Annotated in this window: 55 protein-coding genes and 1 pseudogene (2 of these 56 cut by a window edge); 23 read left to right on the forward strand and 33 right to left on the reverse strand. The window is 65.2% G+C overall.

Annotation, left to right across the window (positions count from 1 at the left end; translation table 11 throughout):
• The 4 genes from LV28_RS39390 to LV28_RS39405 form a co-directional block, all read right to left on the reverse strand.
• Positions 1-1,955, reverse strand: partial view of a DNA internalization-related competence protein ComEC/Rec2 gene (locus LV28_RS39390; protein WP_081326901.1) — the 5' portion only. It extends 1,000 nt beyond the left edge of the window; only the first 1,955 of its 2,955 coding nucleotides appear in the window; the start codon lies at positions 1,953-1,955; its stop codon lies off the left edge, out of view.
• Positions 1,956-1,999: 44 nt separating this feature from the next.
• Complete coding sequence (locus LV28_RS39395) at positions 2,000-2,848, reverse strand: TatD family hydrolase (protein ID WP_023873829.1); 849 nt, start codon at positions 2,846-2,848, stop codon at positions 2,000-2,002.
• Between the two features lie 198 nt (positions 2,849-3,046).
• A complete protein-coding gene (gene lolD / locus LV28_RS39400) occupies positions 3,047-3,772 on the reverse strand; it encodes a lipoprotein-releasing ABC transporter ATP-binding protein LolD (RefSeq protein ID WP_048806591.1) in 726 nt (241 codons plus the stop codon).
• On the reverse strand, positions 3,765-5,018 hold the full coding sequence (locus LV28_RS39405) for a lipoprotein-releasing ABC transporter permease subunit (protein ID WP_023596680.1): 1,254 nt from the start codon (positions 5,016-5,018) through the stop codon (positions 3,765-3,767). Before LV28_RS39405 ends, lolD begins: the two co-directional genes overlap by 8 nt.
• 175 nt (positions 5,019-5,193) lie before the next feature.
• Here LV28_RS39405 and LV28_RS39410 point away from each other — a divergent pair, with 175 nt between their 5' ends.
• Together LV28_RS39410 and recJ are read left to right on the forward strand one after the other, a co-directional pair.
• Positions 5,194-6,273 (forward strand): hypothetical protein, encoded by a 1,080-nt coding sequence (locus LV28_RS39410; RefSeq protein WP_024788722.1) that lies wholly within the window; start codon positions 5,194-5,196, stop codon positions 6,271-6,273.
• Entirely contained in the window at positions 6,270-7,973 is a 1,704-nt protein-coding gene (gene recJ, locus LV28_RS39415; RefSeq protein ID WP_023596682.1) for a single-stranded-DNA-specific exonuclease RecJ, read from the forward strand. The genes LV28_RS39410 and recJ overlap by 4 nt, the downstream gene beginning before the upstream one ends.
• Positions 7,974-7,999: 26 nt before the next feature.
• Here recJ and LV28_RS39420 read toward each other — a convergent pair whose 3' ends face one another.
• Positions 8,000-8,902, reverse strand: coding sequence for a LysR family transcriptional regulator (locus tag LV28_RS39420; RefSeq protein ID WP_023596683.1), 903 nt, complete (start codon positions 8,900-8,902; stop codon positions 8,000-8,002).
• A gap of 227 nt (positions 8,903-9,129) precedes the next feature.
• Here LV28_RS39420 and LV28_RS39425 point away from each other — a divergent pair, with 227 nt between their 5' ends.
• From LV28_RS39425 to lysS, 4 genes are all read left to right on the forward strand, one after another.
• Positions 9,130-9,351: a hypothetical protein gene (locus tag LV28_RS39425; RefSeq protein ID WP_023596684.1), complete on the forward strand. Its 222-nt coding sequence runs from the start codon at positions 9,130-9,132 to the stop codon at positions 9,349-9,351.
• 126 nt (positions 9,352-9,477) lie between these two features.
• Positions 9,478-10,582 (forward strand): peptide chain release factor 2 gene (gene prfB, locus LV28_RS39435; RefSeq protein WP_174234927.1). Its coding sequence is split into 2 segments (ribosomal slippage): positions 9,478-9,549 and positions 9,551-10,582, totalling 1,104 coding nucleotides; the frame shifts between segments, so codons are not numbered across the junction.
• Positions 10,583-10,585: 3 nt separating this feature from the next.
• A complete protein-coding gene (locus LV28_RS39440; RefSeq protein WP_023596687.1) occupies positions 10,586-11,065 on the forward strand; it encodes an Ivy family c-type lysozyme inhibitor in 480 nt (159 codons plus the stop codon).
• A 16-nt stretch (positions 11,066-11,081) separates the two neighbouring features.
• Positions 11,082-12,626: a lysine--tRNA ligase gene (lysS, locus tag LV28_RS39445; protein ID WP_023596688.1), complete on the forward strand. Its 1,545-nt coding sequence runs from the start codon at positions 11,082-11,084 to the stop codon at positions 12,624-12,626.
• Positions 12,627-13,232: 606 nt separating this feature from the next.
• Here the strand turns inward: lysS and LV28_RS39455 are convergent.
• Together LV28_RS39455 and LV28_RS39460 are read right to left on the reverse strand one after the other, a co-directional pair.
• Positions 13,233-13,865: a hypothetical protein gene (locus tag LV28_RS39455; RefSeq protein ID WP_058371669.1), complete on the reverse strand. Its 633-nt coding sequence runs from the start codon at positions 13,863-13,865 to the stop codon at positions 13,233-13,235.
• The gene (locus LV28_RS39460; RefSeq protein ID WP_048806588.1) at positions 13,840-15,054 is read right to left on the reverse strand and encodes a glycosyltransferase family 87 protein; all 1,215 of its coding nucleotides are present in this window, start codon (positions 15,052-15,054) and stop codon (positions 13,840-13,842) included. Before LV28_RS39460 ends, LV28_RS39455 begins: the two co-directional genes overlap by 26 nt.
• 390 nt (positions 15,055-15,444) lie before the next feature.
• Between LV28_RS39460 and LV28_RS39465 the strand changes: the two genes are divergently transcribed.
• Positions 15,445-16,143: a glycine zipper 2TM domain-containing protein gene (locus LV28_RS39465; protein WP_023596693.1), complete on the forward strand. Its 699-nt coding sequence runs from the start codon at positions 15,445-15,447 to the stop codon at positions 16,141-16,143.
• Positions 16,144-16,301: 158 nt separating this feature from the next.
• On the opposite strand, the gene iscX is transcribed toward LV28_RS39465, so the two are convergent.
• The 12 genes from iscX to LV28_RS39520 form a co-directional block, all read right to left on the reverse strand.
• Entirely contained in the window at positions 16,302-16,496 is a 195-nt protein-coding gene (gene iscX / locus LV28_RS39470) for a Fe-S cluster assembly protein IscX (protein WP_023596694.1), read from the reverse strand.
• A gap of 52 nt (positions 16,497-16,548) precedes the next feature.
• Positions 16,549-16,890, reverse strand: coding sequence for an ISC system 2Fe-2S type ferredoxin (fdx, locus tag LV28_RS39475; protein WP_023596695.1), 342 nt, complete (start codon positions 16,888-16,890; stop codon positions 16,549-16,551).
• Positions 16,891-16,912: 22 nt separating this feature from the next.
• Entirely contained in the window at positions 16,913-18,790 is a 1,878-nt protein-coding gene (gene hscA, locus LV28_RS39480; protein ID WP_038620692.1) for a Fe-S protein assembly chaperone HscA, read from the reverse strand.
• 86 nt (positions 18,791-18,876) lie between these two features.
• The gene (gene hscB / locus LV28_RS39485; protein WP_023596697.1) at positions 18,877-19,407 is read right to left on the reverse strand and encodes a Fe-S protein assembly co-chaperone HscB; all 531 of its coding nucleotides are present in this window, start codon (positions 19,405-19,407) and stop codon (positions 18,877-18,879) included.
• Positions 19,408-19,513: 106 nt separating this feature from the next.
• Complete coding sequence (locus LV28_RS48415; protein ID WP_072619096.1) at positions 19,514-19,759, reverse strand: DUF3565 domain-containing protein; 246 nt, start codon at positions 19,757-19,759, stop codon at positions 19,514-19,516.
• Entirely contained in the window at positions 19,725-20,048 is a 324-nt protein-coding gene (iscA, locus tag LV28_RS39490) for an iron-sulfur cluster assembly protein IscA (protein ID WP_023596698.1), read from the reverse strand. The genes LV28_RS48415 and iscA overlap by 35 nt, the downstream gene beginning before the upstream one ends.
• Positions 20,049-20,078: 30 nt before the next feature.
• A complete protein-coding gene (gene iscU, locus LV28_RS39495) occupies positions 20,079-20,477 on the reverse strand; it encodes a Fe-S cluster assembly scaffold IscU (RefSeq protein ID WP_023596699.1) in 399 nt (132 codons plus the stop codon).
• An 18-nt stretch (positions 20,478-20,495) separates the two neighbouring features.
• Positions 20,496-21,719 (reverse strand): IscS subfamily cysteine desulfurase, encoded by a 1,224-nt coding sequence (locus tag LV28_RS39500; RefSeq protein ID WP_023596700.1) that lies wholly within the window; start codon positions 21,717-21,719, stop codon positions 20,496-20,498.
• Between the two features lie 31 nt (positions 21,720-21,750).
• Positions 21,751-22,278, reverse strand: coding sequence for a Fe-S cluster assembly transcriptional regulator IscR (gene iscR / locus LV28_RS39505; RefSeq protein WP_023596701.1), 528 nt, complete (start codon positions 22,276-22,278; stop codon positions 21,751-21,753).
• Positions 22,279-22,394: 116 nt separating this feature from the next.
• Entirely contained in the window at positions 22,395-24,503 is a 2,109-nt protein-coding gene (locus LV28_RS39510) for a site-specific recombinase (RefSeq protein WP_023873819.1), read from the reverse strand.
• A gap of 263 nt (positions 24,504-24,766) precedes the next feature.
• Positions 24,767-25,243, reverse strand: a complete 477-nt coding sequence (locus tag LV28_RS39515; protein ID WP_038620688.1) for a low molecular weight protein-tyrosine-phosphatase — start codon at positions 25,241-25,243, stop codon at positions 24,767-24,769.
• Positions 25,244-25,628: 385 nt separating this feature from the next.
• The gene (locus LV28_RS39520) at positions 25,629-26,792 is read right to left on the reverse strand and encodes an alpha/beta fold hydrolase (RefSeq protein ID WP_038620685.1); all 1,164 of its coding nucleotides are present in this window, start codon (positions 26,790-26,792) and stop codon (positions 25,629-25,631) included.
• 114 nt (positions 26,793-26,906) lie between these two features.
• On the opposite strand from LV28_RS39520, the gene LV28_RS39525 reads away from it, so the two are divergent.
• On the forward strand, positions 26,907-27,824 hold the full coding sequence (locus tag LV28_RS39525) for a LysR family transcriptional regulator (protein ID WP_038620682.1): 918 nt from the start codon (positions 26,907-26,909) through the stop codon (positions 27,822-27,824).
• A 120-nt stretch (positions 27,825-27,944) separates the two neighbouring features.
• On the opposite strand, the gene LV28_RS39530 is transcribed toward LV28_RS39525, so the two are convergent.
• The 3 genes and pseudogenes from LV28_RS39530 to uvrB all read right to left on the reverse strand — a co-directional run bounded on the left by LV28_RS39530 (position 27,945) and on the right by uvrB (position 31,409).
• Positions 27,945-28,283, reverse strand: coding sequence for a hypothetical protein (locus LV28_RS39530; protein ID WP_063599170.1), 339 nt, complete (start codon positions 28,281-28,283; stop codon positions 27,945-27,947).
• A 311-nt stretch (positions 28,284-28,594) separates the two neighbouring features.
• Positions 28,595-29,233, reverse strand: a complete 639-nt coding sequence (locus LV28_RS39535; protein WP_023596708.1) for a LysE family translocator — start codon at positions 29,231-29,233, stop codon at positions 28,595-28,597.
• An 89-nt stretch (positions 29,234-29,322) separates the two neighbouring features.
• Positions 29,323-31,409, reverse strand: a pseudogene (gene uvrB / locus LV28_RS39540) (excinuclease ABC subunit UvrB).
• A gap of 350 nt (positions 31,410-31,759) precedes the next feature.
• Here uvrB and LV28_RS39550 point away from each other — a divergent pair.
• Positions 31,760-32,959, forward strand: a complete 1,200-nt coding sequence (locus LV28_RS39550; RefSeq protein WP_023596711.1) for an amino acid aminotransferase — start codon at positions 31,760-31,762, stop codon at positions 32,957-32,959.
• 242 nt (positions 32,960-33,201) lie between these two features.
• Entirely contained in the window at positions 33,202-34,443 is a 1,242-nt protein-coding gene (locus tag LV28_RS39555) for a polyhydroxyalkanoate depolymerase (RefSeq protein WP_023596712.1), read from the forward strand.
• A gap of 111 nt (positions 34,444-34,554) precedes the next feature.
• Here the strand turns inward: LV28_RS39555 and LV28_RS39560 are convergent, their stop codons facing one another.
• Entirely contained in the window at positions 34,555-35,193 is a 639-nt protein-coding gene (locus LV28_RS39560; protein WP_023596713.1) for a TetR/AcrR family transcriptional regulator, read from the reverse strand.
• Positions 35,194-35,296: 103 nt separating this feature from the next.
• Between LV28_RS39560 and rsxB the strand changes: the two genes are divergently transcribed.
• Positions 35,297-36,181 carry an electron transport complex subunit RsxB gene (gene rsxB, locus LV28_RS39565; protein ID WP_038620672.1) on the forward strand — a complete coding sequence of 295 codons (885 nt, stop codon included), beginning with the start codon at positions 35,297-35,299 and terminating at the stop codon, positions 36,179-36,181.
• 51 nt (positions 36,182-36,232) lie between these two features.
• Entirely contained in the window at positions 36,233-36,877 is a 645-nt protein-coding gene (gene nth / locus LV28_RS39570) for an endonuclease III (protein ID WP_023596715.1), read from the forward strand.
• Positions 36,878-36,990: 113 nt separating this feature from the next.
• Here the strand turns inward: nth and LV28_RS39575 are convergent, their stop codons facing one another.
• Complete coding sequence (locus LV28_RS39575; protein WP_023596716.1) at positions 36,991-37,584, reverse strand: malonic semialdehyde reductase; 594 nt, start codon at positions 37,582-37,584, stop codon at positions 36,991-36,993.
• Positions 37,585-37,692: 108 nt separating this feature from the next.
• On the reverse strand, positions 37,693-38,589 hold the full coding sequence (locus LV28_RS39580) for a DMT family transporter (protein WP_038620669.1): 897 nt from the start codon (positions 38,587-38,589) through the stop codon (positions 37,693-37,695).
• A gap of 191 nt (positions 38,590-38,780) precedes the next feature.
• On the opposite strand from LV28_RS39580, the gene LV28_RS39585 reads away from it, so the two are divergent.
• Complete coding sequence (locus tag LV28_RS39585; RefSeq protein WP_023873811.1) at positions 38,781-39,212, forward strand: DUF1841 family protein; 432 nt, start codon at positions 38,781-38,783, stop codon at positions 39,210-39,212.
• Positions 39,213-39,353: 141 nt separating this feature from the next.
• Here the strand turns inward: LV28_RS39585 and LV28_RS39590 are convergent, their stop codons facing one another.
• On the reverse strand, positions 39,354-39,776 hold the full coding sequence (locus LV28_RS39590; protein WP_023596718.1) for a c-type cytochrome: 423 nt from the start codon (positions 39,774-39,776) through the stop codon (positions 39,354-39,356).
• A gap of 25 nt (positions 39,777-39,801) precedes the next feature.
• A complete protein-coding gene (locus LV28_RS39595; RefSeq protein WP_023596719.1) occupies positions 39,802-40,155 on the reverse strand; it encodes a c-type cytochrome in 354 nt (117 codons plus the stop codon).
• A 281-nt stretch (positions 40,156-40,436) separates the two neighbouring features.
• Between LV28_RS39595 and LV28_RS39600 the strand changes: the two genes are divergently transcribed.
• From LV28_RS39600 to LV28_RS39615, 4 genes are all read left to right on the forward strand, one after another.
• Positions 40,437-41,279 carry an AAA family ATPase gene (locus LV28_RS39600; RefSeq protein WP_023596720.1) on the forward strand — a complete coding sequence of 281 codons (843 nt, stop codon included), beginning with the start codon at positions 40,437-40,439 and terminating at the stop codon, positions 41,277-41,279.
• A gap of 13 nt (positions 41,280-41,292) precedes the next feature.
• Complete coding sequence (locus LV28_RS39605; protein WP_023873809.1) at positions 41,293-42,468, forward strand: vWA domain-containing protein; 1,176 nt, start codon at positions 41,293-41,295, stop codon at positions 42,466-42,468.
• Between the two features lie 176 nt (positions 42,469-42,644).
• A complete protein-coding gene (locus tag LV28_RS39610) occupies positions 42,645-43,841 on the forward strand; it encodes a benzoate/H(+) symporter BenE family transporter (protein ID WP_038620664.1) in 1,197 nt (398 codons plus the stop codon).
• A 102-nt stretch (positions 43,842-43,943) separates the two neighbouring features.
• Complete coding sequence (locus LV28_RS39615; RefSeq protein WP_023873808.1) at positions 43,944-44,285, forward strand: DUF2322 family protein; 342 nt, start codon at positions 43,944-43,946, stop codon at positions 44,283-44,285.
• Positions 44,286-44,469: 184 nt separating this feature from the next.
• Here LV28_RS39615 and LV28_RS39620 read toward each other — a convergent pair whose 3' ends face one another.
• The 5 genes from LV28_RS39620 to LV28_RS39640 all read right to left on the reverse strand — a co-directional run bounded on the left by LV28_RS39620 (position 44,470) and on the right by LV28_RS39640 (position 50,346).
• Positions 44,470-45,312 carry a class I SAM-dependent methyltransferase gene (locus tag LV28_RS39620; RefSeq protein ID WP_023596724.1) on the reverse strand — a complete coding sequence of 281 codons (843 nt, stop codon included), beginning with the start codon at positions 45,310-45,312 and terminating at the stop codon, positions 44,470-44,472.
• A 201-nt stretch (positions 45,313-45,513) separates the two neighbouring features.
• Positions 45,514-46,029, reverse strand: a complete 516-nt coding sequence (locus LV28_RS39625) for a DNA-deoxyinosine glycosylase (protein WP_038622364.1) — start codon at positions 46,027-46,029, stop codon at positions 45,514-45,516.
• A 7-nt stretch (positions 46,030-46,036) separates the two neighbouring features.
• Positions 46,037-46,669 carry a chorismate--pyruvate lyase family protein gene (locus LV28_RS39630; RefSeq protein ID WP_023596726.1) on the reverse strand — a complete coding sequence of 211 codons (633 nt, stop codon included), beginning with the start codon at positions 46,667-46,669 and terminating at the stop codon, positions 46,037-46,039.
• Between the two features lie 97 nt (positions 46,670-46,766).
• Positions 46,767-48,653 (reverse strand): molecular chaperone HtpG, encoded by a 1,887-nt coding sequence (htpG, locus tag LV28_RS39635; protein WP_023596727.1) that lies wholly within the window; start codon positions 48,651-48,653, stop codon positions 46,767-46,769.
• A 247-nt stretch (positions 48,654-48,900) separates the two neighbouring features.
• The gene (locus LV28_RS39640; RefSeq protein ID WP_072619095.1) at positions 48,901-50,346 is read right to left on the reverse strand and encodes an aminotransferase-like domain-containing protein; all 1,446 of its coding nucleotides are present in this window, start codon (positions 50,344-50,346) and stop codon (positions 48,901-48,903) included.
• Positions 50,347-50,637: 291 nt separating this feature from the next.
• On the opposite strand from LV28_RS39640, the gene LV28_RS39645 reads away from it, so the two are divergent.
• From LV28_RS39645 to LV28_RS39665, 5 genes are all read left to right on the forward strand, one after another.
• Positions 50,638-50,985 carry a DUF2917 domain-containing protein gene (locus LV28_RS39645; RefSeq protein WP_052408638.1) on the forward strand — a complete coding sequence of 116 codons (348 nt, stop codon included), beginning with the start codon at positions 50,638-50,640 and terminating at the stop codon, positions 50,983-50,985.
• A gap of 103 nt (positions 50,986-51,088) precedes the next feature.
• Complete coding sequence (locus LV28_RS39650) at positions 51,089-51,775, forward strand: VOC family protein (RefSeq protein WP_023873803.1); 687 nt, start codon at positions 51,089-51,091, stop codon at positions 51,773-51,775.
• Between the two features lie 72 nt (positions 51,776-51,847).
• Positions 51,848-52,744, forward strand: a complete 897-nt coding sequence (locus LV28_RS39655; protein ID WP_023873802.1) for a DMT family transporter — start codon at positions 51,848-51,850, stop codon at positions 52,742-52,744.
• 142 nt (positions 52,745-52,886) lie between these two features.
• Positions 52,887-54,077, forward strand: a complete 1,191-nt coding sequence (locus LV28_RS39660; protein WP_023596732.1) for an aminotransferase-like domain-containing protein — start codon at positions 52,887-52,889, stop codon at positions 54,075-54,077.
• A gap of 179 nt (positions 54,078-54,256) precedes the next feature.
• A complete protein-coding gene (locus LV28_RS39665) occupies positions 54,257-54,712 on the forward strand; it encodes a RidA family protein (protein WP_023873801.1) in 456 nt (151 codons plus the stop codon).
• Between the two features lie 111 nt (positions 54,713-54,823).
• Here LV28_RS39665 and LV28_RS39670 read toward each other — a convergent pair whose 3' ends face one another.
• A complete protein-coding gene (locus LV28_RS39670; protein ID WP_038620660.1) occupies positions 54,824-56,089 on the reverse strand; it encodes an MFS transporter in 1,266 nt (421 codons plus the stop codon).
• Positions 56,090-56,230: 141 nt separating this feature from the next.
• Here LV28_RS39670 and LV28_RS39675 point away from each other — a divergent pair, with 141 nt between their 5' ends.
• Positions 56,231-56,344: the start of a LysR substrate-binding domain-containing protein gene (locus LV28_RS39675; protein WP_025249379.1), read on the forward strand. The gene runs 810 nt beyond the window's last position; the window shows 114 of its 924 coding nt (coding positions 1-114); it begins with the start codon at positions 56,231-56,233; the stop codon falls past the right edge of the window.

Below are 56,344 nucleotides of genomic sequence, written 5' to 3' on the forward strand. Positions count from 1 at the left end.
GCGCCAGGACTTGACGCCAGCCACCCCAGCCACTCGGCCAGCCAGACGACGGCCCAGTGGGCAACGGCCAGCGTCCATTGCGCCAGTACCGCCGGCAATACCAGGCTGAGCAACGCCAACGGGGTCACGACGAGCGTCATGACGGGGATGGCCACCGCGTTGGCGATGGGGCCGAGCAACGGCACTGCGCCGAACCAGGCGAGCGACAAGGGCACCATGCCGATCGTGACGGCGAACTGGGCTCGCGTCGCACGGGCGACAACGGTCCACGCGCGCCGCGGCGCACTGTGGCGATCGGCCTCGCGCGCGCCGTGGCGCCCGGCGCCCGGGTCACCGCTGCGCGCTGGGTCCACCGTCCCGCGCCGCCTGCCCGACGCCTCGGGCCGCCGCCGCCCCGCCAGCACAAGCGCCGCAACCGCACCGAAGGAAAGCCAAAGGCCTGGCGCCACGACCGCCCATGGATCGAGCGCCACAATGACGGCCAACGCCCACGCGAGCGCATACGAGGGGGCTGCGAATCGTCCGTTCAATAGTGCAACGACGACGATCGTCACCATGCCGACCGCGCGCCGCGCCGGTACGCCCCACCCCGCCACGGCGCCATACGCGATCGCGGCCAGCAGTCCGGCAACCGCCGCAGCCTTCGGTGCTGGCCACCACAATGCCAATGGAAAACGTCGGCACCCGGCGCGTCGCCACAGCAGGCCCACGAGCGCACCGAGGGCTCCGGCCACGAGCGACACATGCAGCCCCGAGATGGCGAGCAAGTGGCTGACCCCCGTATCGGCAAACACTTGCCAGTCGTCAGGGGCGATCTCGCTGCGCTCTCCGAGCGCGAGGGCCATCAATACGCCGCCGTAACGCGCCGACGACGTCGAGAATGCCGAGGGTTCGGGTGACACGGGTGACACGGGTGACACGGGTGACACGGGTGTTGCGGATGGCGCTGGCGAGGCTGGCGACGCTGATGAGGTCGATGCGGAGGCTGGCGGCGATGACGCCGACGTCCGCAGTGCCGCACGAAAGTCGTCACGCAGACGTTCGCGCCAGGCCGCCCATCGGTACCCTTGCACCGGCCCCGGCTCCAGACGCATCAGTTGCTGCCGCTGCGACGCCCGTCGTTGTCCGTAACCCGCGCGCACGTACCCCGACGCCCGAATGCCGCGCACCAGTGCCATGAGCTCCGCATCGAAGCCATGCCAGTTCGCGAAGCCTCGCGGCGCATTGACCCTCACGGGCAAGCGCCAGCGTTCCCCCGCACGCGGCAAGGTGCCTCGCGCCGGCACTTTGTCCATCGCGTGCGACGCTTTCACTTCAGCGGGCGGCCCGCCGACCTCGTTGCGCCGTCCGGCCCACGCGGGTTGCCGGGACCAAACCAGCTCGATGTGCCGGGGCACCGGCACGTCTGTGCAGGCCGGCTGCGTTCCCCCGGCGCCCCTCTCGTCGCGCCAACCCGCAACGGATGCCGGATTGGACGACACCCGGCGGTCGCCCGCGCCCTCGCACGCCCCGCTGGCGACGTACGCCCGCTCCACGTCAAAAGCAAATCGCACGCCGCCGTCCAGGGTTGCGGGCAATCCCGCCACCACGCCCTCGACGATCAGATCCTGCCCCGCCAACGCCACCGGGAGCCGGTCACTGAGTCGAATTTCGGCGCGCAACGCCGCCCATGCATAGCCGAAAACGCCCACACAGACGGCGATCAGAACCATTGCGCAGCGGTGCCGCACCTCATTTCCCGAGTTCCCGGGACCCGCGCAACTATCGTCCCCTACGGAACCCGCGCGACCCACGCGCCCCATGCGCCATCTCGTACGGACCGCCAAACCGGCCCACACAACAAGCACCGCCGCCGCCGCGCCCACGGCAGCACCGAAACCCGCGCCCGAAGGCAGCGCCGACGCCTGTTGAAGCCACCAGACGCCCGCCACCCAGGCAAGCAGCACCAGCCGCACAACGTCACCGCGTCATGAATCGCGAACCGCGCGACGCCGCCGCGTCAGCGCGATCCGGCGTGGTCAATGAGGGAGTTGGCGGGCGCAGGCCCGTCGCCGGGCGCCATGGCCATGGCGCCCGACAAGCGCGGCAGCACGCGCCAGGCATTCGCGCGCGTGGCGTGCGCCAGCGCCTCGGCGGACACGCCTCGAAGATCCGCGAGCACCTGCGCGATGCGAGGTAATTCGCCCGGGCTGTTGCGCTGCTTGTAGCGCCACTCCGGCGCAATGTCCGGCGCGTCGGTTTCAAGCACGAGCGCATCGAGCGGCAGGTCCACGGCGAGGCGGCGAATCTGCAACGCCCGGTCGAACGTCATCTGCCCGCCGAATCCGAGGCAAAAACCGCGCTCGATGAACATGTCCGCCTGCTGACGGCTGCCATTGAACGCATGCGCGATCCCGCCGCGCGGCGTGAAGATTCGCAGTTGCTTGAGCAACGCATCCTGTGACCGGCGTACGTGAAGAATGACCGGCAGATCGAAGTCCCGCGCGATTTTCAATTGCTCGACGTAGAAGAACTGCTGGCGTTCGGGGTCGAGTGTCCTGACGAAGTAGTCCAGACCGATTTCGCCAATGCCGACGAATCGCGGATCGCCGATCGCCGCTTCCACGGCTCGGCGCAACGTCGCGATGTCCTCGTCGCGCGCACGTGGCGTGTACAGCGGGTGGATGCCGAGCGCGTAGGCGCCGCCGGGCATCGCGTTCGCTGCCGCCCGCGCCGCATCGAACGATGCGCACTCGACGGCGGGCACGACGAGCCCCGCCACCCCCGCAGCGGTGGCTTCGGCAATGACGGTGCCGCGGTCGGCGTCGAACTCGGCCGCGTCGAGATGGCAATGGGTGTCGATCCACATGGTCGAATGTCCTTGAGCGTCAATTCTAAGGGGCAGTGACAAGGCTCGCACGACGAGTGCGGGATGACCATCGGACAACACCGCATCACGGTCTAGGACGTTGCCGATTTCCACCCCGCGCGCAGGCCGCCGGAAAACGCAAAACGCCGGGGAATCCCCGGCGTTCGCACCCTTTCCCCACTGTCCGTCACAAACGGATTACGCGGGCTCCAGCACGCCTTCGCGCAGACGCAACGCCCGATCACACCGGCGCGCCAGATCGATATCGTGGGTCACGATCACGAAGCTGGTCCTGAGCGTCTCCGACAACTCCAGCATGAGTTCGAACACGGTCTCGGCGGTGTGTCCGTCGAGATTGCCGGTCGGCTCGTCGGCAAGCACGCACGCCGGTTGCGTGACCAGTGCGCGCGCCATCGCCACGCGCTGACGCTCGCCGCCCGACAACTCCGAGGGGCGATGCTTCATGCGCGGGCCAAGGCCCACGCGCTCGAGCATCGTCTGCGCACTCGCGCGCGCCTGCTCCGTGGGCAAACGACGAATACGCAGTGGCATGGCCACGTTGTCGAGCGCGGAAAACTCCGGCAGCAGGTGGTGGAACTGATAGACGAAACCGAGCGACTGGTTGCGCTGCGCTGTCTTGTCGCGCTCGCGCAGCGAGGAGAACGGCTTGCCCAGCAGCGACACCTCACCGCGCGACGGGTCGTCGAGTCCGCCCAGCACGTGCAGCAGCGTGCTTTTGCCGGAGCCGGATGCGCCAACGATCGCCACCTTTTCGCCGGGAGCGACGTCGAGGCTCGCGCCGTTGAGCACGGTCACGTTGAGCTGCCCCTGCCGGAAAGTCTTGTGCAGATCCCGGGCGCGCAGCACGGGACCGTCGTAGGCGAGGTTCGGCACGGGAGCCAGGGATGGGGTCGCGTTACTCATAGCGCAGGGCCTCCGCCGGTTTGACGCGCGACGCGCGCCAGCTCGGATAGATCGTCGCCAGTGCCGAGAGGACGAACGAGATCACCCCGATGCGAATCACGTCGGACGATTGCAGATCCGAGGGAAGTTCGGAAATGAAGTAGATGTCCTGGGGCAGGAAGTGAATGCCCAGCAGGCGCTCGATGAACGGCACGATGGTGCCGATATTCACTGAGATCAGGCAGCCGAGCCCCACGCCGAGCAACGCCCCGGCAAAGCCGATGGTCACGCCCTGCACCATGAATATCTTCATGATCGAGCGCGGTTGTGCGCCGAGCGTGCGGAGGATCGCAATATCCGCATACTTGTCCGTGACCGTCATCACGAGCGACGACACCAGGTTGAACGCCGCCACGGCAATGATGAGCGTCAGGATGATGAACATCATCCGCTTCTCGGTCTGTACCGCCACGAACCAGTTCTTGTTCTGCTGCGTCCAGTCGCGCACCCACATGTTGCCGGAGAGCGTCTTGGCCAGCTCGCGCGCCACCAGCGGCGCCTGCTCCATGTCCTGAATCTTTAGCCGCACGCCCGTCGGCCCGTCGAGCCGATAAAGCGTTTCGGCATCGTGCAGATCGATCAGCGCGAGCGAACTGTCGTATTCGTAGTGACCGGCAGTGAAGATCGCGACCACGGTGAATTGCTTCACGCGCGGCAGCACGCCGGCCGGCGTGATGGTTCCCTGCGGGGCGACGAGCGTGATCTTGTCGCCGATGCTCACGCCCAGCCCGCGCGCGAGCTCGCGCCCGAGCACGATGCCGAAGCTGCCCGGCGTGAGGTTGGCCAGGGTGCCTTCGGTGATCTGCTTGCCGAGATCCGAGACCTTGGCCTCCTCGCTCGGCACGATACCCCGCAGCACCACGCCGCGCACGTTGTCCTCGCGCGTGAGCATGGCCTGCTCGCCCACATAGGGCGCGGCGGCGATGACGTTCTTGTTCTGCAATGCCTCGGCGGCCGTTCGTTGCCAGTCCGGCAGGTTGCCGTCCACCGCGAAGACTTCGATGTGCGCCAGCACGGAAAGCATGCGGTCCCGAACTTCCTTCTGGAAGCCGTTCATCACCGAGAGCACCACAATGAGCGCCGCCACGCCAAGGGCGATGCCGGCCATGGAGATGAAGGAAATGAAGGAGATGAAACCGTTGCCGGATGATCGCTTGCCGGTGCGCGTGTAGCGCCAGCCGATCTGCCATTCGTATGGGAATTTCAAACGGATTCCTGATTCTTGATAAGGATCGATCGGAGCATGCCCGCGCCGGCGGCCCGCACCGGCTTCCGAGTCCGCGTCCCCGGTCCCTGCCCGGGGCGACGGACGGCACGTTCCGTACCTGACGTCAGGGTCACCCAACTGCCAGCGCGAAGTTTGCCATACAATTCGCCTCGACATGGATACACCTGCCCTGCACTTTCTCCTGCCGTTCGCGCTCCCCGCGTCGGCCCATTTTCCCGCACTGCTGGCCGGATTGGAGTTGCCCGCGCTCGAAAAGTTGCTCGCGCGCGGCGTCCCGTCGGCGCAGGACGTGCCGGAAGACCCGTTTGTCCCCACGCTGCCGCATGAGCGCTGGCTGTCGGACGCCTTCGGCCTGCCCGGCGTGCCCGCCCGCGCGCCGCTCGCGCCGTTCATGCTGCTCGAGGACAGCGGCTCGCTCGACACCCGTTACTGGTATTGCGCGCAGCCGGCGCACATCCACATCGCCACCGACCACCTGGTGCTCACCGACCCGGCCGAGCTGTCGCTGAGCCCGGAGGAGTCGGCCGCGCTCTTCGCCACGGCCCATGCACTGTTCGCGGACGTCGGCGGCGAGCTGATCGCGCCGCGTTCCGACCGCTGGTACCTGAGCGCGCCCGCGCTGGGCGAGCTGCTTACGGCGTCGCCCGGGCGCGCGGCAGGCCGTAACGTCGACATCTGGCTGCCGCAGGGCAAGGCCGAGCTGACGTGGCGCAAGTGGCAAAACGAAGTGCAGATGGCCTGGTACGACCACCCCGCCAACCAGGCCCGCGAGGCGCGTCGTCTTCCGCCGGTCAACGCCCTCTGGCTGTACGCCGGCGGACAACGCATTGCCGCGCCGCGCCTGAACCGTCCCTGCGTCACGGTGCTGTCCGACGACCCCGCCACCCGAGGTCTGGCCACCCACCTGCAGATCGCCCTTCATGCCACTCGGGCCGGGCTCGCCGCCGCCAACGGGCGCACCGTCGTGCAGATCGACACGCTGACCGACCATTTCCTGAGGGAAGACTGGGCGCGTTGGCGCGACGCCCTCGTCGAGATCGACCGCACGTGGCTCGCGCCGGCGCTCGAACGGGTCGCCAGGGGGCAGGCCCGGGAAGTCGCGCTCACGTTGTGCGGCGACTTTCACAGCGTGACGATCCGCTCGCGCGGCGTCGATCTGCGAAAGTTCTGGCGCCGCCAGTCGCTCGACGCGCGCATGTCGGCCCTCGCCCGGATCGGCGAGGACGCGGCATGACCGACATCGTCACGCGTCAGGTCGACGACGCCGCCGCGCACGCCCTCGCACGCGACGGCATCCACCCGGTCCTCGCCCGACTGTTCGCCTCGCGAGGCGTATTGGCCAGCGAAGAGACCGAGACCGCCCTCGCCCGTCTGATTCCGCCCACGCAGCTCAAAGGCGCGCGCGAAGCCGCCGTCTTTCTCGCCGACACCATCGCCGCGAACCGGCGCATGCTCGTGGTCGCCGATTACGACTGCGATGGCGCGACCGCCTGCGCCGTCGCCGTGCGCGGCCTGCGCATGTTCGGGGCGAAGGTCGATTACCTCGTGCCGAACCGCTTCGAATACGGCTATGGCCTCACGCCCGAGATCGTGGCGCTCGCCGCGCAAGGCAGGCAGGGCCCGCCCGACGTGCTCATTACCGTCGACAACGGCATCGCCAGCCTCGACGGCGTGGCGGCCGCGCAGCGCCTCGGCATTGAGGTCGTGGTGACGGATCACCACCTCCCGGGCAGCGAGTTGCCCAACGCCCGTTGCATCGTCAACCCGAACCAGCCGGGCTGCGAGTTTCCGAGCAAGCATCTCGCGGGCGTGGGCGTGATGTTCTACGTATTGCTCGCCCTGCGCGCCGAACTGCGCGCTCGGGGCGCTTTCGGCGCGCGCGAGCAACCGCGTCTCGATACCCTGCTCGATCTGGTGGCGCTTGGCACCGTGGCCGACGTCGTGAAGCTCGACGCCAACAACCGCATCCTGGTTGCGCAAGGCCTCGCGCGTATGCGCGCGGGTCGCATGCATCCGGGCATCAACGCGCTGTTTCGCGCCGCGGCCCGAAATGCCCGCCAGGCCGGCAGCTTCGACCTGGGGTTCGGGCTCGGTCCCCGCCTGAATGCCGCGGGCCGCCTGGCCGACATGTCGCTCGGCATCGAATGCCTGCTCACCGACGACGACGCCCGCGCCTGGACGCTCGCGCAGGAACTCGACGCCATGAATCGCGAGCGCCGCGAAATCGAAGCCGGCATGCAGCAGGAAGCGCTGGCAGATCTCGCGCGTTTCGACCCGCGTTCGGCCACCACGCTTTGCGCGTTCAACGAGACCTGGCACCAGGGCGTGATCGGCATCGTCGCGGCCCGCCTGAAGGAAAAGTTCTATCGACCGACGATCGTGTTCGCGCCGGGCGACGACGGGCAGATCAAGGGGTCCGGCCGCTCGATTCCGGGTTTTCACCTGCGCGACGCGCTCGATCTCGTCACGAAGCGCGAGCCGGGCCTGATCGCCAAGTTCGGCGGTCACGCCATGGCGGCGGGACTGAGTATCGCCGCCGACGCCCTGCCGCGCTTTCAGGCGGCGTTCGAGGCGGTCGGACAGGAATGGCTCGACGAGAAGGCGCTGTCGCGCGTGATCGAAACCGACGGCGACATCGGCGACGAGTGTTTCGTCCCGCCGTTCGTGGCCATCCTCGATGCGCAGGTCTGGGGCCAGGGGTTCCCGCCGCCGGTCTTTTCAGGCGAGTTCGACGTGCTCTCGCAGGCCATCCTCAAGGATAAGCACCTGAAGCTGCAACTGGGGCGCGGGCGCATGCGAATGAACGCCATCTGGTTCAATCATGCCGACACCCTGCCAAGCCGCGCACAGTTTGCCTATCGCCTGGCGGCCGACACGTTCAACGGCGTCTCGCGCGTGCAGATGATCATCGAGCACGCCCAGGGCCAGGGTTAGCGTCGGCGGGGCGTCGCCAACAGGCCCTAGGCCGCGGTGGGCGGCGCCCCGGCGACGTACTCGCGCATCACGCGCAGAAAGGCCTCTCGTGCCGGATGCACCTCCACGCCGCGATGCCGAACGAAAAAGTTCGGCACGGCGGCGAGGTCCTCCATCGCGTGGCCGACGATGTTCGCCTCCTGCCGATAACGTTGATAGATGCCGCGCGGCACGAGCGAATATCCCACTCCGGCGCCGACGCAGGCGACGATCGTCGCATAACTGCCGTAACTCAGAATGCGCCCGGGCGTGACAGCGTTCGACGCAAGCCACTGCTCCATCGTCGCGCGATACGGGCACCCGGACGGCCACATCAGCAGCGTGGCACCCGACAGATCCGAGGCCTCTTGCACCCGACCGGCCCGCGCGGGCGCAACCAGCACGATCGGCTCACGATAGATCTCGTCGGCGACCACCAGCGCCTGTGCCTGCGCTTCCAGGCAGGCCGTGCCCGCGATCAACGCGGCGTCGACGCGGCCGTGCTGAATCTCGTCGAGCAGATTGAGCGACGTATCCGTCACCAGGTTCAGGCGCACCTTCGGATAGGCCGCATGAAACCGCGCAAGCACGGCCGGCAGCCGCGACGTGGCCGACGATTCGATGGCTCCCAGCGAGAAATCCCCGGCCGGCTCGTTGGCCGGATTGAGCGCGGCGCTCGCCTCACGCGAGAGCGCGAGTATCCGATCCGCGTAGCCAAGCAGCGTGCGTCCGCTGGGGGTGAGTTGCAGTTTGCGGCCTTGCCTGTGAAAGAGCTTCACGCCGACCGCGTGTTCGAGCGAACGGATACGCGCGGTCACGTTCGACTGCACGCAATGCAGCGCCTCGGCCGCCCCCAGCACGCTGCCTTCGTCCACGATGGCCTTGAAGGTCTGAAGTTGCAGAAAATCCATGATCCTCTCCTGGGCCGGGTAGCCCTGCTGCGCGCAGATACACACATCGAAGTCGACGATGGTAGGCGACAACCGTCGACACTTCAATAATAGTGAACTGAATTGCCTCAACAATTCACTTTTTTAGCGTACGGGAAAGGCATAAGCTTCGGGTTATCCCTAGTGCGACGTCTGCCGGGGCATCCCGCCCCGGCCAGCGCGCCGCCTCTCGTGAAGGAAGTCACATCATGTACCGCCCTCTGTCCGCCGCTGGTCATCTCAACGCCTCCGCCCCGGTGGTGACTGCGCCGGTCACGCCGCTCGGCCTGTTCTTCCGCGCCGTCGATCAATGGCGCGTGCACTATGAACAGCAGTTGCAGGCCGAGGCGCTTGCCGCGCTTGACGACACGTCGCTCGCCGACGCCGGTTACGCACGCGACGCATTCGGACTGCGTCACGCCGCTCGCTGAAGACGTTACCGGAGCGCGGCCGGCGTCGCGGTCCGCCATCGACCGAATTCCCCCGAAAAGTGGGGGAAACGGGGGCTTCGCTGCGCTATAATTTCGGTTTTCCCGAATTCGCACCTGTCAAAGCTCATGGAAGCCGAACGCCTCAACGCCCTCGAATCCCTGCTCGCCGATCTGCGCACTCGCGTCGGCGAGCTCAGGGGGTATCTTTGACTTCGATGTCAAGCAAGCTCGCCTGACGGAAGTCAACAAGGAACTCGAAGACCCCAACATCTGGAACGACTCCAAGCGTGCCCAGGCGCTGGGCAAGGAAAAGAAGTCGCTCGACGGCATCGTCACGAACCTGACGGAACTGGACGCCGGTCTCTCCGACACGCAGGAATTGTTCGACATGGCCCGCGAAGAGGGCGATGAAGATTCGCTCCTGGCGCTCGAGAGCGACACGCAGGCGCTTGCCGCGCGCGTGGGTGAAATGGAGTTCCGCCGGATGTTCAACAATCCGGCCGATCCCAACAACTGCTTCATCGACATCCAGGCCGGCGCCGGCGGCACCGAAGCCAACGACTGGGCCGGCATGCTGCTGCGCCAGTACCTTCGCTATTGCGAGCGCAAAGGCTTCAAGGCCGAAGTCCTCGAAGTGTCGGACGGCGACGTCGCCGGCATCAAGAGCGCCTCGCTCAAGGTCACCGGCGATTACGCGTACGGCTATCTGCGCACCGAGACCGGCGTGCACCGTCTGGTGCGCAAGTCGCCGTTCGACTCGTCGGGTGGACGCCATACGTCGTTTGCCAGCCTGTTCGTCTATCCGGAAGTGGATGATTCGATCGACATCGAAATCAATCCCGCCGATGTGCGTACCGACACGTACCGTGCCTCCGGCGCCGGCGGCCAGCACATCAACAAGACCGACTCCGCGGTGCGCCTGACGCACATCCCGACCGGCATCGTCGTGGCCTGCCAGAACGATCGTTCGCAGCACCGCAACCGCGCCGAAGCCTGGGACATGCTCCGCTCGCGCCTGTTCGAACACGAGATGCGCAAGCGTCGCGCCGAGCAGGACAAGCTGGAGTCGAGCAAGACCGACGTGGGCTGGGGCCACCAGATTCGTTCGTACGTGCTCGACCAGTCGCGTGTCAAGGATCTGCGCACCGGCGTGGAAACCGGCAACACCGGCAAGGTGCTCGACGGCGATCTGGACGACTTCATCTCGGCGAGTCTCAAGCAGGGAGTGTAAGGAATGGCGTTTGTCCGCACGCTCGCCGTGTGGGTGGTGAGCGCGCTGTGTCTGCAGCGCGCCGCCGTTGCCGCTCCGGCCAGTACACCGGGCGCACCGGGTGCAAGTCCCGAGACGGGACCGTACCTGCATGAATTGCTCAAGCGCCCGGATTTCTCGGGCGCCTACGCGCGCATCGTGGCGCCGCGCAATGTGCCCGCATGGGTGCGTCAGGGCGGCACGTCGACGCCGTCGCAACGTGTGAGCGTTGCCGGCAAGCCGTGGTTGCTGGTGCAAAGTTGCAAGCCGCACGACTGCCCGAGCGAGTATGTCCACATTTTGTACGAGCCGCGCTCGCAATCGATCGCGGCACTGTTCGTGCGAGACCCGAGTGCGGCGGCCAACGCGGGCCCGCATCAGGATCGCACCGAACTGATCTGGCTGGGCGCGCCCGACGGCTCGCTCAAGAATGCCCTGCTGCACACGCTGCGTTTTACCGAATAACCTCATCGTTCGCATCATGACCGATCAAAACACCCCGGCCCACGCGGCCAACCCGGCGGGCGACCTGCCGCAGGACGACAACAAGCTCATCGCGGAGCGCCGCGAGAAGCTGCAGGCACTGCGCGCCAACGGCGTGGCCTTTCCGAACGACTTCCGGCCCGAGCAGCGTGCCGGCGATCTGCAGGAACGCTTCAAGGACGTCGAGAACGAAGCGCTCGAAGCCGAACCCGTCGCCGTGTCGGTCGCCGGTCGCATGATGCTCAAGCGCGTGATGGGCAAAGCCGCCTTCGCGACCGTGCAGGACAGCAGCGGCCAGATCCAGTTCTTCATCGGCCGCGACGACGTGGGCGCCGAGTCGATGACCGCCTTCAAGGGCTGGGACATCGGCGACATCATCGCGGCCACCGGCACGCTGTTCCGCACGCGCACCGGGGAACTGTCGGTAAAGGTCAAGGAACTGCGACTGCTCGCCAAGGCGCTGCGTCCGCTGCCGGACAAGTTCCATGGCCTGTCCGATCAGGAAACGAAGTACCGTCAGCGTTACGTGGACCTGATCACCTCGCCGGAGACGCGCAGCACGTTCCGCGCCCGCGCCAAGGCCATCGCCTCGATCCGCAAGTACATGACGGACGCCGACTTCATGGAAGTCGAAACGCCGATGCTGCACCCGATTCCGGGCGGCGCCGCGGCAAAGCCCTTCATCACGCACCACAACGCGCTCGACATGCAGATGTACCTGCGTATCGCGCCGGAGCTCTACCTGAAGCGCCTCATCGTCGGCGGCTTCGAGCGAGTGTTCGAGATCAACCGTAACTTCCGCAACGAGGGCGTGTCGCCGCGCCACAATCCGGAATTCACGATGATGGAGTTCTACGCCGCCTATACGGACTACCGGTGGCTCATGGACTTTACCGAGGCACTGATCCGCAATGCTGCCGTGGACGCGCTCGGCACCGCTACCATCCAGTATCAGGGTCGCGAGCTGGACCTGTCCAAGCCGTTCCATCGCCTGACGATCGTCGAAGCGATCCGCAAGTACGCGCCCGAGTACACCGAAGCGCAACTGGCTGACGTCGAGTTTGTGCGTACTGCGCTCGGCAAGTACGGCGTGAAGGTCGACGCGCCGCAATTCAAGAACGCCGGTCTGGGCGCACTGCAGCTGGCACTGTTCGAAGAGACTGCCGAGAGCCAGCTGTGGGAGCCGACCTTCATCGTCGACTACCCGGTGGAAGTCTCCCCGCTCGCGCGCGCCTCGGATTCGGTACCCGGCATCACCGAGCGCTTCGAACTGTTCATCACGGGACGCGAGATCGCCAACGGCTTCTCCGAGTTGAACGATCCCGAAGACCAGGCGGCACGGTTCCGCGCGCAGGTCGAGCAGAAGGACGCCGGCGACGAGGAAGCGATGTACTACGACGCCGATTACATTCGCGCGCTCGAATACGGCATGCCCCCGACGGGCGGTTGCGGTATCGGCATCGATCGCCTGATCATGCTGCTCACCGACAGCCCGAACATTCGCGACGTGCTGCTGTTCCCGCACCTGCGCCGCGAAGACTGAGGCGCATCGAGGCGCTTGCCGTCAAGCTGCGACAAACCACCGTCGCAGCGAAATTGAAAATGCCGCAGCATGCTGCGGCATTTGTCATTCGACGTCGGCGTCAGCGGGCCCGCGGCGGCGAGGCTCGCTGATCGACACGTACGTCAGATGCGCAGCGAAGCTTACCCTGAGCCCCTTATCATTGCCCGCGATCTCGCGAGACTCGGCGGACAGCGCGGACGCCGGCCGTTTCGACGGCCTCGGTGCCGCCCCCGCCTCCCCCTGCACCGGATCGTCCCCTGCCATTCGCCGTCGCGGGCCGCGCGGCCCCGGCGCAACGACGCTCGCCGCAACATCGCCGACTCGGGCACCGACGAATTCACGCGCCACGGCGACAGCCGACGGCAACGTCGCCACGGTCGCCGCGCGCGCCGGGTCGGTCGATGCGACTGACGTCAGGACAGGAGAAGGGGAACCACTGGTCGGGCGCGACGAGAATACGGACATGCGAAGACTCCTCGGGGACTGGCAGCGGATTGTGCCGGTTGCGAGTCTAGGCAACGGCGGGCTGCACGCTGTCGCATCGCGCGCATGACCTGCGCAAAATGGCACAACGAGCGCTTCGCATCAGAAAGCCGGGGTTCCACGATAGGCGGACGGCCAATCGCCGTCGAGACGCAACCAGGTACGCGAGATGGGGAGAATCGCACCACTCGACGCTTCCTCGGCCAGTTGTCGCAACGCCAGCGAGCCCAGCGTCTTCGGATCGGTCGGGAACACGAGCAGGAACGTCCGGTTGAGCGCCACGGCAGCGAATTCGCGCACCTCGAAATGATCGACCATCGATTGGTAGAGGTTGCCGAGCACGAGTCCGCCTGCGGGTGCCATCCAGTTGCCTCGACACCCTCCGATCATGGTGCCGTCGTCGAGTCGGGCTATACCGAATTCGAAATGACGCGCCGTCCAGGCCCGCGAGAGGTTCGACGCGGCCTGACTGAAAGCTTCCTCGAAGGTGAGTCCCGCAGCGTGCAAATCCCGCGCTTGCAAACGGCGCAGGCCGCGCGGGCCGTCGAGCACGAGGACGACGAAAACATCGTTGGAGAACGGTTCGCTGACATCGCCGGCAGGGTCGTGCTCATCCACCCAGGCACGGGTGACCACGTACGGATAGACGTGGGGATGGCTCGCGGTGTCGAGCGGCGTTTCCAGCGGCGGCAGGGTATCGATCATGGCGTCACGTTCGCGGACAATGCGTGCCATTATGCGCGCGCCACCAACGCAGCGCACGGTACACGATCCACAGCATCGTCAGTGGTAACAGCACGACGCCCCACTGCCCCATCGGCGGCCACAGGGCTGCGAGATACGCTTGCAACGGCACGATCCATACGAGCCAGGCAAGCGCTGTGCTGGCGCCATGCAGCATCGCACGGCGCGATCGCGCCATGGGCGTACCGCCCGCCCCTGCCCACTCGGGTAACCCGGTCAGCCCCATCAGCGGCACGACCAGCCATGCCAGTTCGTAATAAAGCAGATAGGGTTGCGCGAGCAGCGTTGCCGTCGTCGCCGCGGCAACACGCAGCGCTGGCGGCGCCGGGGTCGTCCACAGCCATGCGGTGAAGAGCACGGATGGCAGCGCGATCACCGCGTAGAGCACGTAAGCGCCGGACAGTCCCACGCCGTGCAGGCGCGCCATGGCGAAGACGGTCGGCATGGCGTGCCAGATCCCTCCCGCGCCCTGCTGCACGACCTCGGTGTTGAACCGCGCAACCGCGAGAAAGAAGGCGCGCCATAGCGGCCAGCCCGCCCACGCCATCGACAGACCGCAGGCAACGGCACCGACGACGACCATCGTCGTCAACGCGCGCCATTGACCCGCGCAAATCCACCACAGCGGCAGAAGCAACGCCAACTGCGGCTTGATGACGAGCAATCCGCCGCAGAGCCCGGCCAACGAAGGACGCGATCCGCCATACGTGAGCGCCACGCACATCAGCAATAACGTGACGAGCGAATTCTGTCCCGCCAGCAAGGCAATCCACAGCCCCGGAAACGCCAGCGCCACCAGCCACGGCCAGCCACTTTGGCCCCGCCAGATCCTCACCGCAGCGACGTACGCCGCCAGACTCACGACGACATAGACCGCATACGCCGCAGGGTAGGACAGCCACGAGAGCGGCTGAATCCCCCACTGAAACGGAGGTGGGTAAAGCCAATGCCCGGCATCCGGATAGGCAGGAAAGAACCTGAGCAGCTCCGGGAACAACGTCGTCGGGTCGAAAGCGGCGAGCGGACCGAGGTGACGCGTAATCCACGACACCGTCCAGAACACACGCAGATCGTGACCCAGCGGTGGCATGCCATGACCCGATGCGCCGAGCGGTTCGGCGTCGGACGTCAACCAGCTGAGCGCCCATGCGCCAAGCGCCGCGAGTTGCAGCGCCAGCATTACGGCCGCCGCCGGCACTGCGACACGCGGCAATGCCCCGCTTCGCGCAGTCGGTGCATCGTCCCCGGCGCACGTCGGGGAAATGTCGGACGTCGATGCCTGACGCTTCACATGACCTCCCTCGGCACTTGTTTCAGATGTTAAGGCGCGGCAGCCCCTACGGCGCACACGGCGCCATCAGAATACCAAAATCCCCTTATGATTCATCGACTTAAATTCACACCGACCGCAACGTCCGCGCACTTGCCGAGACGCAGGTTTTACATCGCGTTACAAAATGAAACGGATGCCGACTTTGCCGTGAACGACACTTTTCTCATGCGAAATCGCCCCGTGCTCGCCAGCACGCAGAAAGGGGAATCGCACTTACCGCACGATGGAGAAAACAACATGGATAACGATCTGCAACCGCGTCGCATGCACCCGCTGATTGCTGCCGCTGCCGGCAGCGTCGTGGTCGTGAGTCTGCTTGGCGTGGCCGCCATCACGGGTGTGCTGCCGCTTGCGCGAAGCACCGATGGCCCTGCCCCGACGGGTAACAGTTCGCCGGGTAACAGTTCACAATACGCGCTGACGTCGCCGCAATCGCAGCCGTCGTGGTCGACGCAGCCGGGCGCAGCCTCCCAGCAAGGGACGCAGCCGACCCAACAAGCGCAATATGCGCCGCAGCAGGCCCCGGCGCAACGCACCCCGGCGCCGCAACCGTCCTACGCGCAACAAGCCGCCGCACCGGCGCGTCAGCAGGCGGCAACGTGCTCGACCTGCGGCACGGTCCAGTCGGTGGAGCCGATTCGTACGCAAGGTCAGGCAACGGGTCTCGGTGCCGTGGGCGGTGCCGTTGCCGGCGGTCTGCTCGGCAATCAGTTCGGTGCGGGCAACGGCCGCACCGCAATGACGGTGGTCGGCGCCCTTGGCGGCGGACTGGCCGGGAACGAAGTCGAGAAGCGCGTGCGATCCGAAACGGTATATCGCGTGTATGTGCGCATGGACACCGGCAAGACCCGCTACTGGACGTATCAGTCGGCGCCGGGCGTGCAACCGGGCGACCGCGTGCGACTCGAAAACAACGGCCTGGTGCGCGCGGGTTAAGACATGCTTGCGGTCGGCACCGAGGCAATCGCTGCGATGCGAGCGCATTGACCGCCCGCCCCACCAAAGACAAAAGCCGCTCTCTCTGGAGCGGCTTTTGTCTTGTCGGCGCCCGGAGGCGACGCTCAGGCGGGCCGGTCGCGCCGGTCACCCGCGGATCAGTCGGCTTCGTCGATCCACGCCATCTGGATGGCCTCGAGGATCTTCTCGCCCGAGCGCTCCGGCGCATCGTCGAAGCCGTCGAGTGCCATCACCCATTCCCGCAGGTCGGTAAAGCGCACGTATTGCGGGTCGACGTCGGGATGCGCCTCGGTGAGCGCGATCGCGATATCCAGCGTATCAGTCCATTTCATGGGGCAGGCTCCTGTTTCTCTCGTGTCACCGCACAACGCCGGACGGCGTCGCTCAGTGATTTTCCTTGGCGTGATTGATCGTGTACTTCGGAATCTCGACGACCAGATCCGAATCGGCGGGCATCAGCGTCTGGCACGACAGGCGCGACGTAGGCTCGAGCCCCCAGGCCTTGTCGAGCAGATCTTCCTCTTCGTCCGCGGCCGGTTCCAGCGCTTCAAACCCCTCGCGCACGATCACGTGGCATGTGGTGCAAGCGCACGACAGTTCGCAGGCGTGCTCGATTTCGATATGGTTGTCCAGCAGCGCCCGGCACACGGACGTGCCCGGCGCGACTTCCAGCACCGCGCCTTCCGGGCAAAGCTCGACGTGAGGCAATACAACGATTTGAGGCATGGCTTTCGGTTTCCGTGGTGTCTTACAGTTTGTCGATGTCGGCCACGCGCCGGCCGGCGAGCGCCGCGCGGATGCTCTTGTCCATGCGGCGGGCGGCGAACGCATCGGTCGCATGCGAGAGCGTTTCGGTCGCTGCCTTGATGGCGGCCTGATCGTCGCCAGACGCCTTCTGCCGCAGATCGGCCAGCAGCGTGTCGATGTGAGCGCGCTCGTCGGCATCGAGCAGCTCGGGATCGGCCTGCAAGGCGCTGTCGATTGCCACGAGCAGACGCTCGGCTTCGACCTGTTGCTCGCGCAGCGCACGGGCGCGCATGTCCTGCTCGGCCGAGCCGAAGCTGTCCTGCAGCATGCGCGAGATGTCCTCGTCAGCCAGACCGTACGACGGCTTGACCTCGATCGAGGCCGCCACGCCGGAATGCATTTCCTGCGCCGAGACCGAGAGCAGCCCGTCGGCGTCGACCTGATACGTCACGCGAATGCGCGCCGCACCGGCCGTCATCGGCGGAATGCCACGCAACTCGAAGCGCGCGAGCGAGCGGCAGTCGGAGGCCAGTTCGCGCTCGCCCTGGAGCACGTGAATGGCCATGGCCGTCTGGCCATCCTTGAAGGTGGTGAACTCCTGTGCGCGCGCTACCGGAATGGTCGCGTTGCGCGGAATGATCTTCTCGACCAGCCCGCCCATCGTCTCCACGCCGAGCGAGAGGGGAATCACGTCGAGCAGCAGCCAGTCGTCGCCTTCGGCCTGATTGCCCGCCAGCAGGTTGGCCTGCACCGCGGCGCCGAGCGCCACCACCTGATCCGGATCGAGATCGACCAGCGGTTCCCGGCCGAAGAATCCGGCCACCGCCTCGCGCACTTGCGGCATACGCGTCGCGCCGCCGACGAGGACGACGCCCTTCACGTCTTCCGGGCCCATTCCGGCGTCGCGCAGTGCCTTGCGCATCGGACCGATCGTGCGCTGCACGAGCGATGCGCCGAGCGCGGTGAATTGCTCGCGCGCGAGCGAGAGTTCCACCTTGCGTCCCGCCGACAAGGTGAGCGCGATCGTCGCCGTGTCGGCATCCGTCAGTGCTTCCTTGGTGGTACGCGCGTGATCGAGCAGGCTGCGTACATCCTGCGGGGTGAGCGTTGCGATATCGAGCCCCGCGGCCTCTACCGCCCAACGGTAGATCGCCTGATCGAAGTCGTCGCCGCCGAGCGCGGAGTCACCGCCCGCCGCGAGCACTTCGAAAACGCCCTTGGTCAGCCGCAGGATCGAGATGTCGAAGGTGCCACCGCCGAGATCGTAGACCGCGTAGAGGCCCTCCGCCGCGTTGTCCAGACCATACGCAATGGCCGCCGCCGTCGGCTCGTTGAGCAGCCGCAGCACATTCAGCCCGGCCAGCCGCGCGGCGTCCTTGGTCGCCTGACGCTGCGCATCGTCGAAATAGGCGGGCACGGTAATGACGGCGCCAACGAGATCATCGCCGAGCGTATCTTCGGCGCGCTGACGCAGCGTCGCGAGGATTTCCGCCGACACCTCCACCGGGCTCTTCACGCCGCCGGCCGTGTTCATTTGCACCATGCCGGGCGCGTCGACGAAGTCGTACGGCGCGTTGTCGGCGTGAGCGACATCGGCCAGGCCCCGGCCCATGAACCGCTTGACCGAGACGATGGTGTTGCGCGGATCGGTGGCCGCCGCCGCCTTGGCGTCGTACCCGATCTGGGTACGCGGCCCGCCGAGATAGCGCACGACGGACGGCAGCAGCACGCGGCCCTGTTCGTCGGGAAGGACTTCGGCCACGCCGCTGCGCACGGAGGCCACGAGCGAATGCGTCGTGCCCAGGTCGATGCCCACGGCGAGTCGCCGCTGGTGCGGCGCGGGGGACATGCCGGGTTCGGAAATTTGCAGAAGGGCCATGACTTTGCAATGCGGGCCACGCGCGCGCGCGTGCACCCTGTTCTCAAGCAGTTCTCAGGGACATGTGACGGCGCCGCACCGGGCCGTCACGCGTTTTCCAGCATTTCGATGCGCTGCGCCACGTCTTCCTCGGCGCGCGCAATGAACATCAGTTGCCGCACGGCTTCCGCCGCCGGCTGCCAGGCTTCGCTCTCGAGCCAGTCGCCCAGCTTCGCGAGCCGCACACGACGGTCGTCGCGCAGCGATCTCGCCAGCGCATCGAGCGCACCGACGTTACGGGCGGCCACGGCGTCGTCGATGGCTTCGCGCCACTCCATCTGCTGCATCAGGAAATCGGGGGCCATCGCGGTATTGTTCTCCGCGCCCACGTCGATGCCCTGCAACGACAGCAGATAAGTCGCGCGCTGCAGCGGATCGCGCAACGTGCGATACGCCGCATTCGCCTGCGCCGCCCATTGCATCGCCACACGGCGCTCCGCGTCGCTCGCGCTGGCGAAGCGATCCGGATGCACGCGCGACTGCACCGCGCGGTATGCCGCGTCAAGGGCCTCACTGTCGAGCGTGAAACGCTGCGGCAGCTCGAACAGCGTGAAATAGTTGTCAGTCAATGCACTCATCGCGCAATCGTAAAAAAAGCGGCTCGCGCCGCCTTGTTGCCTACGCTGCCATCCGTTCGCCCTGTTGGCGACGCTCGTCGATCACGGCATGCCGTGTCGGATCGTGTCACGCATCGGGCGGCTCGCCGCGTTCGCACTTGCGGCACGGCAATCGACTACCGAGCATCGCCTCACGACCTTCGGGGCTTTGCGTCCATGTCCGGATCTGCCAGGGCGGAAGATGCCGGACATGTTGACCGTGCCCGCAGGCCAGTCGCGCGACCCATTGACCTTCGTCGTCCTGCCGAAAGCCAACGATCTCGCGCAACGGCGCAGCGTCAGACGCGGAACGACTCGCCGCAGCCGCACTCATCCTTGACGTTCGGATTGTTGAAGCGGAATCCTTCGTTCAGGCCTTCGCGGGCGAAGTCCAGCTCGGTGCCGTCGATATACGGCAAGCTCTTCGGGTCGACGATCACCTTCACACCATGGCTTTCGAAGACCGTGTCCTCGCCCGCCACTTCGTCGGCATATTCCAGCTTGTAGGCCAGGCCCGAGCAGCCGGTCGTCTTCACGCCCAGCCGCAGACCCACGCCCTTGCCGCGCCGCGTGAGGTAACGCGAAACGTGCTGCGCGGCCTTCTCGGTCAGTGTAATGGCCATGTTTGCCTGCTTCCTCTATGCGTTCCGCACTCAGGCGGCATCAGCCGTCTGACCGTGCTTCTGCTTGTAGTCGGCAACCGCCGCCTTGATGGCGTCTTCCGCCAGAATCGAGCAGTGGATCTTCACCGGCGGCAATGCCAGTTCCTGCGCGATTTCCGTGTTCTTGATGGCGAGCGCCTGATCCAGCGTCTTGCCCTTGACCCACTCGGTCACCAGCGACGACGAAGCGATCGCCGAGCCACAACCGTAGGTCTTGAACTTGGCATCTTCGATCACGCCGGCTTCGTTCACGCGGATCTGCAACTTCATCACGTCGCCGCAGGCCGGTGCGCCGACCATGCCCGTACCGACGGCGTCATCGCCCTTTTCGAACGAACCGACGTTGCGCGGGTTTTCGTAGTGATCCAGAACTTCCTTGCTGTACGACATGGCTAACTCCTTGAATGCTCAGTGTGCGGCCCACTGGATCGAATTCAGATCGACCCCGTCCTTGTACATTTCCCACAGCGGCGACAGATCGCGCAGCTTGCCGATCTTGCTCTTGAGCAGCTCGACCACGTAGTCGACTTCCTGCTCGGTCGTGAAACGACCCACCGTGAAGCGAATCGAGCTGTGCGCCAGTTCGTCGTTGCGACCCAGGGCACGCAAAACGTACGAAGGCTCCAGCGACGCCGACGTGCAGGCCGAGCCCGACGACACGGCCACGTCCTTGATCGCCATGATCAGCGACTCGCCTTCGACGAAGTTGAAGCTGATGTTCAGGTTGTGCGGGACACGCTTTTCCATGTCGCCGTTCACATACACCTCTTCCATTTCCGTCAGGCCCTTGAGCAAACGGTCGCGCAGCATGCGCACACGCTCGTTCTCGACGGCCATTTCCTCGCGTGCCAGGCGGAACGCCTCGCCCATGCCCACGATCTGGTGCGTGGCGAGCGTGCCCGAGCGCATGCCGCGCTCATGACCGCCGCCATGAATCTGCGCCTCGATGCGAACGCGCGGCTTGCGGCGCACGTACAGCGCGCCGATCCCCTTCGGACCGTAGGTCTTGTGCGCCGAGAACGACATCAGGTCGACCTTCAGCGTGGCCAGGTCGATCGGCATCTTGCCAGTGGCCTGGGCGGCGTCGACGTGGAAAATGATGCCTTTCTCGCGGCAGATCTCGCCGATCGCCCCGATGTCCTGGATCACGCCGATTTCGTTGTTCACGGCCATGACCGACACGAGAATCGTGTCCGGACGCAGTGCCGCCTTGAACACTTCGAGATCGAGCAGACCGTCGTCCTTCACGTCCAGGTAAGTGACTTCGAAGCCTTCGCGCTCGAGTTCGCGCATGGTGTCGAGCACCGCCTTGTGCTCGGTCTTCACCGTGATGAGGTGCTTACCCTTGCCTTGATAAAAGTGCGCCGCGCCCTTGAGGGCGAGGTTGTTCGACTCGGTGGCGCCCGACGTCCACACGATCTCGCGCGGATCGGCGTTCACCAGCTTGGCAACTTCCTCGCGCGCCTCTTCCACCGCCTGCTCGGCAGCCCAGCCGAACGAGTGGCTGCGCGACGCCGGGTTGCCGAATTGCTCGCGCAGGTAAGGCAACATCTTGTCCACGACGCGCGGGTCAATCGGCGTCGTGGCGCTGTAATCCATGTAGATGGGGAGGTTGAGGGTGTCGTTTTTCATGGGGTGCTCCAGGATCGTGCCGCGGCGCCTGTTATGAACGGGCCATATCGAAGACCGAATTGGGAATACGCGCTGCAATGGTCTGGTTGTTGGTGCCGGACTCGCGCGTGTCGCGCAGAACAGCCTGCTGGGCCTGCTTGCTGCGCTGCTGCTCGACGAGGTCGCGCAGCGAAACGGAATCGAGATACTCGACCATCTTCTGGTTGAGCGTCGCCCACAGCTCGTGCGTCATGCAATGACCGCGATGGCCGTCCTGGCCCTTCTCGCAATTACCCTTGCTGCCGCACTGGGTGGCGTCGAGCGGTTCGTCGACCGCAATAATGATGTCGGCCACCGTCACCTCTTCCGCGCGACGCGCCAGACTGTAGCCGCCGCCCGGCCCGCGCACGCTCTCCACGATTTCGTGGCGACGCAGCTTGCCGAACAACTGTTCCAGATAAGAGAGGGAGATTCGCTGACGCTGACTAATGCCCGCAAGCGTCACGGGACCCGCGTCCTGGCGCATGGCCAGGTCGATCATCGCCGTGACGGCGAAACGGCCTTTCGTGGTAAGTCTCATGATGATGCAGGGGATTAATCTCGACTATTTTCGTCAAGTATAAATTCCCTACGAATTTAGTCAAGTACTTCTGGCCCACTTTTTGCGAAAGTTCCGTCGCCCGCTTGTGAAATTTCTCATTTTTCGGGACGAATGTCTGGCTGCGGGGAGCGCAGCGGGAACAGCAGCACCAGGGGATTGCGCAGCACGGCGCGCCAGATGGCGCGATGGAGTTGCCGGCGGTCGCCCAGTCGCAGTGCACGCGATCGGAGCGCCATGTGGAATGCTAACGCAAAACTGACGCCGACGTTGAGCAGCGCCATCGATCCGACCCCGGCCACCGCCAGCCACAGGGCCGGGTCGTGCAGCACCGGCAGCCCCAGCACTCCGATGGACGTGGCGATCGCCCCCGTCGACAGCGTGACGTGACGGACTTCGAAGGGCAGCGCAAAAGCCGTCAGCACCGCCGGCACGAGACCGAGCATGAAGCCGAGCGTCAGGTTCCCCAGCACCGGTGCGATGTGCCGACGGCACCCGTCGGCGATGCGCGCCGCGCCGTTGCGGCCGAAGACGAAGCGCAGCCGGCGGTTGTAGGCCAGCACGTCGCCGATGCCGTGAAGCGCGAACCAGTTGTCCGCCCATCCGGAGATCAGGCTCGAGCACCAGAGCAGCACGCCGGTGAGTGCGGCAAAGAACGGGGTGACCCCCAGGATCGAGAACGACGCCAGCGTGGCATGCGCCTTCTCCGGCGGGATCGTGTTCATGCCGAGCGCCGCCGATACGGACCACTGCACCAGCAGGCAGAACGGGAAGACCATGGCCAGATTTCCGAAGATGGCAGCCGCCTGCGTTCGCACGAGGGCGAGTACCTCGCCCACGAAGGCGTCCATCCCGGCGGGCGTATCGACGTCGTCGAGCTTGCTCGCGATGGCCGGCGCGGTCATGGCCGGCTGCTTGGTTGCCAGTGTGAAGTGGCAGAAGTGCATGAAAAGAAAGCACAGCGCATAGTTCGCCCCGGCCAGGAAGCCCTCCACGATGGTGGGCAGGTGCGCACTCGTGATCATGAACTTCACATACACGGTGACCACCGTCACGAGCCCGCCGCCACAGGCCATTTTCAACATCGTGAAGTATTCGCTGCGATTGCGGGCGATGTAGTGCTCCCCGGTTTCCGCACTGCGCTCCACGACCTTGCGCGCGAGCAGGCCGAACGACGTACGCGCGAGCTCGCCCACACTCTGGCTGGCCTTGTTCGCCCGCACCAGGTCGGCGAGCAGCTTGACCCGCGCGACGGCCCGGTCGCCACGCTCGCCCTGCGTAAGCCATGCGTCGAGCAGGCGCTCCAGGCGGCGGATTCTCGCTTTCGCGCGCTCGACCTGGAAGACGATGTCCACGCTCACGCCGTTCTCGTCGAGATGCGCATAGACCTGACGCACGGCGCGGCCACAGTCGTCGAGCAGCGCACGAAACACGTTGATCTGCTGGACGAAGCGCTGCGACGGTGGCGCGCCGTGCGCGAATGCCTGGCCGGCGTCCTCCAGTTCCTGCATGGCCCGCCCCAGCCGGTAAAACGGCGATTCGGTCACGCGCGGATAGGGCAGGCGCGAGCGCACCGCCTGCGACAGACCGGTCGACGCAATCTGGTCGACGAGGTGGTGCATCGCCGCGAGCAAATCCTGCGCAAAGGGATTCCAGTCAGTGTTCTCGTCCTCGCCTTCGCCGAAATGCAGCAGCGCGATGAGGTCGGCCAGCAATTCGGGCGGCATGGCCGCGATCCAGTCGGCGGCGCGGCCGTCGGGGAACATCAGCGAGCACAGCGCCGAGAGATCGCGGCGCGTGGGCGGCGGCGGAATCAGCGCCTTCTCGATACGCTCGACCAGGGCGCCCCAGAACCCGGGACGCACCGGCATGCCGGTGTCGCTGAGCAGCGAGATGGCGTCGCTTTCGTGGATCACGCTGCGCAGCGTGCGCGCCACCGGCAACCGCCACGCCGGATTTCGCCCGAGCATTTGCAGCAGATAGCGCAAACGCGTGTGCGGGCGATACCTCGCCGTCTCGCCCTCCTCCCGATCTTCGTTGACGAGCGCACCCCGCTTCTGCACCCAGTGCGCCAGTTCGATCAGCCACTGATTGCGAACGGCAAGCGGCGCGCCGGGGTCGGCGTGTGCGAGCAGTTCGTCGAGCTGATGGCCGGCGTGACGGGAGGCACGCCACTTGCGCCAGTACGAGGTAAGCGAATTGAGCATCGATGGGAGAGGCGAGAAAACGGATGAAAGGAGTCGCGAAAATGCCGTGGAAACCGCGCGGGTGCCGCGAACGCGGCAGTGGCGACTGCAGCAAGGACGGCCACACGCCGGCGATGGGGCGAATGATAGCGCCATCGGGACTGCTGGCGAAATCGTCGGGAGCGGCGCACACGCGCGCGAACGAGGATTCGCCCGGTGTGCGCCGGGAACGCGGCAGAGCGCGGCCGATGATCCCGGCAAGCCGCGCGCCTCCCTGGAGCCGGTCAGGCGCCCTGCCGAAGCCGCCTGAGCAGGCCGTCGATGCCGTCTTCGATGTAGTCGAGCACCGTCTCGAAGCCCTGCGCGCCGCCGTAATACGGATCGGGCACCTCCTCGGCGTCGTGCCGTGTGGCGAAGTCCATCAATCGCACAATCTTGTGACGATGCTCGGCCGGACAATCGGCCATCAGCTCAGCCACGTTGGCGTTGTCCATGGCCACGATCCACTCGAAGCGCGCGAAATCGCCTCGCTCGACGCGTCGCGCGCGCAGGCCGCTCAGGTCGTAACCGCGACGCTCGGCCGCCGCCTGCGTGCGAGCGTCGGGCGCATGACCAATGTGATAGCCGTGCGTGCCAGCCGAATCGACCTCGATCAGATCGCTCAGCCCGGCTTCGGCCAGACGGTGACGAAAGATGCCATCGGCACTGGGCGAGCGGCAGATGTTGCCCATGCAGACAAAGAGAACCGAGGTTTTTTGCATTGGAGTCAGTGAGTTGAGGGAAGCATCGAGCCACACATGGCAGGTGCCGGAACGTCCTGTCGTCAGCCTGTCGGACTCATGACTTGCGAACCGGTTCTGAACACCGGTTCGCCCTGCTCCCCGATCCGGCGATCGGAAGTCGCGTCGCCGCGGGCGTTCCCGAGTTTGCCCGGAAAGATCGGAAATACTTCCTTCCGAGTGCCGTGCCATTTCGTGACCTGCGCGGCAAATGCGTCGCTGACGCCCGACGCGACACGTCGGACGCGACACGACGCGAATCATCGAAGCATCTGCGGTGGCTCGGGAGCGGGGGACATAGATTCTGCTCGACATCGAGGCGTTCGTCGACGATTTCCGGTGCTGGGCGTGACGCTCCCGCCACTGTTCAGTTCACTCCGCCCGGATTGGCGATCCGCAACCTCCAGCCCCCATCGCGGCCATTTTCCATCACGTGCGTGGCCGTGCCGCGCGTTTCGTGATCACGCCCGTCCGGCAGCGTGACGCCCAGCGTCCAGTCGAGCAGGACGAGGGCAATGTCGCCGCTCGTCACCACTCGGCGCACTTCGCTACGGATACGGGGGCGCAATGACAGCAACCGAGCCAGGCCAACACGCAAACCGGCCGGACTTTCCCGCACCTCGAGACCCTCCGGCATCCGCATGGTGGCCATGTTGCTGAACACACCGAGCACGGCATCGAGATCGCCGGAATTCAACGCGGCATCGAAGGCGGCCGGGACCTGATCCGGCGAGCGGCAGATGACCGAGTCGCTTTCGATCGCCGCGACGAATCGCGCGATGCATCCCGCCACTTCGCCCGGCGCCTCCAGAGGCGACAAGTGCCCCGTTTCGGGAAGGACGTGCAGCGCCGCATGCGGGATGCGCGGAAGCAGTTCCGCCTCAAGCGTTTCAATGCTGTCGACCTTGTCGAGTTCACCGGAGATCACGATGGTGGGCACGTCAATCGACGCCGTCGCCGCAGTGATATCTTCGCGCATGGCAATGTCGGGCCAGGCCGCCTTGGCCTGCGGCGCCCCTCTCAAACTATCCTCGATGACTTGCTCGCGCTGAACGGCGCTCAGCGGTCTTGCGGTCAACACGTGATCGATGACGAACGACACGGATTCACGCGTTTGGTAGGCGCCCGTCAACGTTGCGCGTTGGGCGTCGGAGAGGCGCGTGGGCGACGGCGGCGATGGTGCGACAAGGACAAGCCCACGCAGGCCGTCCGGACGGCGCGAAGCGATCAGTTGGGCAACCTTCCCACCCATCGAATGACCGATCAGAACGTAGCGCCTGAGTCCCAGAGTGTCGATGACGCCTTCCGCGTCAGCGGCGAGGTCGGCGATGCGGTAGCCATCGGCAGGTGCCTCGGAATCGCCCCAACCGCGGTGATCGGTGGCAACGATTCGGTACTTGTCCGCGAGCTCGTCCGCCACCGCATCCCATGTGCGCGCAGAGCCGCCGTAGTAGTGAAGGAACACCAGCGCCAGCTCGCCGCTGCCCCGCTGGTTGACGTGAATCCGCGTACCGTTCGACTCGATGACCATGATGGTGCCCTCGGCTGTTAGTTGAGGCTCATATCGTAGATACGATTCCTTGGATCGATAATTGCCCGTTTAGTTTGTTCAGTCGATAATCCTGCTATCGAATCGGAGGGCAACATGGATCGACTGACGAGCCTCGCCATATTCGTCGCCGCTGTCGAGGAGGGCAGCCTCGCCGCCGCGGCTCGCCGCTTCGGGCTGTCCGCTGCGATGGCCGGCAAGCACGTAAGTGCCATCGAGGCCGAGTTGAGTGCGCGACTACTGCATCGCACCACACGCCGCTTGAGCCTGACCGAAACCGGCCAGACGTACTACGAACGGTGCAAGCGGATTCTCGAGGCCTTCGACGAAGCGAAGCGGGAGGCGAGCGATACGCAAGCCACGGCGCGCGGTGTGTTACGCATCGCGGCGCCCGTCACGTTCGGTGTGATGCATCTGGGCGAAGTCGTGGCGCGCTACATGGCGGATCATCCGAACGTGAATGTGGAGGTGCAGCTTGGAGATCGCTATGTCGACCTCATCGAGGCAGGCGTCGACGTCGCGATCCGAATCGGCCGCCTGGAAGACCCTGGGCTGGTGACGCGCAGACTCGCGCCGTGTCGAATGGTTTTGTGCGCGTCTCCCGCGTACCTGGAGCGCCACGGAACACCACGCACCCCGGAAGCATTGATGCAGGCGCAACGTCTGGCGTTCAGCGAGGCCGTGTCGGCGGGTGACTGGACATTGCGCGACCGCGAGAATCGCGCGCATGTCATTGACGGACCGTGTCGGATGACAGCCAACAACGCCCAGATGTTGCTCGCTGCCGCGATCGGAGGTGCGGGCATCGTGTATGGCCCGACCTTCGTGCTCGGCGCGCACCTCCAGCGCGGCGAACTAGTGGAACTGTTGCCGGCCTACCGCGCCGCTGACCTGACGATTCAGGCGGTTTATCCGAGCACGCGGCGCATTCCGTTCAAGGTGCGGCGGTTCATCGATTACCTCGCGAAAGCGTTCGGCGATGAACCGCCTTGGGATCGGAAGACGACGCCTTAGGTCGACGTCATTACCTGTCAGCACCAATCCCGGTGCCATCCGTCGGTTCAGAAGTCAAAATGAAACGACGTGCGTGCCGCCCAAGGCCACAATCGGCGGCCGACGCTGAACGATTGCGAGTCAGTGAAGCGGTGCGACGCGTTCTCCGCTTCGGCACGATTCTGCACTCGTCTTGTCGGAGCATGGGGGCAGCGCCGACATCGGGTCGCCCGAGCCGACAGGCCGCTTGCCGTCGATCGCAGATCTTGCCAACTGGCGGCACGCCCGGGCCGCGTCGGCGCGTGCATCGAACGCGACACCGGCATCGGGCTTGAGAGGAATGAAGTTGTCGAACGGCGCGCTGCGATGCCGGCAAAGTCCAATGAACGAGTACAGTTCCACATCGTCATTGGTTTGAATGCACTGAAGATACATCCAGACTTCAAAGCCATTCATATCACCATCGAGCATTTCCCACATTCAAGCCCCCACGGTGTTCGCGCGACTGAGTTGTCGGGGGCCCGCACCCACCGCCCTTTATTTGCCGCGCAATTGCCCCCCTGAAAGCCCCATTGGAACGCAGAATCGTGACGGGGAGAAGTCGAGTATTTGCCCCTAATACGTCCGGTCTAATTCAATCCCGGCCCCCCCTTCCAAACATTGGGCCGCGCTTGATTGGCAGACCTGACCAGCGCGCCATGCGCGACCGCCGAATTGCCCCGATCGCCCCCGCGCCGAAGATTGCGGGCACCTCTGCACGCAATGCTTGCGCCCCGCCAACCCGATGCCATTCAGAGCGTGGGCTTCGATGCGTTGAGAATCAGCCGCAGGCCCAGCAGGGAAATGGCGCCGGCGGCGATCCGATCGATCCACGTCTTCGCTCGGAGGTAAAGCCCGCGTGGTCCCTCGCTCGAGAAACACAGCGCCACAATCGTGTACCAACCGCATTCGACGGCGAACACCATGGGCGGAAGCACGATGTAGCACCAAAGCGGCGGGTGCTGCGGCAGCAACGCGGCAAAGATACTGCCGTACCAGATCGCCGTCTTGGGATTGCTCAGTTGCGTTGTGAGCCCCATCAGGAACGACTTGCGACCACTGCGCACGAGACCCGAATGCGCGTCGTGGACCGTGACGGGACGCCCGGCGTCCCGCCAGATCTTCGATGCGACGTAAATCAGATACACGCCGCCCGCGATCTTCAGCCCGATATAGAGCCACTCCACCGCCTGCAACAACGTATAAAGCCCGGCCAGCGCCACGCCGCCGAAGACGAGGCCACCCGCGCCCATTCCGAGCGCCGTGGCGAGCCCGTCGCCGCGCGACTGACCGATGGCGTTGCGGGCGACGAGCACGAAGCTGGGGCCGGGAATCATGGCACCCAGCCACAAAGCGGCCAGGATGGCGAGAACGGCTGCCGATGCGCTCATGAGAATGACTCCTTGAAGTCGAGGATTTACCGGCGCGAATGTTCGCGCAACCACTGAATTCCCGCCTACGGCGTCGGCGCGCGAGCGCGTCAGGCCTTCGGCCCCAATTCAGTCTCGCTGGCCCCGTCGGTGCCGAACACCAGCGCCTTCACATGCAGCAACTGGTCGCGCACCTTGGCGGCCTTCTCGAACTCGAGATTGCGTGCATGCTCCTGCATTTGCTTCTCGAGCTTCTTGATCTCGCGGGCCAACTGCTTTTCCGACATGTCCTGATAATGGGCCTGCTCTTTCGCCTCCGCCATTTCGGCCTTGGCATCCTGCGGATCGTAGACTCCGTCGATGATGTCCTTGATGCGCTTCTTCACGCCCTGCGGCACGATGCCATGCGCCTCGTTGTGCGCCATCTGCTTCGCGCGCCGGCGTTCGGTCTCGCCGATGGCCCGCTTCATCGAATCGGTCATCTTGTCCGCGTACAGAATGGCCGTCCCGTTGACGTTGCGCGCCGCCCGCCCGATCGTCTGGATCAGCGAGCGCTCCGCACGCAGAAAGCCCTCCTTGTCCGCATCGAGAATTGCCACGAGCGACACTTCCGGAATATCCAAACCCTCGCGCAACAGATTGATCCCAACGAGTACGTCGAAAGCGCCCAAGCGCAAATCGCGGATGATCTCCACGCGCTCGACGGTGTCGATGTCGCTGTGCAGGTAACGGACCTTCACGCCGTTGTCGGACAGATACTCGGTCAGTTGCTCGGCCATGCGCTTCGTTAGCGTGGTCACGAGCACGCGCTCCTCCACGGCCACACGCTTGTTGATCTCCGAGAGCACGTCGTCGACCTGCGTGCGCGCGGGACGCACCTCGATGATCGGATCGATCAGCCCGGTCGGCCGCACCACCTGCTCGACCACTTGTCCGGTTCGCTTGTTCTCGTAATCGGCCGGCGTGGCCGACACGAAGATGGCCTGCCGCATCTTGCGCTCGTACTCCGCGAACTTCAGCGGACGGTTATCGAGCGCCGACGGCAGGCGGAACCCGTAGTTCACGAGGTTCTCCTTGCGCGCCCGGTCGCCGTTGTACATGCCGTTGAACTGCCCGATCAGCACGTGCGACTCGTCGAGGAACATCAGCGCGTCGGGCGGGAGATAGTCGACGAGCGTCGGGGGCGGCTCGCCCGGTGCCGCACCGGACAAGTGCCGGGAGTAGTTCTCGATGCCCTTGCAGAATCCCAGTTCCTGCAACATTTCCAGATCGAACCGCGTGCGCTGCTCGAGGCGCTGCGCCTCGACCAGCTTGCCCTCCTTGTAGAAGAAGTCCAGTCGCTCGCGAAGCTCGTCCTTGATCGTTTCGATCGCACGCAACACCGTCTCACGCGGCGTCACGTAATGAGACGACGGATATACCGTGAATCGCGGCACCTTTTGCCGTACCCGGCCCGTGAGCGGGTCAAACAGTTGCAGCGTGTCGACTTCGTCGTCGAACAGCTCGATGCGAAGCGCCAGTTCGGCGTGTTCGGCCGGGAAGACGTCAATGGTGTCGCCACGCACCCGGAACGTGCCGCGCCCGAAATCCGTCTCGTTGCGCGTGTATTGCATGGCAATCAACCGCGCGATGATTTCGCGCTGCCCGAGCTTGTCGCCCTGGCGCACCGTCAGAATCATCTGGTGGTATTCGCTCGGGTTACCGATACCGTAGATCGCGGAGACCGTCGCGACGATCACCACGTCGCGCCGCTCCAGCAGGCTCTTGGTTGCCGACAGACGCATCTGCTCGATGTGCTCATTGACCGACGAGTCCTTCTCGATGAAGAGGTCTCGCTGCGGCACGTAGGCTTCCGGCTGGTAATAGTCGTAGTAGGAGACGAAGTACTCGACCGCATTTCGCGGGAAGAACTCGCGAAACTCCGAGTACAGCTGGGCGGCCAGTGTCTTGTTCGGGGCGAACACGATCGCCGGGCGCCCGAGGCGCGCGATGACGTTGGCCATCGTGAATGTCTTGCCCGAGCCCGTCACACCGAGCAACGTCTGAAACGCCAGCCCGTCTTCCACGCCTTCGCTCAGCTGGGCGATGGCCGTCGGCTGATCGCCCGCGGGGGAAAGGGGCAATAGAGTTGATAAGGCGAATCGGGAAACGTCTGGAACTTGCTTTCGTCGAGATCGTGGTCAGCCGCAGGAGTCATGGCGAGGCGCAAGCATGGAGGACGGAATCTGGCATTTTAGCGCGTCGGACGATTCCCTGAATCCGATGGGTGACAAGCTGGACACCGCACCGCCCCGAACGGCGCGACCGGCGCGACCGGCGTGCAGCCTTGCCGCCGTTCGCAACAACGGCAGCCGATTTCGCCGGCTTCTGGCCAATTTCTGGCATTCCGTGGCAGTTTTCGTGCCGAAATACCGCCAATTCGCGTGACGGGCCTGGGTGTTTACCACAAGCGCGGTCAATCTTCGCTAAAATACCGTGTTGGGCCGATCCTGCGTCCGTTGGCGCCGACCCGCTGCATTTTCCTACTACCTGCCTCGAGCCGTCGAAATGACTCTCTTCTCCGCTGTCGAACTCGCCCCGCGCGACCCTATTCTTGGCCTGAACGAAGCCTACAACGCCGATCACCGTCCGAACAAGGTGAACCTGGGCGTGGGCGTGTATTTCAATGCGGAAGGCAAACTGCCCCTGCTCAAGGCCGTGAAGGCAGCGGAAGAACAACGCGTGGCCGCCGGCCTGCCGCGCGGCTATCTGCCGATGGAAGGCATTGCCGCCTACGACAAGGCCGTGCAGGAAATGCTGTTCGGCAAGGAGTCGCCCGTGCTGGCCGAAGGCCGCGTGGTCACGGCGCAGGCGCTCGGCGGCACTGGCGCACTGAAGATCGGCGCGGACTTCCTCAAGCAACTGAACCCGAACGCCACCGTCGCCATCAGCGACCCGAGCTGGGAAAACCACCGCGCGCTGTTCACCACGGCAGGCTTCAACGTCGTGTCGTACCCCTACTACGACGCCGAGTCGCACGGCGTGAACCTGCCGGGCATGCTCGACATGCTGGGCAAGGAACCCGAAGGCACGATCGTGGTACTGCACGCATGCTGCCACAACCCGACCGGCGTCGACCTGACGATGGACCAGTGGGCCCAGGTCGTGGAGGTCGTGAAGGCCCGCAAGCTCGTGCCGTTCCTCGACATCGCCTACCAGGGCTTCGGCGACGGCATCGATGCCGACGCCGCCGTGGTACGCCTGTTCGCTGCGTCCGGCCTGAACTTCTTCGTGTCGAGCTCGTTTTCCAAGTCGTTCTCGCTGTACGGCGAACGCGTGGGCGCGCTGTCGATCGTCACAAGCAGCAAGGACGAAACGACCCGCGTGCTCTCGCAGCTCAAGCGCGTGATCCGCACCAACTACTCGAACCCGCCGACGCATGGTGGATCGGTCGTTGCCGCCGTGCTGGGCAGCGCCGAGCTTCGCGCCCTGTGGGAAGAAGAGTTGGCCGAGATGCGTGAGCGCATCCGCGCGATGCGTCTGGCGCTCGTCGAAAAGCTCCGCGCGCACGGTGTGGACCGCGACTTCTCGTTCGTGATCAAGCAGCGCGGCATGTTCTCGTACTCGGGCCTGACCGCCGACCAGGTCGAACGCCTGCGCGAAGAGTTCGGCATCTACGCCGTGAGCACGGGTCGCATCTGCGTGGCCGCGCTCAACGACAAGAACATCGATCACGTCGCGTCGGCCATCGCCCAGGTGCTGCGTTAATCGCGCGCTCGAGCACCCCCGGAACGGCGCGAACCGGCGCCGATCGAAAAGCCCGCCTTCCGGCGGGCTTTTTCATGCCCGGCGCCTGCTGCGGCGCAGCATCGATAGTTATCGCCAATGACGCCAATTAAACAAAACTATCGGGCTGATGCGCAAATGCCATATATCAGGGTTATGCTGCGTTGCACAGCCGCGATAAACGGTTGCATAATTCCTTCATCATCCGCCTCAGGGCACACAACATGCTGTATCAGATTCATGAGTACAACCGTGCGTGGCTGAATCCCCTCACCACGTGGGCCAAGGCGGCGGCGACGACTTTCGTCAACCCGGGCAGCCTCCTCGCCATGATGCCGGGCGCCCCGCGCATCGCCGCCGGATACGAACTGCTGTACCGGCTCGGCAAAGACTACGAAAAACCCGAATTCAACATCAAGGCGGTCGAAGTCGACGGTCACAACATTCCCGTCGTGGAAATGACCGCGATGGAAAAGCCGTTCTGCCGCCTGCTGCGCTTCAAGCGCTACGCCGACGACGCGAGCGCCGTGGGCCAGCTCAAGGATGACCCGGTCGTGCTGGTCGTGGCACCGCTCTCGGGCCACCACGCCACCCTGCTTCGCGACACCGTCACCACGCTGCTCAAGGATCACAAGGTCTACATCACCGACTGGGTCGATGCCCGCATGGTCCCGCTCGAAGCCGGTGCGTTCCATCTGGACGACTACGTGGCGTACATCCAGGAGTTCATTCGCCACATCGGCGCCGAGAACCTGCATGTGATCTCCGTTTGCCAGCCGACCGTGCCGGTGCTCGGGGCGATCTCGCTCATGGCGTCGAACGGCGAAAAGACACCGAAGACCATGACGATGATGGGCGGGCCGATCGACGCGCGAAAGAGCCCCACGTCGGTCAATTCGCTGGCGACCAACAAGTCGTACGAGTGGTTCGAGAATCACGTGATCCACCCCGTGCCGGCGAACTACCCGGGCTCGGGGCGTCTTGTGTATCCGGGATTCCTGCAGCACGCCGGCTTCGTGGCCATGAATCCGGATCGCCACCTGAAGTCGCACTGGGACTTCTACCTGGACCTCATGCGCGGCGACAATGACGACGCCGACTCCCATCGTCGCTTCTACGACGAGTACAACGCCGTGCTCGACATGGCGGCCGAGTATTACCTCGACACGATCAAGACCGTCTTCCAGGACTTCAGCCTCGCGCGGGGCACCTGGGACGTCGCCGGTCAGCGAGTCCGTCCGCAGGACATCAAGACCACTGCCCTGTTCACGATCGAAGGCGAACTGGACGATATCTCGGGCAGCGGCCAGACGCAGGCCGCGCATGAGCTGTGCACCGGCATTCCTGCCAAGCGAAGGGCCCATTTCACGGCGCCTTCGTGTGGTCACTACGGCATCTTCTCGGGTAGCCGCTGGCGCAACGTGATCTATCCGCAGATCCGCGACTTCATTGCCAGGCACGCCTGATCGCAAGCCGTCGTTCGTCGGATAAAAACAAACCGCCGCGCGGGCCGAAGCCCCCGCGGCGGTTTGTTTTTTCCTGCATGCCGCAACGCGAACGAACGCGGCCGCGCTGCCTCAGCGCATACGCAGCGTGTCGAGCAGCATCCGGGTGTTGAACGCGGAATAGGACTTGCGCGACTCCCCGACCATCACATCGCGCCCCATGACGATGGCCAGCGTGTGGCGATTCGACATCACGTAGTAACCCATGGCGGAAATCGTCACGTAGAGATCGACCGGATCGATGCCCTCGCGAATCTCCCCGCTGGCCTCGCCCCGCTTGAGCGTCTGCGCGAGCAGCTCCACGATGGGTGAGATCCGCTGGCGAATTTCGGTCGACTGCCGCATCGACCGGGCCTCGTGCAGATTCTCGTTGTTGATCAGTTGGATCAGCTCGGGATGCTCGGCGTAGTAATCCCACACGAAGTGGGCCAGCTCGGCCACCGCGTCGAGCGGCGCGAGCACGTCGAGTCTGAGCGCGTGTTCGGCGCGGTTGAATTCGCCATAGACCTCTTCGAGCACGGCCAGATAAAGCTGGTCCTTGTTGCCGAAGTAGTAATACAGCATACGTTCATTGATGTCGGCCCGGCGAGCGATGCTATCCACGCGGGCACCGCTGGAACCCCGCTCCGCAAACTCCTCGATCGCCGCGGCAAGAATGCGCTGGCGGGTACGTTCGGGGTCCCGTTTGATCTTGGTTTGGGATGTGGTCATGATCGGCCGGTCGTTCTCAACGGGCGGAATTATGGCACATCGGTTCAGTGTTTCCGCAAAATGCAGGATAATTTGACTTTCCGCAGAATCCCCCGCAAACGACGTGTCCGAAGTCACCGCGCTCGCGCAGCGCATCGATGCCCTATTGCCCCAAACGCAGTGCACCAAGTGCGGTTACGAAGGCTGCCGCCCTTATGCCGACGCGATTGCCAGCGGCGAGGCCAGTTACAACCAATGCCCGCCCGGCGGCGCGCAGGGCGTGGCACGCCTGGCGCAACTGCTCGGGCGCCCCGTCATCCCCCTCAATCCGCAGAACGGCATCGAGCGCCCGCGTCCGCGCGCCGTCATCGACGAATCGCTATGCATCGGTTGCACGCTTTGCCTGCAGGCCTGCCCGGTCGACGCCATCGTCGGCGCCGCCAAGCTCATGCACACCGTCATCGAAGCGCGCTGCACCGGCTGCGATCTGTGCGTCCCGCCCTGTCCGGTCGACTGCATCGACATGGTGCCGGTGACGGGCGAGCGAACCGGCTGGGACGCCTGGTCGCCCCCGCAAGCCGACGCCGCCCGCGCACATTTCGAAGCCCATCAGGCACGCCTGGCGAAGGAAAAGGCTGAACGCGAAGCGCGTCTGGCCGCCCGCGCGGCGCGTGTCGCGCAAGCCGGTGGATCGAAAGGGCCGGACGCCAGCGCCGTCGTGCCCGCCGTCTCGCAGGTCGAAACAAGCACGCCCCCCCTGTCGCCCCAGGAGGTCGACGCCGCAGCGGCAGCGGCAGCGGCCCGCAAGCAGGCCATCATCCAGGCCGCGCTGGAGCGCGCCCGGCAAAAGAAGGCTGCGCTGGCGGCCGAGGGACTGGGTCCGAGGAACACCGAGAATGTCTCCGCCGCCGTGCAAGCTCAGATCGACGAAGCCGAAGCGCGGCGCAAGCGTCTGGGGCTCTCCCCGGCGTCGCCCCACGGTGACGGCGACGACGCCAAAACGGTCTGAGACGCCACACGCCACCCCGACAAAGCCACATCCGACCGACGCGCCAACGCCATGAACGACGCCAAACGCCGTGCCCTGTTCGAGACCCTGCAACGACTCAATCCGAACCCGACGACGGAGCTCGAGTACACGTCGCCGTTCGAATTGCTGATCGCCGTGTTGCTCTCGGCCCAGGCGACCGACGTGTCCGTGAACAAGGCCACGCGCAAGCTGTACGCGGTGGCCAACACGCCGGCGAAGATGCTCGCACTCGGGGAAGCGGGTGTATCGGAGTACATCAAGACGATCGGCCTGTACCGCACCAAGGCGAAGAATGTCATAGCCACCTGTCGGTTGTTGCTCGACGCGCACGGCGGTGAAGTGCCGCGCTCGCGCGAGGCGCTGGAGGCGTTGCCGGGCGTGGGTCGCAAGACCGCGAACGTCGTCCTCAATACGGCCTTCGGCGAGGACACGATCGCGGTCGATACGCATATCTTCCGGGTGGCGAACCGCACCGGCCTGGCGCCCGGCAAGGATCCGCTCGCCGTGGAACTCGCGCTCGAGCGCGTGACGCCGCGAGAGTTCAGGCACGACGCGCATCACTGGTTGATTCTGCACGGTCGATACGTATGCAAGGCCCGCAAGCCCGAGTGCTGGCATTGCGCGATCGAACCGCTGTGCGATTTCCGGCCGAAAACCCCTGCACCGAAAACCTGACGCGCGAACTCTCGCCACCAACGACAACGGGCGGCCCCGACATCGGGACCGCCCGTTTTGCATGACGCGCTCGCCGCCCGACCCGGCTTCCGGGCGGGCCGCACGTGCGTGCCTTAGATGATGCGCGCGGCCTCGTCGAACGACAGGCGCGGATTGCGCGGGAAGAGCTGCGCGTGATCGCCGTAGCCCAGGTTGCAGATGAAGTTCACGCGCCACTCGGTGCCGCCGAAGAACGTGTCATTGACCTTCTGGGCGTCGAAGCCGGCCATCGGTCCGCAATCCAGACCCAGCGCACGCGCGGCGAGGATGAAGTAGCCGCCTTGCAGCGAGCTGTTCATGTGCGCCGCGCCAGCGGCCTTGGCGGCGTCGCCCGAGAACATCGGCACCATCTTCTCGGCGCCGTTCGGGAACAGTTTCGGCAGGTGCTCGTAGAACTTCAGATCGAAGGCGATGATTGCCGTCACCGGCGCGGTGCGCGTCTTTTCGACATTACCGGGTGCCATGCACTCGAGCAATTTCGCCTTGGCTTCCGGGCTCTTCACGAAAACGATGCGTGCAGGCGTGGTGTTGGCCGACGTCGGGCCCCACTTCACGAGTTCGTAGAGTTCGCGCAGCGTCTCGTCGCTGACCGGCTTGTCGAGCCACGCGTTGTGGGTGCGGGCGTCGGTGAAAAGTTGGGCGATGGCTTCTTTGGCAATGCTGCTCATGACGAATGACCTCGGGTGATGGTTGGCGAACGATGCGCGATTGTACCGTCGTCGCGCCGCGCGTGCTGACGCGGCAAAATTCGCTACCGCGGGCCACCCGGGCGACCTTCATGCTCCCGAGGCACCGCCGCGCGCGGAGAGCCAGAGTACGCCGCCGAGAATCAGTACGCCCCCTCCCCACTGGGCGATGGAGAGCGTTTCGCCCAGCAACATGGCCGCGAGCAGGACCGTAACCACGGGTTCGAGCGTCGAGAGCATCGACGCGCGCCCGGCCCCCAGACGCTGAAGACCGGCGAAGAAGGTGAGAATCGCAATGACCGTCGAGCACACGGCGATGGCCAGCAGCGCCGCCCATCCGCCGTAGCTGCCCGGCCATCGCAGCGAAACGCCCTGAGATGCGCGTATCGCCACCATGGCGCCGAACGACACGGTGGCGGCCAGGCAGACGAGCGTCGCGGTCGCTCTCGCGTCGACTCCACGTGTGAGACGCGCGCCCACGACGATGTACCCCGAATAGATCAGCGCCGCCGCCACGGCCAATGCCATGCCGAGCGGTTGCCCCTGCCCCCCGCCCACGGTCAGTGCCGTGCCCAGCGAACACAGCGCGAGCGCGCCGAGCTTCACCGGCGTGAGGCGCTCATGCAGGAAGATCGCAGCCAGAATCGTCACGAACACCGGATAAAGGTAGAGCAGCAGGGCAACGAGCGACGCCTGCGCGTATTGCAGCGCCCCGAAGAAGCACAACGACTGCCCGACGTAGCCGATGCCGCCCATGAGCGCGATGCCGATCGTCTGGCGGCGCGACGGAAACGACACGCGCCGCACCCGGCACCAGATCAGCAGCAGCGCAGACGCGACAAAGAAGCGGAACAGGAGCATCGCGTACATATCGGCCCCGGACGCCGAGGCCGCGCGCGCGAAGATGGCCATGGCGCCGAATGCCGACGCCGACAGGGCGATCAGCGCCACGCCGCCCCATGCCGACGGCGGCGGGACAGACGGCATGGCGGGAACGCCGCCGGAGGCGGCAGGCATGCGGGGGCTTTGCGACATGATTGGGAAAATTGAGCGACAATACGGCGTGTTTACAAGGGTTATCGGCGCGTTACGTTCACGGCGGACCGACCCGGCATACCGCGGCAATGCATGCGCCATTGTAGCCACGGCATGCCTTACCCGAACCCCACGGAGTCCCCATGTTCAATCCGAGCCGCGACGAAGTCCGGCAATTCTTTTGCACCACCTGGCACAAGCAACGCAGCGGTGGCATTCTCACGCCGCTCGAGACGATTGCAGCCGACTGGATTCAGGAGCACCCCGAGTATCACGATGCGCTCGACGATACCGAGGATGCGAGCAGTCGCGACTATTCGCCCGAGGCCGGGCAAACCAACCCGTTCCTGCATCTGTCGATGCATCTGGCGATCAGCGAGCAGGTCTCGATCGATCAGCCGCCAGGCATCCGTGCCGCCTACGAGAAACTGACGAACCGCCTCGATTCACCGCACGAGGCGCAGCACCGGATCATGGAGTGCCTCGGACAAACGCTTTGGGAAGCGCAGCGCAGCGGCCAGCCGCCGGACTCCGACGCCTACCTCCAGCGCATCGAGCAGCAGGCCTCGCGATAGCGCCTCGCCAGACGACAGAAAACGACGGACACCCATTGGGTCACCGTCGTTTTCTTGTCTGCCGGACGGCAGGTCCTCCCTCACGACACCGCCCCTCCTCGGGCGCGCCTCGCTGGCCCGTACCGGGGGCCGTCGTCGCGCTTACTTCTTAGTGACGAGATCGCCGGGAAGCGATTCCACGTAGGCGGCGATGTCCTTCAATTCTTCCGACGTGAAGGGACGCGGCTTGCCGTCCTTGCCCACCGTGGCGGGATTGGACATGACCTGGGTCTTCATGATGGCATTGGAGCGGCCGAACACCAGGCTCGTTTCGTTCTGGTAGGCACGCAGCGCGTTGTAGACGTAGTCGGCGTATTGCCCCGCCAGCTTCGGATATTCGGGGGTGATCGGCGCGTTCAGATTGGCGCCATGGCAGCTCACGCACATGCCCTTCTCCACCAGCGCCTTGCCATTGGCCACATTGCCGGCAGCATGCGCCGAGCCGGCGAACATGGCGCCGACCAGCAGGGGCATCAGGGATGCCGCCAGGGCGGCCTTGGTCGTCGCATACATCGAATGCTTCATCGTGTTCTCCTCAGCCACGCACGTTTTACTTCTGGGGATTGACCGGCGTCGACGCCGACTGCGCCGCGTAGTAAGCGGCGATGTCGACGATGTCCTGATCGGACAACGTGGCTGCGATGGCGTGCATCGACTGGAACTTGCGATCGCCCTTCTTGTATTCGTTCAGCGCGTTTTCGATGTATTTCGCGTTCTGTCCGCCGATCCTGGGCACGTGATACACCTCGGGGAACGCGGTGCGATAGTCGGGAATGCCGTGGCATCCGATGCACATGGCGACCTTGCCCTTCGCCGCTTCGATGTTTGGCGTGAGTTCGGCCGCATGCAGCGTGAGCGACGTGCCACCAAGCGCTAGCGCCATCATCGTGAGGAACTTTTTCATGGTCTTCTTGGGAACGTTTTTGGTTGGAATACCGGCCCGCAACACGCAGGTCCGCGTCCCGGCTCCAAGGCCGCCGACCTGTGAAAAAAGCAATCGATTGTAACCTACCCACTCCGCCCCGCAAACTCGGGGGTGACCCGCACAGTTCTCCGAAGTTTTTGCACAAGTCCTTGACGCAAAGGCAGATTTTCGCCGCTCAAGCGAGCCGTATGCGCAATGTCTTATACTGAACTTTTTCCCTGACCGGCCGACTGGCCGGCTGTTTGCGGACGGCTCCGATCATGCGCTTTGAAGGCTCTTCCCAGTACGTCGCCACCGACGACCTCAAGCTCGCCGTGAATGCGGCGGCCACGCTCCAACGTCCGCTGCTCATCAAGGGCGAACCCGGCACCGGCAAGACCATGCTCGCCGAGGAAGTCGCCGCCGCCCTCGACATGCCGCTGCTGCAATGGCACGTGAAGTCCACGACGAAGGCGCAGCAAGGGCTTTACGAATACGACGCCGTGTCGCGCCTGCGCGATTCGCAACTGGGCGACGAGCGTGTTCGCGACATCGCCAACTACATCGTCAAGGGTGTGCTCTGGCAGGCCTTCGAGGCCGACCGGCCCGTGGTGCTGCTGATCGACGAGATCGACAAGGCCGATATCGAATTCCCTAACGATCTGCTGCGCGAGCTCGACCGCATGGAGTTCTACGTCTACGAGACGCGCCAGCTGATCAAGGCACGGCATCGCCCGCTCGTCATCATCACGTCGAACAACGAGAAGGAGCTGCCCGACGCCTTCCTGCGCCGCTGCTTCTTCCACTACATCAAGTTCCCCGAGCCGGCCACGATGCAGTCGATCATCGACGTGCACTTCCCGAACATTCGCCGCGAACTGGTCAGCGCCGCCATGGCGACGTTCTTCGAGGTGCGCGAGATTCCGGGCCTGAAGAAGAAGCCGTCGACCTCGGAGCTGATCGACTGGCTCAAGCTGCTCATGGCCGAGGAAATCGGGCCGGAGGCGCTGCGCAGCGCCGACAACAAGCTGGCCATTCCGCCGCTCGCGGGCGCGCTGCTCAAGAACGAACAGGACATGCATCTGTTCGAGCGTCTCGTGTTCATGAATCGCGCCAACCGGTAAGCGCGCTGCCGTCATGCTGATCGACTTCTTCTACACCCTGCGCGCGGCAAAGCTGCCGGTCTCGGTCAAGGAATACCTGACGCTGCTCGAAGCGCTGCAGCGTCAGGTCATCGCGCCCTCGCTGGACGAGTTCTACTATCTGGCGCGCCTCTCGCTCGTCAAGGACGAGAAGCACTACGACAAGTTCGATCAGGCGTTCGGCGCGTACTTCAAGGGCGTGCAGCAGGTCGTCGACGCGTCAGGCGAAGTGCCGCTCGAATGGCTCAGGAAGCGCATGCAGCGCGAACTCTCGCCCGAGGACAAGGCACGCATCCAGGCGCTGGGCGGCCTGGACAAGCTCATGGAACGCCTCAAGCAACTGTTCGACGAGCAGAAGGGCCGCCACGAAGGCGGCAGCAAATGGATCGGCACCGGCGGCACGTCGCCCTTCGGCAACGGTGGTTTCAACCCCGAGGGCATTCGCATCGGCGGCGAGAGCAATGGCAATCGCACCGCGGTGAAAGTGTGGGATCAGCGCGCATACCGGGATTACGATGACACCGTCGAGCTCGGCACGCGCAACATCAAGGTCGCACTGCGCCGACTGCGCAAGTTCGCGCGCGAGGGTGCGGCCGAAGAACTCGATCTCGACGACACCATTCGCTCCACGGCCGCCAACGCGGGCTGGCTCGATCTGAAGCTGGTGCCGGAGCGCCACAACAATGTGAAGGTTCTCATGCTGCTGGACGTGGGCGGCTCGATGGACGACCACATCGCGCGCACGGAAGAGCTGTTCTCGGCGGCAAAATCCGAATTCAAGCATCTCGAGTTCTATTACTTCCACAACTGCGTCTACGACTTTCTGTGGCGCCAGAATCGTCGTCGTCACAGCGAGCGCTTCGAGACATGGGACGTGCTGCGCAAGTATCCGGCGGACTACAAGCTGATCTTCGTGGGCGACGCCACCATGAGTCCGTACGAGGTGCTGCAACCGGGTGGCTCGGTCGAGTACAACAACAAGGAAGCCGGCGCCGTATGGCTGCGCCGCTTCATCGATCGCTTTCCGCACCATGCCTGGCTCAACCCCGAGCCCGAGGCGATATGGCAGTATCGCCAATCGATTTCGGTGATCCGCCAGCTATTTGCCAATCGGATGTATCCCATCACGATCGCCGGACTCGAATCGGCCATGCGGGTGCTGAGCAAGTAAGCCCGCCGTCACACGGTCGGTGCGGCGCCCGTGCAGCGCCACGGCATGGCCTCGCGCTGCTGCACCGCCGCACGGCGGCACGACGGCGCATTAGCAGCCCACCACCGATGCACTACCGGCGCACTACCGACGCAATAACAACGTAATAACAACGTAACGAGAGACACCTTTCCATCATGACGTCCAGCACGACCTCCCTGCCGCCGCTCCGCCCCCTGGCAGACACGTCGCCGTCGGCCATCGTGGCCGGCTTCGTAGCGATGATGACGGGCTACACCAGCTCGCTGATTCTGATGTTCCAGGCGGGCCAGGCCGCCCATCTCTCGTCGGCGCAGATTTCGTCCTGGATCTGGGCGCTGTCGATCGGCATGGGGGTGACCACCATCGGGCTGTCGCTGCGCTATCGCACACCCGTGGTCGTGGCGTGGTCGACGCCGGGCGCCGCGCTGCTGATCACGTCGCTGCCTGGCGTGCCCTATGGCGAGGCCATTGGTGCCTTCATCGTCTGCAATGCACTCATTGCGGTGTGCGGGTTGACCGGCGGCTTCGAGACGATCATGCGCCGGGTGCCGCCCGCGCTGGCGTCTGCATTGCTTGCCGGCATCCTGTTTCGCATCGGGCTGGAGATCTTCGTCGCCGCGCAGCACCAGACCGCGCTCGTGCTCTCCATGTTCTTCACCTACCTCGTGGTCAAGCGCTTCGCGTCGCGCTACGCGATCTTGCTGGCGCTGATCGTGGGCACGGCCGTCGCGGGCGGACTTGGCCTGCTCGACTTCAGTCGTTTCGACGTGTCGCTGGCCAGACCCGTATGGACTACGCCGTCGTTCTCGCTGTCGGCGACGATCAGCATCGCGATTCCGCTGTTCGTGGTGGCGATGGCCTCCCAGAACGTGCCCGGACTGGCCGTGCTGCGCGCCGACGGCTACAAGGTGCCTGCATCGCCACTGATTTCGACGACGGGCATCGCCTCGGTACTGCTTGCGCCGTTTGGGTCGCACGGGATCCATCTGGCGGCGATCACGGCCGCCATCTGCACCGGGCGCGAGGCCCATGAAGACCCCGCCAAGCGTTACACCGCAGCAGTCTGGTCGGGCGTGTTCTACCTGATCGCGGGTACCTTCGGTGCGACCATTGCCGCCTTGTTCGCGGCGTTCCCGAAAGCGCTCGTGGTCTCGATCGCCGCCCTTGCCCTGTTCGGCTCGATCATGAACGGACTGGCCAACGCCATGCACGACACCAGGCAGCGCGAAGCGGCGCTCATCACCTTCATGGTGACGGCCTCCGGGCTGACGCTGCTGTCCATTGGCTCGGCGTTCTGGGGCCTGATCGCCGGCGTGCTGACGCTGGCGATTCTTCAGTGGCGTCGCGCCTGAATCGATCGTGCACCGTGCGCCGCCGCCGCGCCCGGTGATACCATCCCGCGCGCAGCGACACTTCAATTCTTACGTAACCGCAGGAGCAGCAGAACCATGGCAGTGATCGAACCGACTCCGGTCTTCAAGGACAACCTCGCGCAGATGACGCAGCAGGGCATCACCATCGACGGCATTGCACGCATCGAGTTGCACGACACCGCCGGCGCGCTCGTCGCGACCATCGAGAACGCCCCGGGCAAGCAGGGCTCGCTCGCCGTGTACCACTACCTCAAGCAGGCATTCGGCACGCTCGACGCCAAGGCAGCGCAACACGGTCTGGCCGTGTTCGCGGAACACACGGCCGACGCGCGCAATCGTCCGGGGGCTCACCCGAACGTCGATCGCCTGCTGGCCATCGTCGCCGGCGGCGAAGCGCTGCGCATCGAGGAAGTGCCCGCGTAACAACGGACACGCACGGACACGCACGGGCATGCACGGGCATGCACGGGCATGCACGGGCACGCACGGGCATGCACGGGCATGCGGGCAACGGTGGAATGCCGCCGCATGCGAATGCCGCGCCCCCCAACGAAAAAGCCAGCCTCCCGGCTGGCTTTTTCATTGCATGCGCGCGGTGCGCTCGCGGTCAGATCGTGAGCACGGGACCGCCATCGCCATTGGCGGAACGCAGTTGCTTGACCCAGCGCTTCGCGGGCAAGCCCGTCGCTGCTTCCACTACCTTCGCGCGCGCCTCCACGTCCTTCCATTGCACGGACAGCAGCGGTCCATTGAAGGCCAGCACGATGACGTTGCCATCGTGCACTTCCGGGAATTCGATCACGCGGTTGTCGAATGCCTGACGCAGGCGGCGAATGTTCTTCGGATAGCTGTCGTGGTCGCCGAACAGATTCATCGTCAGCATGCCCGGCTCGCGCAGCGTGGCGCGACAGGCCTTGTAGAACGCCGGCGTGTCGTGCACCGGACCGCGTGCGGTGGCGTCGTAAAGATCGACCTGCAGCACGTCGACGGTGCCGTGATTGGCGGCGTCGGTCACGAAATCCCAGGCATCCATTTCGCGCACTTTCAGGGTGCGGGAGTCGCCCGGCAGATCGAACATCGTGCGCGCGGCGACGACCACGGCCGGATTCAGCTCGACGGCGGTGACCTGCGTGCGCGGAAACTGTCTGGCGCAAAACTTCGTGATCGAGCCGGTGCCCAGCCCCAGTTGCACGACGTGCTTCGGCGCGCGCATGAACAGCAACCACGCCATCATCTGCTGTGCGTATTCGAGTTCGATACGGTCAGGCTTGGACAAACGCATCGCGCCCTGCACCCATTCCGTGCCGAAATGCAGGAAACGCACGCCCCCGATCTCGGAGAACGTCACCGGTGCGAAACGCGGCTTGTAGGCGGGACGCTGCGAGCGGGCGGACGACGCGTCGGCGACGAAGGCTTCGGCTTCGATGGATTTGCGTTTGATGAGGGTCATGTGTCCTTCTGTGAAACTCGGGAAATTCCGATGGGTTCGCATTGTACCGGGTTCGCCCCGAGTACCGACGACGCCGCCTCATACCGACACGCCCGACACCGCCCGACACGTCCGATGCGCTCGACACAACCGGTGAGCGCGATGTGCGCGCACACCCACGACACGCAGCAAACGCCGCGTTCGCCGCCCCCTGCCGGGCGCTCATGTCAGCCAGTCGCGCAACGCGAGCCACGCATCGCGCTTGGTCGCGTAGGGAATGGTGTATGCCGGGCTGCTCGACGGCAGAAGCAACACCGGCAGCGCCAAGCCGCCTTGCGCGAGCGCACGCTGGCCGATGCGGGCCGCCGTCCCGCCGTTGAACGCCACGGCGCGCAACGTCGGCAACGTGCCGATCAGACCCGCGAGGTCGCTCCCGGCGTGCAGGCGAATGTTGCTGTCGAGGCTGCCCTCACGGCGCGCCTGCGCCACGACATCCCACAATCCGACGCCATGCGCGAGTACCGCCTCGAGCCGCTGCGCGTAGGGCAGCGAAGGCAACGGTTCGCCGATCACCTCGCCCACCAGATGCCAGAAGCGATTCTGCGGATGCGCGTAATACTGCTGCTGCGCGAGCGAGACTTCGCCGGGCAGGCTGCCGAGAATCAGCACGCGCGTTTGCGCGTCCACCACCGGCGGGAAGTTGCGTTTCAGATCGGAAAGATCGCCAGGCAATGCCATGGACGGCTCACGCATGCGCCTTTGGCCCCGATGCGCTCTGGCGCGCTTGTGCGGCATGTGCGGATTCGGTCGCTTGCAGGCGCCGCCAGAAGCGGGGCAGGAAGGCTTCGGTGACCAGCAACGGTGCTCCGTGTCGCAGGAAAACCGAGCGCCGCGCCCACAGCCGCGCACGCGGGTTGGCACCGATGAGCGGATCCCGGGCATCATGCCGGGCACGGCCGTGCAGCAGATGGCGCGGCCCCAACGGACTCGACACCAACACGGATCGCGTGACCGCGGGATCGTGATAGAGCAGATCGGCCAACGGGCGCGTGCGCAAACGGCGCATCGCCTGCCAGATCGACCGGCTGTAAGTGAGCGGCGTCACACTGTGCGCCACGACCACGGGCTCGCCATCGACGAGCAGGATGACGTCGCGCGCCCACATCGGCGTGCGCGGCGCCACACCGATCGCGCGGCACTGATCGGCATCGGCCGGCATGACGCGCTCGGCAACGACACGTACGCTCACGCGCCCGAGCGCACACAGATGACGCGTAAGCGCGCCGCCCCGCGTCAGCCAGTCCTTGTGATGACGCGAGAGCGCCGGCGCCGGGACGGCCTGCCAACGCCGCCCGCTTACATCGAATCGGAAAGTCATGGCTCGGCATTATAAGGGGGCTGCGCACCCCCTTGCTTGCTCAGGACAGCGCGGGCGGGCGAGAACCGCATCGGCACATCGCCCGCGCGAGCGGCGCTCAGCGTGCCGTGAGCAACAGCGCGTTAGTGCGCTTCACGAACGCGGCCGGATCTTCCAGACTGCCGCCCTCGGCGAGCAGCGCCTGATCGAACAGCAGGTGCGTCCAGTCGGACAGATCGGCGCTCTCGGCCGTCAGTCGCTTGACCAGCGCGTGGTCCGGATTGATTTCGAGAATCGGGCGGAACTCGGGCATTGTCTGGCCGGCGGCTTTCATCAGACGCTGGAGCGTACCGCTCATGTCGTTCTCGTCCGAGACCAGGCACGACGGCGAATCGGTCAGGCGGAACGTCACGCGCACGTCCTTGGCCTTCTCGCCGAGCACTGCCTTCATCTTTTCGACGAGCGGCTTCAGGTCGTCGCTGGTCTTCTCCTTGGCAGCCTTCTCTTCGGCATCTTCCAGCGCGCCCAGATCCAGATCGCCGCGTGCCACGCTCACGAGCGCCTTGCCGTCGAAATCGTGCAGGTAGGAAAGCATCCATTCGTCCACACGGTCCGTGAGCAACAGCACTTCCACGCCCTTCTTGCGGAACACTTCCAGATGCGGGCTGTGGCTTGCCGCCACCCAGCTCTCGGCCGTCACGTAGTAGATCTTGTCCTGACCGTCCTTCATTCGGCCCACGTAGTCCGCCAGCGACACGGTCTGCTCGGCAGAATCGTTGTGAGTGCTCGCGAAGCGCAGCAGCCTGGCGATGCGCTCGCGGTTCGCATGGTCCTCGCCCGTGCCTTCCTTGAGCACCTGACCGAATGCCCCCCAGAACTGCGCGTACTTGTCCTGCTGGTTCTCGGCGAGGTCCTCGAGCAGGCTCAGCACGCGTTTCGTGCAGCCTTCGCGAATCGCCTTCACGTCGCGACTTTCCTGAAGGATTTCGCGCGAGACGTTCAGCGGCAGATCGGCCGAATCGACCACGCCGCGCACGAACCGCAGGTAGTTCGGCAGCAACTGCTCGGCATCGTCCATGATGAACACGCGCTTGACGTACAGCTTCAGTCCGCCATGCGAATTGCGGTCCCAAAGGTCGTACGGCGCGTGGCCGGGCACGTACAGCAGCTGCGTGTATTCGCTGCGGCCTTCCACGCGGTTGTGCGTCCACGCGAGCGGCGGTTGCGTGTCGTGCGCGATGTGATGATAGAACTGCGTGTACTGCTCGTCGGTGATGTCGCTCTTGCCGCGGGTCCACAACGCGCTGGCCTGGTTGACGGTTTCATCGGCCTCGGCCGGCACCATCGCCTGTTTGTCCGCATCCCATTTCTCGCCGCGCATGACGATCGGCAACGAAATGTGATCGGAATACTTGCGGATGATCGATTGCAACTGCCACGACGAGAGCAACTCGTCCTCGCCTTCGCGCAGATGCAGGGTGATCGCCGTGCCGCGCGCGTCGCGCTCGATGGTCTCGACCGAGAAGTCGCCCTCGCCCGTCGACGACCAGCGAACGCCTTCGGACGCCGGCAGGCCGGCGCGGCGCGATTCGACCGTCATGCGGTCCGCCACGATGAAGCCCGAGTAAAAGCCGACACCGAACTGGCCGATGAGCGCAGCATCCTTCTGCTGGTCGCCCGACAGACGCGAGAAGAATTCGCGGGTGCCCGACTTGGCGATCGTGCCCAGGTGCGCGATGGCTTCCTCGCGGCTCATGCCGATGCCGTTGTCCTCGATGGTGATGGTGCGGGCGTCCTTGTCGAAGGACACGCGAATCTTGAGCTCCGGATCCTGCTCATACAGCGCGGCGTTGTTGATCGCTTCGAAGCGCAGCTTGTCGGCGGCGTCCGAGGCGTTGGAGATCAGCTCGCGCAGGAAGATTTCCTTGTTGCTGTACAGCGAATGAATCATCAGTTGCAGAAGCTGTTTGACTTCCGCCTGAAAGCTCATGGTTTCTTGCGCCATGGTCGGGAACCTCGTGAATCGGTGAGATGGATGGAATGTCGACGCGAACCGCCGCCGGGCGCACTTGCGCGCGCGCTGCCGCGCCGGCGGTACATGCTGGAACATAGGGACGGGCGACCGGCATTTCAAGGCCGCCGGAAGGGTTATTTTGCCGCGAGATGCACGACGATGTGGCGCGTACCGACAAGACTCGGCGATGGCCCCGCCACCGCCGGTGGCGCGCACCGCAGGTTGCGGACCTCAGGCCTTACGCGGCCATTTCAAGCTGGCGGGCGAGGAACATCAGCATGGCGGGGTCGCTGGAACAGGCGATGTTCATGCGCATCCACGTGCTGGGCGCCTGACGCGGCGAGAACAGCGCGCCGGGCGCGAACAGGAAGCCCGCCTCGTGACCGGCCGCCGCGATCGCATTCGTGTCGACGCCCGTGTCGACCCAGAGGAACATGCCTGACGTCGGATCGCCGAACATGCGCATTCCCATGCGCTCCAGGTTGCGCCGCGCGCCGTCGCGAACCTCGTCCAGGCGCGAGCGCAGACGCTCCACGTGGCGCCGGTAGTGTCCCTCGGTCAACGCCTTGTAGACGATGCGTTCGTTGATCTCCGGCGTGGTCGAGCCCGACAGCATCTTGTGGTCGACGAACGTCTTTGCCAATGCCGGCGAGCAGGCCACGAACGCCACGCGCAGGTTGGCTGCGAGCGTCTTGGAGAAGCTGCCCATGTAGATCACGCGCTTGAGCTGATCGAGGCTCGCCAGGCGCGCGACCTGCTGGTGCGGTGGGCACAGGTCGCAGTAGATGTCGTCTTCGAGCACCATGAAGTCGTACTGCTCGGCGAGCCGCAGAATCTGGAATGCGCGCGCCGGCGTGAGCGATGTGCCGGTCGGGTTCTGCAGAATCGAATTGAGGATGAGCAGCTTCGGCCGGTGCTGCTGCACCAGACGCTCCAGCGCCTGCATGTCGAGCCCGTCGGGGGTGTAGGGGACCCCGACCGTGTGGGCGCCCTGCGACGCGATCCGGCCGAACACGACGAACCACGCCGGATCGCCCACCAGCACGGTGTCGCCCGCGCGCACGTAAAGCCGCAGCAGGAAATCGACCGCTTGCGTGATGCCCGACGTCAGCACGATCTGCTCCGGGCGTGCGCCGATTTCCAGTTCGGCGAGCTGGGTCTGAAGCTGCATGCGCAGCGGCAGGAAACCGTGCGGATTGCCCGCCTGCAACAGATGCGCGCTCGACTGACGGCTCATCGAGCGCATGGCCGACGTCATCATGTCGGCGTCGAGCCAGCTCGACGGCAGATATCCCATGCCCGGCCCGCGCTCGGGCGCCACCTGATGCAGCATGCTGCGCACGAGCCACGCCACATCGAGCGGCCCCTGGGCCACCATGGGCGCGGCAGCGTTCTGCGGCGGCATCACCGGCCGTTCGCGCACGTAAAACCCCGAGCCGCGACGTGCTTCGAGATACCCCTGCGCCACCAGCCGCTCGTACGCTTCGACGACCGAGAAACGTGACACGCGCTTGTCTTCGGCCAATGCGCGAATCGACGGCATGCGCATGCCGGGCAGGAACACGCGCTCCTCGATACGCAGGCTCGCCCAATGCACGAGCTGATCGACGAGCGTCATGCGCGCGGTGTCGAGCGCCGCGTTGTCCGCAAGGACCAGCGGGGAAATGCGGTTCGTTGTCGTCATCGTCCATCCACCTTCGCGCCCCCTCGGATGAGGGGCGCGCTGCGCCAAACTTACGGAACGCACCGGTTGTGCCGGTGCCGGCGTTTGCGGTGGGCGCCTCCGACAGGTGACGCCCTTCCGGCTGACAGTTGCCTCGTGGTCAAAGTGTCAGCCCCATTCCGCTCATGGGTCGCCACTTTACGCCAGCCACATTCCCTGTCAATCCCGAACTGTACCGAAGATTAGATGCGCATCTGTATCGGTACTGTACCGGCATTAACCGATAAAGTGTCCCCTCAACTGGAGACCGCCATGCGTGAAATCCGACTCTTCGAACTGGACCGGGATCAGACCGTCTTCTGGCAGAGCCCGGCTGCCGACCGGCCGCAATCGCTTCAGGTCCTGCAAGGCCTGCTGTGGCTGACGGTGGAGGGCGAACCCGCCGACCACTGGTTGCGGGCGGGCGACAGTTTCGAAATCCGCGCGGGCCAGCGCGTGTGGCTGGGAACCTGGAACGAAGGCGCCCGGTTGCGCGTGAGTCAGCCGGCCACCACACTCTCGGCCATCGCCGGATCGCGTGCACCGCGCGCGGGCCGCCTCGCCTGGCGTCTGGTGTGGCGGGATCTGTCGGCCCGCCTGACGAGCCGCGCGGCGACATGAGCGCTGCGCGGATGCGCCGGTATCGCGTCGCCGTGCACGTTGTCGAATGCGCGACGGCCCCACGAGCCGGAGTAAGCTATCGGTTTTGCCGTCTGAACCCACTATGTCCACACCCCACGCCCTGAAACTGGACCATCTCGTTGTCGCCGCCGCCACGCTGGAAGCCGGCGAGGCGCATGTCATCGAGCAACTGGGGTTGAAGGACGTCGTGCCGCAGCGCGGCGGCAAGCACGCCCGCATGGGTACCCACAACAGCTTGCTGGGTCTGTGGGGCGGCGTCTATCTCGAGATCATCGCGATCGATCCGGAGGCACCCGCACCTGCGCGCCCGCGCTGGTTCGGGCTTGACGACGACGCGGTGCAGGCACGGCTGGCGCGCGGCCCGTATCTGGCGCACTGGGTGGCGCGCGTGGAGCGGCCTCGCTCGCTGCCGCGCTGGCAGGCGCAATACCCGACGCGCCTCGCGCCGGTGATCGAAATGCAGCGCGGCGTGCTGACGTGGCGGATCGGTGTGCCCGAGGACGGCAGCCTGCCTGCATGGCAAGGCGCCGGCGAGGGCTTGCTGCCGACGTTGATCCAGTGGGATTCGCCGCACCATCCGAGCGAGTCGCTGCCGTCCTCGGACTGCGCGGTGACCGCCTTGCGCGGCTTTCACCCCCGGGCGAGCGTCCTCAACGAACAACTGCAATGGCTGGGGGGCGACGCCTTGATTCGCATTGAAGACACGCTGGTCGAGCCGTCGCTCGCCGCCGAAATCGAAACCCCCGACGGGCCGCGCACCTTGCGCTGATCCGACACCGCCCACGATGCCCGGCACAACGCATGGCGGGCAGACGAACCCCGAGACACACGAGGCGACATCATGAATTCGCGCGAATCGCAGGGCATGCTGATCGGATTGATCGGCGTGCTCATTTTCAGCCTGACACTGCCGATGACGCGCATCGTCGTGGCGGAGGTCAACCCGCTGCTCAACGGACTGGGTCGCGCGCTCGTCGCCGCCGTGTTCGCGGGGGCGCTGCTCTGGTGGCGACGCGAACCCTGGCCAACGCCGCGTCAGCTCAAGCGCCTCGCCGTCACCTCGCTCGGCGTGATCATTGCCTTCCCCGTGTTCTCCGCCTGGGCCATGAAGACGATTCCCGCGTCGCACGGCGCGGTGGTCAACGGCCTGCAGCCCTTCTTCGTTGCCATCTATGCCTACTGGCTCGGTGGCGAGCGCCCGTCGCGCGGCTTCTGGGTTTGCGCCCTGGCGGGCAGCGCACTGGTGATCGCGTTCGCACTGCGCGCCGGGGGCGGTAGCCTGCACGCGGCAGACGGTCTGATGCTGCTCGCCGTCGTCATCGGTGCACTCGGTTATGCCGAAGGCGGCAAGCTCGCGCGCGAAATGGGTGGCTGGCAGGTGATCTGCTGGGCGCTCGTGGTGTCCGCGCCGGTATTGCTCGTGCCCGTGGGCTGGCTCGCGTGGCATCAGCCGTGGCCGGTGAGCGCGAAGGCCTGGGGCGCGTTCGCCTACGTCACGTTGTTCTCGCAATTCATCGGGTTCTTCGCGTGGTACGCGGGCCTCGCCATGGGCGGCATCGCGCGCGTGGGCCAAGTACAATTGCTTCAGATTTTTTTCACGATTGCATTGTCCGCGCTGTTCTTCGGCGAACAGGTCGACACCGTCACTTGGCTGTTCGCCGCGGGCGTGGTACTGACCATTGCACTCGGCAAGAACATGAAGATCGGCGCCTCGCGACTCACGGGCAAACCGGTCTGACGACGCTGCGGCGGCGCGTGCGATCCTTGCGCCGCCCCGCGTCTGCCCCCTGACGCCTGCGCCTGCCCTCACGCCTTCGGCACCCGCGGCGTCCGACACTCGCGGCGATACGCAAACGCCGCACCATCCAAGCGAGACCATCATGCATGATTGGCAATATTCGGAACGTGCCCGCAATCTGACCAGCTCGGCCATTCGCGAGATCCTGAAGGTCACGGAGCGCCCGGACGTCATTTCATTCGCCGGCGGCCTGCCCTCGCCCGCCACGTTTCCCGTCGCCCAGATGCGCGCTGCCGCCGATCGCGTACTGACCGAATCGCCGCAGGCCGCCCTGCAGTACAGCGCGACCGAAGGCTTCGCGCCGCTGCGCGAATGGATCGCAAAGCGCTACTCGCGCGACGGCCTTACGCTCGCCCCCGAAAACGTGCTGATCACCACGGGCTCGCAGCAGGGGCTCGATCTGATCGGCAAGATCTTCATCGACGAAGGCAGCCGCGTGCTCGTGGAAGCGCCAAGCTATCTCGGGGCATTGCAGTCGTTCTCGCTGTTCTCGCCCGAGTACGTGCCTGTGCCGACCGACGACCACGGCCTGCTGCCAGAAGCGCTCACGCCGGCGTTGGTGCAGGGCGCACGCTTTCTGTACGCGATGCCGAACTTCCAGAACCCGACCGGTCGTCGCCTGCCGATGGCACGCCGCGAAGCGTTGGCGGCCGTGGCCAGGCGCGACGGCCTGGCGATCATCGAAGACGATCCGTATGGCGAGCTGGACTACGAGGGTCAGCGTCTGCCGAGCCTGATGTCACTCGCGCCCGAGCACGTGCTTTACATGGGATCGTTCTCGAAGGTGCTGGCACCGGGTCTGCGCCTGGGGTTCATCATCGGGCCGCAGGCCGTCATCGCCAAGCTCGTGCAGGCCAAGCAGGCCGCCGATCTGCACACGCCGAGCCTCACGCAGCGCATCGCGTACGAAGTCGTGAAAGACGGCTTCCTCGACACGCACATTCCGTCGATCCGCACGCTCTATGCCGCGCAGGCGAAGGCGATGCTCGCCTCGCTCGCCCGGCACATGCCAGCCGATGCGACGTGGACGACGCCCGCCGGCGGCATGTTCATCTGGTTGACATTGCCCGCAGGCATCGACACCATGCAGTTGCTGGAAAAAGCGATTGCGCAGAACGTGGCGTTCGTGCCCGGCGCTCCGTTCTACGTCGGCACGCCGCAGTCGAATACGCTGCGACTGTCGTTCGTGACGGTGCCGCCCGACAAGATCGAAGTCGGTGTGGCGCGTCTGGGCGCGCTCGTCGCCGACGCGCTCACGCGCCGCGCCGCCTGATCGGTGCGCGTGCCGGGGCGGTGTTGCTCGCACCGACCTGGCGCCAGGTGCCGCTGGCCCGCCACGCCGGCCACGCCCGCGCATCGCCAGCGCACTCGCCGGCGCCGTTCGATCGACGTCAATGACGTCCTCGTTGCGCCGGCCCGAATCCCATCAACGCCTCTGCAAGGAAGCTGTACATGTCCGTCTACGACAAACTGAAGCAACTGGGTATCGAACTCCCGAGCGCCGGCGCCCCCGCCGCCGCTTACGTCATGAGCGCCCAAACGGGCAATACTGTGTTCCTCTCGGGCCACCTGCCGAAGAAGGATGGCAAGATCTGGACCGGCAAGCTCGGCAAGGACGTGAGCGTCGACGAAGGCAAGGCCGCCGCGCGCGCCGTCGCCATCGAACTGATCGCCACGCTGCACGCACACACGGGCGACCTGAACAAGGTCAAGCGCATCGTGAAGCTCATGAGCCTCGTGAATTCGACACAGGAGTTCACCGAGCAGCACCTGGTGACCAATGGCGCCTCCGAGCTGATCGCGGAAGTGTTTGGCGACGCCGGCAAGCATGCCCGCTCGGCCTTCGGCGTGGCCCAGATTCCGCTGAACGCCTGCGTCGAGATCGAACTGATTGCCGAACTCGCGTGAATCCGGCATGCGCAAGGCGGCGCAACGTGCGCGCCTTGCGAACGGTGAATACGACAACAGCCACTCTCGGGTGGCTGTTGTGCTTTCGGCGGAAGCCGTTTCCGGCGTCGATCAGAGCGGCTTGGCGTTGCCGTAAGCGCGACGCATGGCAACGGCAACGCCCAACGAGACGACCACCGTGACCGTGAGCAGCCCGACCACGCCGTACCAGCCGTGCGACTTAAGCATCACGCCGGAATAACTGCCGAGCAGGCTCGAGCCCAGATAATAGAAGAACAGATACAGCGCCGAAGCGATGGCCCGCCCCTGCGTCGCGCGCCGTCCGACCCAACTGCTCGCGACGGTGTGCGCCCCGAAAAAGCCGAACGTGAAAATCGCGAGGCCAATCACCACGCCCAGCACCTGCGACGCGAGCATCGTCAGCAACCCCACGAGCGACAGCGCGACCAGCACCCACAGCAGCCGCGGACGCCCCACGCGGTCCGACAGCGGGCCTGCGATGAACGAACCCACCACACCGATCAGGTACATCGCGAAAATCGCGCCGATGGCGGCGTGCGGCAACTGAAACGGCGGCGCCGACAGGTGAAAGCCCAGATAGTTGTAGATGCTCACGAAGCTGCCCATCATGAGACCGGCAAACAGATAGAGGCCCAGCAGCGCCGGGTCGCCCAGATGGCGGCGCGCATGTCCGAGCGCCTCACGCACCGTCATGTGGCGCGGCGTGAATCGACGCGACTGCGGCAGGCTTCGCGCGAACTCCAGGCCCATCGCGAGACACACCAGGCCGATGGCGGCAACCGACACCCGCCACGAGAACATGTCGGCGACGAAGGCCGAAAGCACGCGCCCTGCCATGCCGCCAAGAATGTTGCCCCCAATGTACAACCCCATCGACATGCCGAGCGAGCGCTGGTCGATCTCCTCGCTCAGGTAGGCCATCGCGATGGCCGGCAATCCGGAGAGCGCCAGTCCCTTGAGCGCGCCAAGAATGACAACGGTCTGGAAGTTGGTGGAAAACGCGCTGGCGATCGTGAGCACCGACGAACTCAGCAACGCGATCGTCATCATGCGCTTGCGGCTCACACGATCGGCCGCCACGCAGGTCACGAGCAGCCCCAGCGCCATCATCATCGTCGCCCCCGACACCGACCAACTGGCCTGCGCCGGCGTGATACCGAACGTGGTGGTCAGCAGCGGCAACAGCGACTGCATGCAGTACAACTGCGCAAACGTCGAGAAGCCGCCGAAGAAGAGCGCCCGGCTGATGACGGCGTACTCGCGCGTGCCTCGGGCGATGCCCGCCGGAAGCGCGGACGCCGATTCGCCGCCTGCCGCCGCGCCCTTGGGAAAAGGAAGGGAATTCGTTGATGCCATGACGCCGGCCCGCCTCGCGCGAGCCAAGAATGAAATGTATACGACGAATGATAGGTTTGCCGTTACCCATCGTCCAATATATATTTAAGCGACATTTTCATATATAAAAGCAATCAATCGAGCACCGGCAAGGAGGCAGGGGTGGAACTGCGGCACTTACGTTACTTCGTCACCGTGGCCGAGGAACTGCACTTCAGTCGGGCGGCGGAAAAGCTCAATATCGGGCAGCCCCCGTTATCGATGCAGATTCGCGCC

This window comes from Pandoraea pnomenusa, assembly GCF_000767615.3.
Taxonomy (GTDB): domain Bacteria; phylum Pseudomonadota; class Gammaproteobacteria; order Burkholderiales; family Burkholderiaceae; genus Pandoraea; species Pandoraea pnomenusa.

Excerpts from the sequence above, each read along its gene's own strand:
- LV28_RS39395 (WP_023873829.1), bottom strand. The coding sequence starts at position 2,848 with ATGTGGATCGACACCCATTGCCATCTCGACGCGGCCGAGTTCGACGCC.
- lolD (WP_048806591.1), bottom strand. The coding sequence starts at position 3,772 with ATGAGTAACGCGACCCCATCCCTGGCTCCCGTGCCGAACCTCGCCTAC.
- LV28_RS39410 (WP_024788722.1), top strand. The coding sequence starts at position 5,194 with ATGGATACACCTGCCCTGCACTTTCTCCTGCCGTTCGCGCTCCCCGCG.
- recJ (WP_023596682.1), top strand. The coding sequence starts at position 6,270 with ATGACCGACATCGTCACGCGTCAGGTCGACGACGCCGCCGCGCACGCC.
- LV28_RS39420 (WP_023596683.1), bottom strand. The coding sequence starts at position 8,902 with ATGGATTTTCTGCAACTTCAGACCTTCAAGGCCATCGTGGACGAAGGC.
- LV28_RS39425 (WP_023596684.1), top strand. The coding sequence starts at position 9,130 with ATGTACCGCCCTCTGTCCGCCGCTGGTCATCTCAACGCCTCCGCCCCG.
- LV28_RS39440 (WP_023596687.1), top strand. The coding sequence starts at position 10,586 with ATGGCGTTTGTCCGCACGCTCGCCGTGTGGGTGGTGAGCGCGCTGTGT.
- lysS (WP_023596688.1), top strand. The coding sequence starts at position 11,082 with ATGACCGATCAAAACACCCCGGCCCACGCGGCCAACCCGGCGGGCGAC.
- LV28_RS39455 (WP_058371669.1), bottom strand. The coding sequence starts at position 13,865 with ATGGCACGCATTGTCCGCGAACGTGACGCCATGATCGATACCCTGCCG.
- LV28_RS39460 (WP_048806588.1), bottom strand. The coding sequence starts at position 15,054 with ATGCTGGCGCTGCAACTCGCGGCGCTTGGCGCATGGGCGCTCAGCTGG.
- LV28_RS39465 (WP_023596693.1), top strand. The coding sequence starts at position 15,445 with ATGGATAACGATCTGCAACCGCGTCGCATGCACCCGCTGATTGCTGCC.
- iscX (WP_023596694.1), bottom strand. The coding sequence starts at position 16,496 with ATGAAATGGACTGATACGCTGGATATCGCGATCGCGCTCACCGAGGCG.
- fdx (WP_023596695.1), bottom strand. The coding sequence starts at position 16,890 with ATGCCTCAAATCGTTGTATTGCCTCACGTCGAGCTTTGCCCGGAAGGC.
- hscA (WP_038620692.1), bottom strand. The coding sequence starts at position 18,790 with ATGGCCCTTCTGCAAATTTCCGAACCCGGCATGTCCCCCGCGCCGCAC.
- hscB (WP_023596697.1), bottom strand. The coding sequence starts at position 19,407 with ATGAGTGCATTGACTGACAACTATTTCACGCTGTTCGAGCTGCCGCAG.
- LV28_RS48415 (WP_072619096.1), bottom strand. The coding sequence starts at position 19,759 with ATGAGTGCGGCTGCGGCGAGTCGTTCCGCGTCTGACGCTGCGCCGTTG.
- iscA (WP_023596698.1), bottom strand. The coding sequence starts at position 20,048 with ATGGCCATTACACTGACCGAGAAGGCCGCGCAGCACGTTTCGCGTTAC.
- iscU (WP_023596699.1), bottom strand. The coding sequence starts at position 20,477 with ATGTCGTACAGCAAGGAAGTTCTGGATCACTACGAAAACCCGCGCAAC.
- LV28_RS39500 (WP_023596700.1), bottom strand. The coding sequence starts at position 21,719 with ATGAAAAACGACACCCTCAACCTCCCCATCTACATGGATTACAGCGCC.
- iscR (WP_023596701.1), bottom strand. The coding sequence starts at position 22,278 with ATGAGACTTACCACGAAAGGCCGTTTCGCCGTCACGGCGATGATCGAC.
- LV28_RS39510 (WP_023873819.1), bottom strand. The coding sequence starts at position 24,503 with ATGCTCAATTCGCTTACCTCGTACTGGCGCAAGTGGCGTGCCTCCCGT.
- LV28_RS39515 (WP_038620688.1), bottom strand. The coding sequence starts at position 25,243 with ATGCAAAAAACCTCGGTTCTCTTTGTCTGCATGGGCAACATCTGCCGC.
- LV28_RS39520 (WP_038620685.1), bottom strand. The coding sequence starts at position 26,792 with ATGGTCATCGAGTCGAACGGTACGCGGATTCACGTCAACCAGCGGGGC.
- LV28_RS39525 (WP_038620682.1), top strand. The coding sequence starts at position 26,907 with ATGGATCGACTGACGAGCCTCGCCATATTCGTCGCCGCTGTCGAGGAG.
- LV28_RS39530 (WP_063599170.1), bottom strand. The coding sequence starts at position 28,283 with ATGTGGGAAATGCTCGATGGTGATATGAATGGCTTTGAAGTCTGGATG.
- LV28_RS39535 (WP_023596708.1), bottom strand. The coding sequence starts at position 29,233 with ATGAGCGCATCGGCAGCCGTTCTCGCCATCCTGGCCGCTTTGTGGCTG.
- LV28_RS39550 (WP_023596711.1), top strand. The coding sequence starts at position 31,760 with ATGACTCTCTTCTCCGCTGTCGAACTCGCCCCGCGCGACCCTATTCTT.
- LV28_RS39555 (WP_023596712.1), top strand. The coding sequence starts at position 33,202 with ATGCTGTATCAGATTCATGAGTACAACCGTGCGTGGCTGAATCCCCTC.
- LV28_RS39560 (WP_023596713.1), bottom strand. The coding sequence starts at position 35,193 with ATGACCACATCCCAAACCAAGATCAAACGGGACCCCGAACGTACCCGC.
- nth (WP_023596715.1), top strand. The coding sequence starts at position 36,233 with ATGAACGACGCCAAACGCCGTGCCCTGTTCGAGACCCTGCAACGACTC.
- LV28_RS39575 (WP_023596716.1), bottom strand. The coding sequence starts at position 37,584 with ATGAGCAGCATTGCCAAAGAAGCCATCGCCCAACTTTTCACCGACGCC.
- LV28_RS39580 (WP_038620669.1), bottom strand. The coding sequence starts at position 38,589 with ATGCCGTCTGTCCCGCCGCCGTCGGCATGGGGCGGCGTGGCGCTGATC.
- LV28_RS39585 (WP_023873811.1), top strand. The coding sequence starts at position 38,781 with ATGTTCAATCCGAGCCGCGACGAAGTCCGGCAATTCTTTTGCACCACC.
- LV28_RS39590 (WP_023596718.1), bottom strand. The coding sequence starts at position 39,776 with ATGAAGCATTCGATGTATGCGACGACCAAGGCCGCCCTGGCGGCATCC.
- LV28_RS39595 (WP_023596719.1), bottom strand. The coding sequence starts at position 40,155 with ATGAAAAAGTTCCTCACGATGATGGCGCTAGCGCTTGGTGGCACGTCG.
- LV28_RS39600 (WP_023596720.1), top strand. The coding sequence starts at position 40,437 with ATGCGCTTTGAAGGCTCTTCCCAGTACGTCGCCACCGACGACCTCAAG.
- LV28_RS39605 (WP_023873809.1), top strand. The coding sequence starts at position 41,293 with ATGCTGATCGACTTCTTCTACACCCTGCGCGCGGCAAAGCTGCCGGTC.
- LV28_RS39610 (WP_038620664.1), top strand. The coding sequence starts at position 42,645 with ATGACGTCCAGCACGACCTCCCTGCCGCCGCTCCGCCCCCTGGCAGAC.
- LV28_RS39620 (WP_023596724.1), bottom strand. The coding sequence starts at position 45,312 with ATGACCCTCATCAAACGCAAATCCATCGAAGCCGAAGCCTTCGTCGCC.
- LV28_RS39625 (WP_038622364.1), bottom strand. The coding sequence starts at position 46,029 with ATGGCATTGCCTGGCGATCTTTCCGATCTGAAACGCAACTTCCCGCCG.
- LV28_RS39630 (WP_023596726.1), bottom strand. The coding sequence starts at position 46,669 with ATGACTTTCCGATTCGATGTAAGCGGGCGGCGTTGGCAGGCCGTCCCG.
- htpG (WP_023596727.1), bottom strand. The coding sequence starts at position 48,653 with ATGGCGCAAGAAACCATGAGCTTTCAGGCGGAAGTCAAACAGCTTCTG.
- LV28_RS39640 (WP_072619095.1), bottom strand. The coding sequence starts at position 50,346 with ATGACGACAACGAACCGCATTTCCCCGCTGGTCCTTGCGGACAACGCG.
- LV28_RS39645 (WP_052408638.1), top strand. The coding sequence starts at position 50,638 with ATGCGTGAAATCCGACTCTTCGAACTGGACCGGGATCAGACCGTCTTC.
- LV28_RS39650 (WP_023873803.1), top strand. The coding sequence starts at position 51,089 with ATGTCCACACCCCACGCCCTGAAACTGGACCATCTCGTTGTCGCCGCC.
- LV28_RS39655 (WP_023873802.1), top strand. The coding sequence starts at position 51,848 with ATGAATTCGCGCGAATCGCAGGGCATGCTGATCGGATTGATCGGCGTG.
- LV28_RS39660 (WP_023596732.1), top strand. The coding sequence starts at position 52,887 with ATGCATGATTGGCAATATTCGGAACGTGCCCGCAATCTGACCAGCTCG.
- LV28_RS39665 (WP_023873801.1), top strand. The coding sequence starts at position 54,257 with ATGTCCGTCTACGACAAACTGAAGCAACTGGGTATCGAACTCCCGAGC.
- LV28_RS39670 (WP_038620660.1), bottom strand. The coding sequence starts at position 56,089 with ATGGCATCAACGAATTCCCTTCCTTTTCCCAAGGGCGCGGCGGCAGGC.